Genomic DNA, 53,635 nt, shown 5'->3' on the forward strand with positions numbered 1-53,635 from the left:
CGGGGGCGGCGCGGGGGGGGGGGGGGGGGGGGGGGGGGGGGGGGGGGGGGGGGGGGGGGGGGGGGGCCCCCCCCCCCCCCCCCCCCGCCGCTCGGGCACCGCTCAGACGGGCTGGCCGAAGAGCTCCTGCAGCACGTCCTCCATCGTGACCATGCCGGCGAGCCTGCCGTCCGAGCCGAGCACCGCCGCCACGTGCGTCCGGCTGCCCCGCATGGCGGTCAGCACGTCGTCCAGCGGCGTGGTCTCCCGCACCTGCGCGATCTTGCGCATGTCCGGCACCCGGAACGGCAGATCGCGCGGCGCCCGGTCGAGGGCGTCCTTCACGTGCAGATAGCCGACGATGCGGCGGCCGTCGTCGACCACGGGGAAGCGGGAGAACCCGGACTCGGCCGAGAGCTGCTCCAGCTTTTCGGGGGTGACGCCCACGCGCGCGTAGACGACGTCCTCCAGCGGCAGCACCACGTCCCTGACCGGGCGACGGCCCAGTTCGAGCGCGTCGTGCAGCCGTTCCTGCGCACGGTTGTCGATCAGACCCGCGTCTCCGGAGTCCTTGACCATGCGGGCGAGGTCGTCGTCGGAGAAGCTCGCCGACACCTCGTCCTTGGCCTCGACGTGCAACAGCTTCAGCAGACCGTTGGCGAACGCGTTGATCGCGAAGATCACCGGGCGCAGCGCCCGCGCCAGCGCCACCAGCGGCGGCCCGAGGAGCAGCGCCGAGCGCACCGGCTCCGCGAGCGCGATGTTCTTCGGGATCATCTCGCCGAGCAGCATGTGCAGGTAGGTCGCCAGGGCCAGCGCGATCACGAACGAGATCGGGTGGACCAGGCCGTGCGGCACGCCCACCGCGTCGAACACCGGCTCGAGCAGATGCGCGATGGCCGGCTCCGCGACGATGCCGAGGACCAGGGTGCACAGGGTGATGCCGAGCTGCGCGGCGGCGAGCAGCGCCGACACGTGCTGCAGCCCCCACATCACGCTCTTGGCGCGCTTGTTCCCGTCCTCCGCGTGCGGCTCGATCTGGCTGCGGCGCACGGAGATGAGCGCGAACTCGGCGCCCACGAAGAAGGCGTTGACGACGAGCGTCGCCAGACCGATCAGCAGCTGGACGGCGGTCATCGGGCGTCCTCCTCGTGGTCGGCGCGGGCGTCGTGGTCGCTGTGGGTGTCGGGGTTTCCGGGGAGCGGCGGCGCGTGCAGCAGCACGCGGGCGGCGCGCCGCCCCGTGGCGTCGACGACGTCGAGCCGCCAGCCGCCCACCTCGACGCCGTCACCGACGGCGGGGATGCGGCCGAGCCGCGTGGCGACGAGGCCCGCGAGCGTCTCGTACGGCCCGTCGGGCACCCGCATGCCGACCCGCGCGAGCTGGTCGGTGCGGGCCGCGCCGTCGGCGGAGTACAGCGTCCTGCCGTCGTCGTCGGTGCCCGCGTGGGCGATGTCGGACGTCTCGTGCGGGTCGTGCTCGTCCCGCACCTCGCCGACGACCTCCTCGACGATGTCCTCCAGGGTGGCCACGCCGGCGGTGCCGCCGTACTCGTCGATGACCACGGCCATCGTGCGCTTGCCGGAGAGCCGGTCGAGGAGCCGGTCGACGGTGAGCGTCTCCGGTACGAGGAGGGGCTCCCGCAGCACTTCGGCGACCGGGACGCGCTGCCTGCGCTCGGCGGGTATGGCGAGCACGTCCTTGATGTGCGCGACGCCGACGACCGTGTCCAGGTTCCCGCGGTACACGGGGAAGCGGGAGAGGCCGGTGGCGCGCGTGGCGTTGGCGACGTCCTCGCAGGTGGCGTGCGTCTCGAGGGCCATGACCTGGACGCGGGGCGTCATCACGTTCTCCGCGGTGAGGTCGGCGAGGTTCAGCGTGCGCACGAACAGCTCGGCGGTGTCCGCCTCCAGGGCGCCCTCCCTGGCGGAGTGGCGTGCGAGCGCCACCAGCTCCTTGGGGCCGCGCGCGGTGGCGAGCTCCTCGGTGGGCTCCATGCCGAAGCGGCGTACGGAACGGTTCGCGGTGTTGTTGAGGTGCGCGATGAACGGCCGGAACGCGGCGCTGAACAGACGCTGGGGCGTCGCCACCCGCTTGGCGACCGCGAGCGGCGAGGAGATCGCCCAGTTCTTCGGGACCAGCTCGCCGACGACCATCAGGAAGACCGTCGAGAGGGCCGTTCCGATCACCAGGGCGATGGAGGAGGCCGCCGACCGGGGGACGCCGAGGTCGCGCAGCGGCCCCGAGATCAGCGCGGCGATGGACGGCTCGGAGAGCATGCCGACCACCAGGTTGGTGACGGTGATGCCGAGCTGGGCGCCCGAGAGCTGGAAGGTGAGGTTCTTGACGGCTTTGAGGGCGCCGGCGGCGCCCCGCTCGCCGCGCTCGACGGCCCGCTCGAGCTCGCTGCGCTCGACCGTCGTGAGGGAGAACTCCGCCGCGACGAAGACACCGCACGCCAGGCTGAGCAGCACCGCCACGAGGAGCAGGAGCACTTCGGTCATCGGGTCACCTCCGTCCCATGATCGGACAGGAGCGGGAGGAGTGCGCGATGTCGGGTACTAGGAGGCTCGCCCATGGGCGGACGCTCACACCTTTCAGTCGGATACGAGTGGTGCGTCCATGGTAAAGGGTCAGCAAAGCACTCGGATCTCTGTCGGGGTCGGCCGGGACTTCCCGGTTACCCGGCGGGGAGCGGTTTCACCCAGCGGCTCCACTGCGGCTCGGGAGCGTAGCCCGCGGCGCGCCAGGCGTGGTGGGCGAGCTCGTTGCGGTCCAGGACCATCGCGTCGCCGCGGCGCCCGCCGAGCCGTACGAACCGTTCCTCGGCGGCGGCCAGCAGCGCCGAGCCCACGCCGCGGCGGCGGTGCGCCGGGTGCACGGCGAGGCGGTACAGGTGGCAGCGCCAGCCGTCGAAGCCCGCGATGACCGTGCCCGCGAGCTCGTCCCCGCGCTCGGCGAGGATCAGCGCCTCGGGGTCCCGGGCGACGAGCCGCTCCACGCCGGAGCGGTCGTCGCTGATGCTCGTGCCCTCGGCGGCCGTCTTCCAGAAGGCGAGCACCGCGTCGAGGTCCTCGGGCGTCGCCGCCCGTACGCGAAGGTCGTTGTCCCGTACATGAAGGTCGTTCATGTACGGCATCCCACCACCGGCCGGTGCCCGGGCGCGCGGATATTTCAGGATGCGGACGCCGGGGGAGCGCCTCACTCGTGCGCGATGGCCGCCAGCACGTTCATGCGCGACGCGCGCAGCGCCGGCAGGAGCGCCGCCGCCAGCCCCACGACCACCGAGCCGATCACCACCGCCACGATCGTCGTCCAGGGGAACGCCAGCTCCTTCATCCCCTGCAACGCGAGAACCTGCTGCACGGCGACGCCCCACACCAGACCGAGCGCCAGCCCGAGCAGCGCCCCGAAGACCGCGATCACCACCGACTCCAGGCGGATCATGCGGCGCAGCTGCCGCCGCCCGAGGCCGATGGCGCGCAGCAGACCGATCTCCCTGGTGCGCTCCACGACCGACAGGGCGAGGGTGTTGACCACGCCGAGGATGGCGATGACGATGGCGAGCCCGAGGAGGGCGTAGACGAGGTAGAGCATCACGGCGATCTGCTGCCGGATCAGCTCCTTGTAGTCGGCCTGGTCGCGCACCTGCACCTGCGGATACGGGTCGAGGCTCTTCTCCAGGCGCTCGCGCAGGGTGTCCGCGTCCGTGCCCGACGCCGCGTTGACGAACAGCGCGGAGTCCTGGCCGTCCGGCACGTACTTCTCGACCGTGCCGAACCCGAGGAAGAGCCCGCCCTCGATGCCGAAGCCCTCGGCCGAGTCCTGGTCGGTGAGCGCGCCGACCGTCAGCTTCGTCTCGCGCCCGCCGGGGAACGTCGCGGGCAGCGCGTCCCCGAGCCGCACCTCGTGCTTCTTCGCGAAGTCCTTGTCCATCCCGATCCGGCCGGCCGCCAGCGCGTCCCGCGAACTGCCCTGCGCGTACGTGACCTTGGCGACCTCGTCGAGCTCCGGGCCGTAACCGGCGGCGGTCGACTCGACCTTCTTGCCGTCGGGCAGCCTCAGTTCGATGGGGGTGAAGCGCTGGCGTACGACGAGACCGGCGCCCTCGGTGTCCTCGACCTTCCCGGTGATCTCCGAAGAGAACGGCATGAAGTTGCTGTTCTGCACGACGAAGTCCGCGCCGAGCGTCTTGTCGATCTGCCGGTCGAACGACTTCGTCATCGAGGCGCTGGCCACCGAGAGGCCGCCGACCAGCGCGAGCCCCACCATCAGCGCGGCCGCCGTGGCGCCCGTGCGGCGCGGATTGCGCAGCGCGTTGCGCTGGCTCATCCGGCCGACCGAGCCATAGACCGCGGGGAACGCGCCGCCGAGGACGCGGATCACCGGCCGCACCAGGAGCGGCCCCGCGACGACCGTGGCGACCAGGGTCAGCACGATGCCGAGCCCGAGCAGCGACGCCGCGGACGACGTCTTCTCCGCCGTCGCGCAGCCCACCAGAGCGGCGGCACCGGCCGCCCCGACGACGGCTCCGACGACGGCCCGCATCTTCAACGGCCGCCCCACACCGGCGATCTCGGCGTCGGCGAGCGCCGCCATCGGCGACACCTGCGCGGCCCGCCGGGCCGGGAGGTACGCCGCGACGAAGGTGACGCCGACCCCGACGACGTACGAGACGACGGGGGTCGCCCACCCGAGGACCATCTCCGTGGACTTCAGATTCATCCCGAACAGGCCCATCAGCTCGATCAGGCCGAGGGCGAGACCTATGCCCGCGGCGAGCCCCAGCGTCGAGCCGACCAGGCCGAGCAGCAGCGCCTCGAAGAGGACGGAGCGGCGCACCTGCCTGCGGTCGGCGCCGAGCGCGCGCAGCAGGCCCAGTTCGCGGGTGCGCTGCGCGATGAGCATCGAGAAGGTGTTGACGATCAGGAAGATGCCCACGAGGACGGCGACCCCGGCGAAGCCGAGCATCACGTACTTGATGACGTCCAGGAAGCCGCCGAGCTCGGACGCCGCCGACTCCGCCTGCTCGTCGGCGGTCTCCAGGTCGTAACCGGGGCCCAGTTCGGCGGCGATGCGGCGCTTGAGCGTCGTGTCGCCGACGCTGTCCGCGGCCGTCACGGAGATGCTCGTCGCCGCGGCCTTCGAGCCGAGGAGCTCGCGCTGGGCGGTCGCCGTGTCGAGGAAGACGAGAGCGGCACCGGGGTTGGTGGTGGTGAACGTGGCGATGCCGACGATCTCGACCTTGAACGAGCCGGGCCGCGCGAGAACGGTGAGGGTGTCCCCGATCTCCACGTCCTTCTTGTCGGCCGTGTCCGCGTCGATCATCGCCTGGCCGCCGCCGCGCGGGGCATGGCCCGAGGTGAGCTCGACCGGGCTGCGGTCGGTGGGGTACCAGTTGGTGGCGATGGTGGGCGCGCCGGTCGTGGAGCCCACGGATTCGTTGTCGCGGTCGACGATGGTGATGTTCTCGACGGACACGTCGATGTGCGCGTCCTTGACACCGTCGACGCCGGCCACCCGCTCCCTGAGGTTCGCGGGCACCGTCGGCGTCTGCCCGGAGGGCACCGCCTCGTCGAGGTCCTCCTTCGGCGATACCGTCACATCGGCCGACGTGGAGGCGAACAGGCGGTCGAAGGTGCGGGTGACCGTGTCCGAGAAGATCAGGCTGCCCGCCACGAACGCGACGGAGAGGATGACGGCCAGCGCGGAGAGCGCGAGCCGCCCCTTGTGCGCCAGGAAGCTTCTGAGCGTCGCCTTCAGCACCGCGGCCCCCGGTTCAGCTCTGCTCGGACGGTTTGTCGATGGACACGGACGTGCCGGGCGGCGCCGCGTGCAGCGCGTCGAACCGTTTCATGCGTTCGAGGACCCCCTCCGCCGTCGGCCGCTCCATGTCGTCCACGATCCGCCCGTCGCCGAGGAAGATCACCAGGTCGGAGTGGGCGGCGGCACCGGGATCGTGCGTCACCATCACGACGGTCTGGCCGAGCTGGTCCACCGCCTCGCGCAGGAAGCCGAGGACTTCGAGCCCGGCCCGGGAGTCGAGGTTGCCCGTCGGCTCGTCGGCGAAGATCAGCTCGGGCTTGGCGGCGAGCGCCCGCGCGCACGCCACCCGCTGCTGCTGCCCGCCGGACAGCTGCGCCGGGCGGTGCTTGAGCCGGTCCCGCAGCCCCAGGGTGTCGATGACGTGCTCCAGCCAGTCGCGGTCGGGCCGCTGCCCGGCGATGTCCATCGGCAGCGTCATGTTCTCCAGGGCGTTGAGCGTGGGGATGAGGTTGAAGGACTGGAACATGAAGCCGATGCGGTCGCGCCGCAGCCGGGTCAGCTCCCGCTCCTTGAGGCCCGTGATCTCGGTGTCGCCGAGCCAGACCTGGCCCGCCGAGACGCTGTCGAGCCCGGCGAGGCAGTGCATCAGGGTGGACTTCCCCGAACCGGAGGGACCCATGACGGCCGTGAACCGCTCACGCGAGATGTCCACGTCGACCGAGTCGAGGGCGAGCACGGTCGTCTCTCCCGAGCCGTACGCCTTGGTGAGGCCGCGGGCGCGCGCGGCGATCCCGGTGGGCGCGGGGTGCCCCGCGGACGGTGTCGAAGCAGGTGCGGACAAGGCGGCCTCCCGGGTTGTGGCCGTTCCAACTCCCGTAACCCGGTTGAGAGTAGTGGGGCTGCCCAGGTGTCCGGTATCCCTCCGAGGTCGGGCCCGGGAACGTATGTAAGGGACAAGGTCCTGGCGGCCTTGTCGTGCTAGCACCTCGGCGCTAGCTTGACGGTATGGCGAAGACACAGCTGAACGTGCGGGTGGACGAGGACACCGCCCGGGCCGCGCGGGAGCGCGCCCTGGCCCGCGGCATGAGCGTCAACCGCTACATCGAAGAACTCGTCAAACAGGACGCCGGGGAAATCGGCCACACCTTCGTCGAGGCCGCCGCCGACTTCATGAAGCAGTACGAAACGGTGTTCGCCGAGGAGTTCGGCGCCGAGCGCGAGGGCAGCCGCCCCGTGCGTGAAGGTCGCTGCTGATCCGTTGGACCTCAGAATCGACCTTGCCTGGCTCCTGATGGTCGCCGAACACAAGACACCCGGAGACCCGCAGGTCACCGACTGGGGCGCGCTCGTCGCCGCCGTCAGCAGACACGAGGCGGAGATATTCGGTGTGCCCGTCTACGAGACCCCGCACGACCGCGCGGCGGCGCTCCTCCAAGTGCTGCTCCACATCCCCGCACTCGAACGCTCCAACGCCCTCTTCGCCTCCTCCGTCGCCTACGCCTACCTCGTCTCCAGCGGCCTCAAGGTCGTCACCTCCCCCGAGCAGGTGCGCGACCTCGCCCGCCTGGTGAAGGAGGACGGCGCGAGCGTGCACGCCATCGCGGACCAGCTGCGCCAGTGGAGCCTGTGATCGCCTGTGACTGCCTGTGATTCAGGGAGAGGTGGCGTCGTCGGGCCGGCGCGCCGTCCCCAGCACACAGAACGACGTCGGCAGCCGCGGACCCTTCGCCGGCACCAGGAGCCGCCGGTGCGCGCCGAGTTCGAACCCGGCGTCACGCACGGCGGCCAGCGGGTCCCGCGACACGTGACAGCCGCCGAACAGCGGCGGCCACACCGTCCGGTCCAACACGCGCTGGGCGGTCCCCATCAGCCTCCCCGGCGCCCGGCCGTGCTCGAAGAACCGCAGCTCACCGCCGGGCCGCAGCACCCGCCGCAGCTCGCCGAGCGCCCGCCGTACGTCCCGCACGCTGCACAGCACGAGCGAGACGACCGCCGCGTCGAACGCCTCACTCTTGACGGGCAGCGCCTCCGCGGCACCGGGCACGACATCCACCGGCACGTCCGCGCGCAGCGCCGCCGACACCGCGAGCCGCCGCAGCAGCCGCTCCGGTTCGATCGCCACGACCTCGGAGACCGCACCCGGGTAGTACGCGAAGTTGAGCCCGTTGCCCGCGCCGACCTCGATGACCCGCCCGGACAGACCGGCGAGCAGCTCCCGCCGGTGAGCCCCGACGGTGGGCTCGGCGGCCACGCTGCACCGAGCGTAGAAACGGGCGAAGACGGGATGGTGCACGGCGTCCCGGGACACGGACTTGGCTGATCGCGACGGCATGGGACCTCCTCGACGGAGCGAGCGGATACCGCCATGGTGCCCCGACGACGGGACACCCGACCCCAAGAGGACGGCGCGCCCCGCCACGACGTCACCCGGTACCCGACCCCGGCCCCTCCCGCTCCGCGAACACCGCTCCGTCCCACGTGCCGCCCAGTTGCGGGCCCAGCCACCCTCCGGCTTCCGCGCGGAAGGTGGTGGCGTGCGACGACCCGGCGCCCTCCGGGATCGCGCCGAGGAGCGGGGTGCCCGCGTCCTTCGGCAGGTCCGCGAGGTTGCAGCGGGACGCCAGGTCGGGGGCGGCCGGCCAGCTGCCGATCATGGGGCCCAGCTGGCGTACGCCGCGAGACCGGAGTGCCTCTGCCGTCAGGGCCGTCGAGTTGAGCGTGCCGAGCCCGGCCGGGACGACCATCAGGACCGGCGCGTCCAGGAGGCGGGCCGCGTCCGCGAGGGTGCCGCCGTCGTCGTCGAGGCGTACGAGGAGCCCGCCCGCCCCCTCGACGAGCACCAGGTCGTGCTCGGTCGCGAGCTTCGCCGCCGCGTCGGCCACGTCCTGCGGGTGCACCTGCGCGAGACCGGCCCGCCGGGCCGCGACGTCGGGCGCCAACGGCTCGGGGTAGCGGGCGAGTTCGAGTGCGGTGACGGCGTCCCCCGCGAGCCGCGCCACCTCGTGCGCGTCGCCGGGCCCGTCGGGCGCGACCCCGGTCTGTGCCGGTTTGAGCACGGCGACGCTGCGCCCGGCGGCCAGGGCGACCGCGGCCACCGCGGCGGTCGTCACCGTCTTGCCGATCTCCGTGCCCGTACCGGACACCACGAGCACCGTCATGTCAGCCCTCCTTCGCCGCCGCGCACACCGCGCGGGCGATCCGTGCCACGTCGTCGTCGCCCGTGATGAACGGCGGCATCGTGTAGATCAGGTCGCGGAACGGCCGCACCCACACCCCTTCGCGCACCGCCGCACGTGTCGCCGCGGCCATGTCCACCGGATGGTCCAGCTGTACGACGCCGATCGCCCCGAGGACGCGGACCTCCCGTACCGAGGGGAGGAGCGCCGCCTCCGCCAGGCCGTTCCGCAGCCCCGTCTCGATGCGTTTGACCTCGGTGTGCCAGTCCTGTCCGAGCAGCAGGTCGATCGAGGCACCGGCCACCGCGGCGGCCAGCGGATTGCCCATGAACGTCGGCCCGTGCGCCAGGACAGGCACCTCGCCCCGCGAGATCCCGTCGGCGACGCGCGGCGTGCAGAGTGTCGCCGCCATCGACAGATAGCCGCCGGTCAGGGCCTTGCCGACGCACATCACATCGGGGGAGACCCCCGCGTGGTGGGCCGCGAACAGCGCGCCCGTACGGCCGAAACCCGTCGCGATCTCGTCGAACACCAGGAGCACGTCGTGGGCGTCGCACGCCTCCCGGAGTGCGCGGAGGTAGCCGGGGGAGTGGAACCGCATCCCCCCGGCCCCCTGCACCACGGGCTCGACGATGACGGCGGCCAGTTCGTGGGCGTGCCGCCCGATCAGCTCGTGCAGGTGCTCGGCGTACGACTCCTCGTACGCGTCGAAGCCGGCCGGCGGCGCGTCGGCGAACACCTGCTCCGGCAGTACACCCTGCCACAGCTCGTGCATGCCGCCCTTGGGGTCGCACACGGCCATCGGCTGCCACGTGTCGCCGTGGTAGCCGCCGCGCCACGTCAGCATCCGCCGCTTCCCGGGCCGGCCGAGCGAGCGCCAGTACTGCAGGCACATCTTGACCGCGACCTCGACCGAGACCGAACCCGAGTCGGAGAGGAAGACGTGTTCCAGGCCGTCGGGCGTCATGTCGACGAGGCGCTTGGCGAGCGCGACGGCGGGCTCGTGCGTGAGCCCGCCGAACATCACGTGGCTCATGCGGTCCAGCTGTCCGCGCACCGCGTCGTTGAGGACGGGGTGGTTGTACCCGTGGATCGCCGACCACCAGGACGACATGCCGTCGATCAGCTCGGTGCCGCCGTCCGCGAGCCGCATCCGGACGCCGCTCGCCGACTCGACGACCAGGGGTTCCTGGCGGCCCGGCATCGGCCCGTAGGGGTGCCAGACGTGCTGCCGGTCGAGCGCGAGCAGGTCCGCGGTGGAGAGGTCAGGCATTGGGCGCCAGGTCCGTTCCCGCGCCCCGGCGGCGTACCGCCACCAGGTCCGTACGTGCTTCGTTCGCATCGGCCACGGGTTCCGCCGACGGCTCGGCCGCGGGCTCGGAGCCGCAGGGACCGCAGCTGCCCCCCTCGTGCGAGCCGCAGCCTGCGGCGGCGGCCGCGTCGACCCGGTGCCGCGGCAGCGTCACCTGATCCGTGCCCTCGACCTCGAAGCCGGCGTCCGCGATCATGTCCAGGTCGGCCTGGCCGGCCTGGCCCTCGCTGGTCAGGTAGTCGCCCAGGAAGATGGAGTTGGCGATGTTCAGGGCGAGCGGCTGCATGGAGCGCAGATGCACCTCCCGGCCGCCCGCGATGCGCACCTCGATGTCCGGGCAGACGAAGCGGACCATCGCGAGGATGCGCAGACAGCGCTGCGGCGTGAGGTTCCACTCCTTGGCCAGCGGCGTGCCCTCGAAGGGGATCAGGAAGTTCACCGGCACCGAGTCCGGGTCGAGCTCGCGCAGCGAGAAGACGACGTCGACCAGGTCCTCGTCCTTCTCGCCCATGCCCGCGATCAGCCCCGAGCAGGCGGAGAGGCCCGCCGCGTGCGCCTTCTGCACGGTGTCGACACGGTCGGCGTACGTGTGCGTCTTGGTGATGTCCGCGTACGTCGCCTCGGAGGTGTTGAGGTTGTGGTTGTACGCGTCCGCGCCCGCCCCCCGCAGCCGCTCCGCCTGACCTTCGGAGAGCAGGCCGAGGCAGGCGCACACCTCGACGCCCTCGTTCTGCTCCTTGACCGCCGCGATGGTCTGCGCGACCCGGTCGACGTCACGGTCCGTCGGGCCGCGGCCGCTGGCGACCAGACAGACCCGCTTGGCGCCGCCCGCGACCCCGGCCGCCGCGGCCTGCGAGGCCTCGTCCGGCTTCAGCCAGGTGTACTTCAGGATCTCGGCCTTGGAGCCGAGGCGCTGCGAACAGTACGAGCAGTCCTCGGGGCACAAGCCCGACTTGAGGTTGACCAGATAGTTGAGTTTCACCCGTCGCCCGAACCACTGCCGCCGCACCTTCCCGGCGGCGGCCACTACGTCCAGGAGTTCGTCGTCGGAGGTGGCCAGGACGGCCAGCGCCTCTTCGCGGGTCGGCAGCTCGCGCCGAAGCCCCTTGTCCACCAGCGTGTTCAGCAGGTCCATGGCGCTGATCCTTACGCACCGCAGCCTGCCGGGCCAAGGAGAGTTCGCACAACAGAAACGGTTTGAGGTGTGGGTATTGCCACACCCTGGCCAGGTGGCACGGCGACTAAGGTCTGTGCAATGTCTACAAACAGGCACCCCGTGACGGGCGCGTTCGGCTGGCTCGACGAGCAGGCGCGGCTGCGCGCGGACGCCGGACTCGTCCGCACCCTGCGCCCGCGCCCCGCCGACGCGGGCGGCCTCCTGGATCTGGCGGGAAACGACTACCTGGGCCTGACCCGGCACCCGGAGGTGACCGAGGGCGCGGCCGCCGCGGCCCGGCGCTGGGGCGGCGGCGCGACCGGGTCCCGGCTCGTCACCGGCTCCACGGAACTGCACGCGGAGCTCGAGCGTGAGCTCGCGGATTTCTGCGGCTTCGAGGCGGCCCTCGTCTTCTCCTCCGGCTACGCGGCGAACCTCGCCGCCGTCACCGCGCTCGCCCCGCACGGTTCGCTGATCGTCTCCGACGCGGGCAACCACGCGTCCCTGATCGACGGGTGCCGGCTCGCGCGCGGGACGACGCAGGTGGTGCCGCACGCCGACCCGGAAGCGGTACGCAAGGTGCTTGACGCCCACGAAGGCCCTGCCGTCATGGTCTCCGACTCGGTGTTCTCGGTCGACGGCGACATGGCACCGCTCACCGAACTGGCCGCCGCCTGCCGGGAGTTCGGCGCCGGACTGATCGTCGACGACGCCCATGGACTCGGTGTGCTCGGCGACGGCGGCCGGGGCGCCCCGTACGCGGCGGGGCTCGCGGGCACGGCCGACACCGTGGTCACCCTGACCCTCTCGAAGTCCCTCGGCAGCCAGGGCGGCGCCGTACTGGGCCCGGCCGAGGTCATCGAGCACCTGGTGAACGCGGCCCGCACCTTCATCTTCGACACCGGCCTCGCGCCCGCCGCGGCAGGCGCCGCACTCGCGGCCCTGCGCCTGCTGCGCCGCGAGCCGGGCCGGGCCGCACGGGCCCGCGAGGTCGCGACCGAGCTGCACCGCCGTCTCACGGCCGAGGGGCTTTCGGCGGTACGGCCCGACGCCGCCGTCGTCTCCGTACGCGCACCGTCACCGGAACAGGCCGTGCAGTGGGCCGCCGACTGCCGGGCGGAGGGTCTCGCCGTGGGCTGCTTCCGGCCGCCGTCGGTGCCCGACGGCATCTCACGGCTGCGGCTGACCGCCCGCGCCGATCTCACCGACGCGCAGATCGCCGGTGCGGTACGGGTGATCAGCCGCAACGCACCCCGGTGAAGCGTGCCGGACCCGCGACGGGCCGGGACTGCCTACCGGAGGCAGTTGACGAACGACTCCCAGGGGCCGGGGGAGAAGAGCAGGGCGGGCCCTGCGGTGTTCTTGGAATCACGCACGGCGCGCAGGCCGGCCGACGGACCCGAGTCGAGTGTGGCTGTCTCGACACAGTTGTTCATTCCGTTGCTGTAGCTGCTGCGCTGCCACCGCGCACCTTGAATTCTCGTGCTGGAAGGTACGTACCGAGGCATTGCGGTCATTGTGCCTCCTTACGCGCCGTCGCATAGCCCGGCGATGAAATCCGTTGAGTCCTCGGGTGAGAGCGCTTGTACCTGAAGGGAGTTGAAGGCCTCCGTGTACGCCTGGAGGTCTTCTTTCCGTTCGAGGTAGAGGCTACTCGTCAAATGGTCGAGAACAACCACATCCAGATCAGCAATGTCCGGAAATGAAAAAATAACGAAAGGACCGATCAGACCCACATGCTCGCCCGCGGTGAACGGCAACACCTGCAGTCGGACGTGAGGCATGTGGGACACCTCCCTTAACCGCACCAACTGCCCCGCGAACACCCGCGGACCGCCCACCGGGCGCCGCAGCACCGCCTCGTCCATCACCACGCTCAGCCGCAACGGCGGATCCGCGCGCAACACGTCCTGCCGGGCGAGCCGGACCTCCACCAGCGCGTCGACCTGATCCTCCGGCAGCCCGCCGAGCGCGGCCCGGGTCACCGCCCGCGCGTACTCGGAGGTCTGCAACAGGCCGGGAACCACCGTGGTCTCCAGGGTGCGCACCCAGCTCGCCTGCGACTCCAGGCTGATGAAATCGCGGTAGGTGGCGGGCAGCAGATCGCGATAGGCCTTCCACCAGTGATGACGCCCCGCGCCCGGATCGTCGGACCCGGCGAACGCGATGAGCAGCTCGCTGCGCTGCGGATCCTTGACCTGATACGCCTCCATCAGCAGCCGCACGTCGGCGGCCTTCACACCGCTGCGGCCCGTCTCGATCCGGCTCACCTTGGACTGGTGCCAGCCGACCTTGGCCGCCGCCTCGCTGCTCGTGAGTCCCGCGTGAGCGCGCAGGGCGCGCAGGGCGGCGCCGAGCTGACGACGGCGCACCGCGGGGCCGTACTGCATGCCCGTCTCCTTCCGGACGGAGCCGTCGGATCTCCCGGCGGCAGGGCGGGGCAGTAGGCGAGATTAGAGGAAGTACCGCTCTCCCGCCCAAATACGGTCTGCCGTAGCAGAGTTCACCGCTTCGAGCGACAGATATATGCACATCTCGGTGGATCGCCACCCGTGACCGGCCAAGGAGTGGCAGGCTGGCGCGAAGCACCAGTCCGGGACTGTCCTCGAGTCATCCGCCGCGAGTCGGAGACCGGTCCCGGCGGGAAAGGGACATGTCGCCATGGCAGACCACCAGGAAGCCTCCGTCACCCTGCCGAGCGATCCTGTCTCGGTCCCCGCCGCCCGGAAATACGTATCGCGTGTGCTCACGGAATGGGGCCTGCCCGGTGACGCGGAGGTGGCCGACACGATCAGGCTCATTGTCTCCGAACTCGCCACCAACGCCGTACAGCACACTCTGGGCCAGTCGCCCACCTTCACCGTGGATCTCGAACTCGACCGTGACGAGCAGCTGCGCATCGGTGTCACCGACAGCCACCCGCGCTACCCCAAGCGGCTCCCCGCCGCCGTCCAGCAGGACAACGGCCGCGGCATGGTCATCATCCGCTGGCTGGCGGCCGAGTGCGGAGGCAGGCTCTCGGTCAGCCCCACCGACGAGGGCGGCAAGACCGTGTGGATCGCGCTGCCCTGGCAGGTCCCCGTCCAACGCGGCCCCCGTGAAGCCGCCGACTGACGGGCTGGGCCGCGCCCCGCTACGGGCGGTTCCAGCGGCACGGGGCGCGTCACCGGCACCGCTCCCGGCGCAGCGGCCGTGGCGCTCCTCCTCGCACCCCCGCAGGGCCGATGTGCGCCTCCTCCTGGGGCGCCGCCTCGACGCGCGCCACAGGACGCCGTACGAGCCGCGGCAGGACGCCCCACAGCCCGACACACACCAGCAGCGTCCCCACGGCCGCGCAGACCCCTTCGGTCCGCCCCGCCGTCACGTCGACGACCAGCAGCACGGAACCGGTGAGCGTCATCACCAGCACGCCCAGGCCGAGCGCGGCGAGCCGGGACGAGACCCGCACGATGAGCGGTTTGGCCCGCTGCTGGAACAGCGAGCGGTGCAGCGCCGCCGGAGCGGTGAACAGCGCCGCGGCGAGCACCGCGAGCAGCAGCGTCGTGACGTAGGTGCCGCGCTGCACGGCGTCGAGCGAGGGGAACCGCGGGCTGAAGGCGAGGGTGAGCAGGAAGGCGAAGAGGATCTGCACGCCGGTCTGCGTCACCCTCAGTTCCTGGAGCAGCTCCGCGAAGTTCCGGTCCGCGCGCTCCAGCGGCGCCTCCTTGCGGGCGGTGCAGGAAAAGTCGTCGGACATCCCGCACGGGTATCCCCGCCGGCGCGCTCCAAGCACCGGCACCTGACGGTGCGAGGCGCGCGCCGGCGGACCACCGCTCGGTCAGCGCACCCTGCCGTACCAGACGCTGTTGGACCAGATCTTCTCCAGGCGCACCACGGTCCCCCTCTTGGGGGCGTGCCAGATGCGGTTGTTACCCGCGTAGATCCCGACGTGGTAGACGTTCCGACCGGAGTGGAAGAACACCAGATCGCCGCGGGTCCGCTGGGACCTGGAGATGTGCTTGGTCTTGTTGTACTGCGCGGCGGCCGTGCGAGGCAGCTTCTTGCCCGTCTTCTTGAACGAGTAGAGCGTCAGCCCCGAGCAGTCGAACCGGTTGGGTCCCGCTGCCCCGTAGCCGTACGGGGAGCCCTTCTTGGACGCCGCGATCTTGAGCGCCTTCGTCCCGTGGGTCGCTGCCTCGGCCTCCGACGTGAGCCCGGGGGCCACGACGGTGCCGCCTACGACGGCGAGCGTGAGGACCGATGCGGCACCGGTCCTGCTCAGCAGCGACGGAACATGATTCAGCGCGGTCATGCGCAACCCTTCGTCAGCCGCCTGTGAAGGATGACCTGTCGGGTTCGGGCAGGCGAAGATGCCCGGCCGCGTCATGCTCTGCGGCTTAACCCCAAGGGCGTCGTCCCGACTTCTCGGACGGGCCCGTCGTACCTGGGTCCTCCACTCCTGCCGTTGCACCGATGTCGACCGGTCATCCGGGTGGCGGCAGGACTCGGCGTCCGCCCGGACCGCCCCGCCGCTGTGGCGGGGGCTTGTCGTCGGAAGGGATCTTGACCCGAAAAGGGCCCGAAAACCGAGCCGAAACGGTGTTTTGTGAGGCTACTCACGACTGACCTGTTCAGGTGGACACTGCCGAATTCGACCTGCGGCCGCACTCTCTGACGACCGCTCGACCAGCAGCGGAATACATAATTCCGCCCCTGCTGTACTCACTCGTCGCAACTTCGGACCGTGCGGATAACGACGTGCGCGTACGCCGTCCGGGGTAGCCCGACTGGTCCGTTTCGAAATGGACCCAGACGTTCCGGCGCCGGGAGCGAGGCGGCCGACGGGGTCTCAGCAGCCCTGCGCGGGTGGCACGGTGAGCCGCCGGGCCCGCCGCTCGCCGTCGAGAACGCGCAACGCCCGGGCCAGCGTGGGTGCGTGCACCTCACTCTCGCCCCGTTGGTGCATGAGGGCGAGCGCGTCCCGCAGGGCGGTCGCCCGGCCGACCAGCGCCTGGGCGGCGCGCAGTCCGCCGTAGGTGTGCTCGGCGCGGGCGGGGTTGATGCGGCCGAGCAGGTCGACGACTTCGAGATAGCGGTCGATCAACTCCGCCTCGGCGTGCGTCAGGGCGGGCAGAGGCGGCAGTTCGGGCGGCGGCATCGGTGCGTCACCTCGGATCGCGGGCGGCGAGCGAGCTCTTGCGGCTCGGGACGATCCGGTCCACGAACCCGTACTCCAGGGCGGCCCGGGCGTCGAAGATCTTGTCCCGCTCGATGTCCGCGCCGACCCGCTCCGGACTCTGTCCCGTGTGCCGCACGAGCATCTCCTCCAACAGCCGCCGTGTGCTCAGGAGTTCAGCGGCCTGGATCGCCAGATCCGTGGCCTGGCCCCGGACCGGTTCGGGGAGGGCGGGCTGGTGGATCAGGACGCGCGCGCCGGGCAGCGCGAACCGCTTGCCCGGCGTGCCGGCGGCGAGCAGGACGGCGGCTTCCGACGCGGCCTGGCCCAGGCAGATCGTCTCCACGTCGCAGCTGACGAACCGCATGGTGTCGTAGATGGCGGCCATCGCGCTGAACGAGCCGCCGGGGGAGTTGATGTACAGCGAGATGTCGCGGTCCGGTGCCTGGTACTCCAGATGCATGAACTGCGCCATCACGTCGTTCGCCGAGGTGGCGTCGACGGGCGTACCGAGGAAGACGATCCGCTCTTCGAGGAGCTTCGAGTAGGGATCCATGGTCCGCGTCCCCGAACTGGTGCGTTCGGTGAACTCGGGCAGGACGTGGCGGGCGGACGGGCGATTCATGGCACGCCTCTCTCTTCCGGGTGCGGAGCGGTCCGGTCTCTGTAAAAAATGTACAGGACGTACGCTCCGTGGGTCCGCGACTCGGAAAGAGCGGCGTCTAAGCTGGACGCATGGCCTACGAGATTCCGGTGACGCAAGCCCGCGCAGAGCTCGCCGAGCTGATCAACCGCGTCGTCTACGGCGGCGAGCGCGTCGTCGTCACCCGGCACGGCAAGCCGCTCGTGGCGCTCGTCTCCGCCGCCGACCTGGAACGCCTCGAAAGCCTGGCGGACGCCTCCGAGGAGCGGACGGTCAGCACCGTCACCTCGATCGGCGCCACGCCGCCGTCCCCGTCGGAGCGGCAGCGGTTCGGCATCGCGGCCGAACACCGCGGCCCGAACGCCACGTAACCGAGCGGGCTCAGCCCGCCGACGCCGCCGGCTGCCGCACCGGGGTGGCCGCCGGGGCAGGCCGGCGCCGCTCCCGGAGCGCGCCGAGCAGCACCGCCGCGAGACCGAACGCGGCCCACGCGCTCAGCGTCAGGGCGGGTCCCGATGCCTGGGCGCCGTCGAAGAAGGACACCGAGCGCAGCAAGGAACCCTCGGCCCCGGGCGGCAGCAACTGCCCGATGAGGCCGACCGGTTCGGGCAGCAGCTGCGGAGCCGAGGTCACGCCGGAGAAGGGGTTGCCGAGCAGCACCATCAGGAGGGCGCCGGCCCCGATGCCCGCGAAGCCGAGCAGCGCCGCGAGCCCGGCGACGGTGGCGCTCACCGCGAGCGTGGCCAGGCCCAACACCCCGGCCTCCGCCCACCAGTTGCCGGTGAGCACGCCGAGCCAGCTGTGTGCGAGCGCGGCCGCGACGGCGCCGACGAGCGCGGCGGTGACGAGCAGCGCGGCGACCGCGCGCCCGCCGCTCAGCCCGAGGACTGTGACGAGCGCGCCGGCCGCGACCCCCGCGATGACCAGCGGCAGCACGCTGGATCCGAGGGCCGAGCCCCGCGGGTCGGCCGCGGGTGCGGGCACCACGTCCACCGTCGGCACGGCGGCGGAGTCCGGGGCCTGCTCCTTCACGGCCTGCTGCAGCAGTTGTGCGACGACCGGGCTCGCGGCCGTCGCGGTGAGCAGCTTCGGCCCGCCGGGCGTGGCGACGATCGCGCCGTATACGGTCCGGTCCTCGATGGCGGCTCTGGCGGCGGCTTCGTCGGCGTACCGGTGGATCTCGAACGCGCCCTCGCGCCACTCGAGTTGACGTGTGACGGGCTCCGCGGCCGCGGCCGGACCGGCGACGCCGAGCGGCAGGTCACGGGGTGCGGTGCGGGCGGCGGGCCAGGCGAAGGCCCAGAGCGCCAGGGCGGTTATGGCGCAGGCCAGCGCGGCCACCGCCGCTGTACGGGGGCGGCGACGCGACGCGCGCGGCGCGCCGGTGGAGGGCGTGGACATGGCTTCCGGTCCTTCCCGAAGCAGAGAGACCGCCCGAAGCGGAGAGGGCGATTCACGGAGAGGGCGATTCAAAGAGAATGATCGTTCGTTTTATTGCGCACGCCCAATGTCGGGCCGCGCGGCGCCCTTGTCAAGAATGAACGTTCGTTTTAGGTTCGTCGCATGGCTCGCGTATCCCAGGAACACCTCGACGCCCGCCGTCGGCAGATCCTCGACGGCGCCGCGCTCTGCTTCGCGCGGGGCGGCTTTCACGCCACGTCGATGCAGGACGTGCTGAAGGAGGTGGGCCTGTCGGCGGGTGCGGTCTACCGCTACTTCCGGGGCAAGGACGAACTGATCGCCGCGATCGTCGGCGAGGTGCTGACCGACATCAGTGAGGTCTTCGAGGCGGCCGCCCGGCAGACCCCGCCGCCGCGGCCCGACGTCCTGGTGGCCCGGGCGCTCGCGGAGGTGCTGGACCTGAAGCCGGGGACGGGGGGCGGTTCGCACTCGGCCCGGCTGATGATGCAGGTGTGGACGGAGACTCTCCGCAACGACGAGCTGTCGGCCATCCTGGCGGACGTCTATGTGCAGGTGCGCGCCGTCTGGGTGGTGATCGTCGAGGGCTACCAGAAGGCGGGCCTGATGCGGGCCGACATCCCCGCCGACCACGTGGCCAGGACGATGATCGCCGCCGTGCAGGGATTCGTCGCGCAGTGCGTCCTGTTCGACGAGGTCCCCGTCGAGGCGCTGCAGGACGGGCTGCGGGCCCTGATGAGTATGGCGGAGCCCAGCTGACGGTCATGGGCCGGTCAACGTCTGGTTAACCTCGTTGAAACTCCCTCCAACTACCCTCCCGTGCCACGCCACCAGCGGATTTTCTAACCGGGGCGCGCAAGATCGCGCGCTTTCGCTGTGTGTTACATCTATATCCGTCGCGGTGGCCGCGGCAGCCGGACCCCGCACGGTTCGGAGCGAGGACTGTGAGGTGGGACGCGTGCAACTGACCCCGCACGAGCAGGAGAGACTGCTCATTCATGTGGCCGCGGATGTGGCCGAGAAGCGAAGGGCACGGGGACTGCTGCTCAACCACCCCGAGGCGATCGCCCTCATCACCTCCCACATCCTCGAGGGCGCCCGCGACGGCCGTACCGTCGCCGAACTCATGTCGTCGGGGCGGAAGGTCCTCACCCGGGACGACGTGATGGACGGCATCCCGGAAATGATCCACGACGTCCAGGTCGAGGCCACCTTCCCGGACGGCACGAAGCTCGTCACCGTCCACGAGCCGATCGTCTGACGGGAGTCCGCGTCTCATGCATGCCGCACCGCACGGCACCGCGCACGGCCTGGTCCCCGGAGAGATCCTCTTCGCGGACGAGCCCGTCGCCTTCAACGAGAACCGCGAGGTCACCCGCCTCACCGTCCTCAACGCCGCCGACCGCCCCGTCCAGGTCGGCTCCCACTACCACTTCGCCGAGGCCAACCCGGGTCTGGACTTCGACCGCGGCGCCGCGCACGGAAAGCGGCTCAACATCGCCGCGGGAACCGCCGTGCGCTTCGAGCCCGGAATCCCCGTCGACGTCGAACTCGTCCCGCTGGCCGGCAAGCGCGTGGTGCCCGGCCTGCGCGGCGAGACCGGAGGTGCCCTCGATGCCTGAGCTGTCCCGTGCCGCGTACGCGGACCTCTTCGGCCCCACGACCGGCGACCGCATCCGGCTCGCCGACACCGACCTGCTCATCGAGATCGAGGAGGACCGCTCGGGCGGCCCCGGACGCTCCGGCGACGAGTCGGTGTTCGGCGGCGGCAAGGTCATCCGCGAGTCGATGGGCCAGTCCCGCACCACCCGAGCCGAAGGCGCCCCCGACACAGTCATCACGGGTGCGGTCATCATCGACCACTGGGGCATCGTCAAGGCCGACATAGGCATCCGCGACGGCCGCGTCACCGGCATCGGCAAGTCCGGCAACCCGGACACGATGGACGGCGTCCACCCCGACCTCGTCATCGGCCCCGAGACCGAGGTCATCGCCGGCAACGGCAAGATCCTCACCGCGGGCGGCATCGACACCCACATCCACTTCATCTCGCCGACCATCGTCGACGAGGCGCTCGCCTCCGGCGTCACCACGCTCTTCGGCGGCGGCACCGGACCCGCCGAGGGCAGCAAGGCGACCACCATCACGCCCGGTGCCTGGCACCTGTCCCGGATGTTCGCGGCCATGGAGTCCAGCCCCGTCAACATCGGCTTCCTCGGCAAGGGCAACACCGTCAACGCCGAGTCCATGCACGCCCAGCTCCGCGCCGGCGCCGTCAGCTTCAAGATCCACGAGGACTGGGGCGCCACACCCGCCGCCATCGACGCCTGCCTGAACGTGTGCGAGGAGACCGGCGCCCAACTCGCCGTCCACACCGACACGCTGAACGAGGCGGGCTTCATCGACGCCACCTTCGACGCCGTCGCGGGCCGCACCCTGCACGCCTTCCACGTCGAGGGCGCGGGCGGCGGCCACGCCCCCGACATGATCACGGCGGTCTCGCTGCCCAACATGCTGCCGAGCTCGACCAACCCGACCCGGCCGCACACCGTCAACACCGTCGAGGAACACCTCGACATGCTGATGGTCTGCCACCACCTCAACCCGGCCGTCCCTGAGGACCTCGCCTTCGCCGAGTCCCGCATCAGGCCCACCACGATCGGCGCGGAGGACATCCTCCACGACCTCGGCGCCATCTCGATCATGTCCTCGGACTCCCAGGCCATGGGGCGCGTCGGCGAGGTCATCATGCGCACCTGGCAGACCGCGCACGTCATGAAGCGGCGCCGCGGCTTCCTGCCGGGGGACACCCGCGCCGACAACCACCGCGCGCGTCGCTATGTCGCCAAGTACACGATCAACGCGGCCGTCGCCCAGGGCATCGACCACGAGCTCGGCTCGGTCGAGCCCGGCAAACTCGCCGACCTGGTGCTGTGGGAACCGGCGTTCTTCGGCGTCAAGCCGCAGCTCGTCCTCAAGGGCGGACAGATCGCGTACGCGCAGATGGGCGACGCCAACGCCTCCATCCCCACCCCGCAGCCGGTTCTGCCCCGCCGCATGTACGGGGCGCACGGCAGGGCCCCGGCGCTCAACTCGGTCAACTTCGTGACCCAGTCGGCGCTGGACGACGGCCTTCCGGAGCGCCTCGGCCTGGACAAGCCGTTCGCCGCGATCCGCTCCACGCGCGGCCGCAGCAAGGCCGACATGCGCGAGAACGACGCGCTGCCCCGGGTGGAGGTCGCCGCCGACAGCTTCGCCGTCACCATCGACGGCGAACTCGTCGAACCGTCACCCGCCGCCGAACTCCCGCTCGCACAGCGGTACTTCCTCTTCTGACGGCCCGACGACACCAGGCGACCCCACCCATGTCCAGAGCAGCACTTCTCGTCCTGGCCGACGGCCGCTTCCCCGCCGGCGGACACGCCCACTCCGGCGGCGCCGAGGCGGCCGTCAAGGCGGGCCGCATCACCGGCGCCGCGAGCCTGGAGGCCTTCTGCCGGGGACGGCTGCACACCTCCGGGCTCGTGTCGGCCGCGCTGGCGGCGGCCGCCGCCCTCGGCGTCGACCCCGGCGCCCTGGACGCGGCCGTGGATGCCCGCACGCCGTCACCCGCCCTGCGCACCGCGGCCCGGCGCCTCGGCCGACAGATGATGCGGGCCGCCCGTGCCACCTGGCCGCACCCCGAACTCGACGCGCTCGCCCGGCAGTTCCCCAAGGGAGCCCACCAGCCCGTCGTCCTCGGACTCGCCGCCCGCGCCGCCGGACTCGGCCCCGAAGACGCGGCCTACTGCTCGGCGTACGAAGGGATCAGCGGCCCGGCGACCGCCACCGTGCGGCTGCTCAGCCTCGACCCCTTCGACGCCACGGCGGTCCTGGCCCGGCTCGCGCCCGACGTCGACCAGGTGGCACTCCAGGCCGCCGACGCGGCGAGACGCGCGGTCGACGAGGGCGTCGACGCGCTGCCCGCGGCCTCCGCGCCGCTCCTGGAGATCGGCGCGGAGGCACACGCGGCCTGGCCGGTACGCCTCTTCGCGTCGTAGCACCCTCCCACTCACTGCCCCTGCCCGCCCCCGGCGGCCCACCCCCCCCGACCCATGGAGCTGTCATGCTGCACCTCGACCACTCCCACGACGGCCCCTCCGCCGTCTCCGCCGACGCCCACCGCCCCGACGGGCGCCGCCGCGCGCTGCGCATCGGGCTCGGCGGCCCGGTCGGCTCCGGGAAGACCGCGACCGTCGCCGCGCTCTGCAGCGAACTGCGCGACGAGCTCTCCCTCGCCGTCGTCACCAACGACATCTACACCCGCGAGGACGCCGAGTTCCTGCTCCGCGAGGCCGTCCTGCCGCCCGAGCGCATCACCGCCGTGGAGACCGGCGCCTGCCCGCACACCGCGATCCGTGACGACATCTCGGCCAACCTGGAGGCCGTCGAGGACCTGGAGGACGAGGTCGGCCCGCTCGACCTGATCCTCGTCGAGTCCGGCGGCGACAACCTCACGGCCACCTTCTCCAAGGGGCTCGTCGACGCGCAGATCTTCGTCATCGACGTCGCGGGCGGCGACGACATCCCGCGCAAGGGCGGCCCCGGCGTCACCACGGCCGACCTGCTCGTCGTCAACAAGACCGACCTCGCCCCGCACGTCGGCTCCGACCTCGCCCGGATGGCCGCCGACGCGAAGGCGCAGCGCGCCGAACTCCCCGTCGTCTTCCAGTCGTTGAGGTCGGGGGAGGGCGTCGGGCCGGTCGCCGCATGGGTGCGCGAGCAGTACGCGACGTGGACCGCGTCGGCGTGACGGTGTACCTGGCCCCTCGGGGCGTCACGGAAACGAGCCGGCCGCGGTCGGCTGCGACCGGCGTCGAGGCGGGCGGCGCGGGAATCCGCGCTACCGCCCGCGTCGAGGCGCGTGCCGACGGCCGCGGCGGCACGTCACTCCCCGTCCTCGACGGCGAGGGGCCGCTCGCACTGCGCCGCACCCGCTCCACCGGCCACGCGGCGCGCGTCACGCTCGTCGGCGCGATGAGCGGCCCCTTGGGCGGCGACCACCTCACCGTCGAGGCCACCGCCCACCAGGGATCGGCCCTGCACATCGCCTCGGCGGCGGCCACTCTCGCGCTGCCGGGCCAGACCCGGGCGTCGGCCCGCTACGACGTGCGCCTCACCGTCGCCGACGGCGCCGAACTGCACTGGCTGCCCGAGCAGTTGATCTCCGTGCGCGACAGTGACCTGCGCGTCACCACGCGCGCCGAACTGGCCGCCGACGCCCGGCTGGTGCTGCGCGAGGAGCAGGTCCTCGGCCGCACGGGCGAAGCCCCCGGCCGCCTCACGAGCCGCCTCACCGTGCGCCGTGCCGGCCGGCTTTTGCTGGACCAGGAACTGTCCTGCGGCCCCGGAGCCCCCGGCGGCTGGGACGGCCCAGCGGTCCTGTCCGGCCACCGGGCGACAGGCCAACTCGTCCTCGTACGCCCGGAGTTCACCCACACCAAGCCACCGGCCACCCTCTTGGGGGAGTGGTCCGCACTCACCCCGCTCGCGGGCCCCGGCATCCTGGTCACCACGGTCGCCCCGAACGCCCTCCTGGTGCGCCGGGAACTGGACGAGGCGCTGCGCCGCCTGAACTGAACCGCTCGCCCGGCCGGGCCCCGGCAGCAGAAAACGCGGTGGTGAGGAGGGCTGAACCCGTCCTCACCACCGCGTTGTCCGCGGGTGCCGAGCGCCTGCGTCAGCGACGGTTGCCGGGCTCGTGGCCGATGCCCTCGTGGCCGTAGCCCGCGGCCTCGGACCAGACGATGCCGAGCGGGCCGCCGACGCTGTCGTACTTGGCGGCGAACCCCTTGTGGTTGTAGCCCACCTCGTGGTGCGGGGCGTAGCGGTGGTGGTCGTCGTCGGCGGCGGCCGCGCCTGCCCCGACGGCCAGGGCGGACACGGTGAGAGCGGCGGCGAGGATGGTCGAGCGAACGCGCATGAGTATATTCCTCCTGGAATATGCAGGTACTGTCGCTATGTCACCTGCCGCGGCGGCGGGGCCGGGTAACGGACAGCGCCCGCTCTCCACCCGAACGGGCCTCCGAGGTGCTACCGCACGGCCCACTTGATGGGCTCCTTGTAGTACCCCTGCGAGTACGTGACCGCCTTCAGCGTGGCGTCGGCAGGAATGAGGTACGGCTCGCACACGGTGCGCGTCTCGCCCTTCTTCCAGATGTCGTCGCCGCCGAGGCTCTTCGTGCCGTCGTTGCCGACGCAGTCGGAGGGACGGCTGGAGAGGTCGCCGATGAGGATGAACTTCGTCGCGGGCCGGCCCGCGGAGGTCTCGCCGCTCACGTCGCTCATCACCATCGGCTGCTTGACCGCGGAACCGCCGACGTGCTCGGCCTTCACGTAGATCCAGGCGACCTTCAGGTCCTTGTACTTCTTCTCGTCCTTCAGCTCGTCGAGGTCCGCCGGCTTGCCGAGGGTGACCTTCGTCGGCGTGAGCGAGAACTTGCCGGTCTTCTTGTACTTGGTTATCTCCTGCACCGGCCCGGCCTGCCCCAGCTTGAGGTCCTTCGGCGCCTCGCTCGCCCCCGACGACCCGCCGGACCCACCGGACCTGCCCTTCTTGCCGGACCCACCGCCGCACGCGGCAAGGGATACGGCGGTGAGGGCGGCAAGGGCCGCGAGGCCCATGCGGCGCCGGTACGGAGTGGTGCGCTGAGTGCTCATGTGTTTCCTGATCCTGTGTTCATGACATGTGACAGGAACGGAAGCGTACTGGTGCCCCAGGAGCCTCTCCGCTGCCGGGCCCGGCCGGGCGGGTGGGTCAGCGCAGGCCGGCGAAGAGGTCGTTCTCGGGTACGGCCGCGCCGGTGGTGTCCTTGACGCGGACGAAGGTCTCCATGCCCATCAACTCGCCGAACCTCTCCTTGCCCATCTTGAGGAAGAAGATGTTCTCGCCCTGACTGGCATGCGCGGCCAGTGAGTCGAACTTCTGGTCGCTGAACGCGGTGGTGTCCACCCACGTGGTGATCTCGTCGTCGGGAAGACCGATCTCCGCAAGTGCGGCGGCCTCGGCGGGATCCGGCTCCGGCATGTCCTCGTGGAACTCACGCATGATCTCGCCGAACCGCTGCATTCCGGAGCGGGGCATCGTCGTCCAGTACACCTTCGGCGTCAGCGAGGTCATCTCCAGCGCCGCCATCGTGATGCGGTGGGCCTGGATGTGGTCGGGGTGGCCGTAGAAGCCGTTCTCGTCGTAGGTGACGACGACATCGGGCCGGTAGTGACGCATGAGTTCGGCGAGTCGGGCGGCGCCTTCCTCCACGGGGGTCCGCCAGAAGGACCCGGGGGCGTCGTTGCTCGGCCAGCCCATCATTCCGGAGTCGGCGTAGTCCAGCATCTCCAGATCGCTGATCTTCAGGACGTCGCAGCTCGCCTTGAGTTCGTGACGGCGCATCAGGGCGACGGCCGCCGGATCGTGCCCGGGATCGCCCGGCTTCACACCCCCCGGTCCGTCGCCGCAACCGCCGTCGGTACAGGTCACCAGAACCGTGCGCATGCCCTCCGCCGCGTACCGCGCGAGGACTCCTCCGGTTCCGGTGGCCTCGTCGTCGGGGTGGGCGTGTACTGCCATGAGCGTCAAAGGCCGGTCAGTCATGAATCAGTCCTCCTGTAAGAAGCGCGTCTCGTCCGATCGCGCGGTGGGCACATCGCCGTGCGGCACGGGCCCCTGGCGGTGCAACAGCGCCGACCGGGCAGGCTGTTCCCGGCACGGCCGCCCCGCCCGGCGTCCGGCAGACCGTACGCCCGCGACCGGGCCGCCCAACTCCCGTCTGCGAGACTGCCAATGTGAGCGCAAGCGGGAGCACGGCGGCCGGAAAAGTCCTCGAGGTCCTCTCGGCCTTCGATCGCGAGCATCCGTCGCAGACCCTGTCGGAGATCGCTCAGCGCACGGGGCTGGCCCTGAGCACCACGCACCGGGTGGTCGCGGAGCTGGCACGGTGGGGAGCGCTGGAGCGCGCGGAGGACGGGGCGTGGCATGTCGGGCTGCGGCTCTGGGAGATCGCCTCGGGGTGTCCCCGTACGCAGATCCTGCGGGACGTGGCCCTGCCGTTCATGCAGGACCTCTACGAGGCGACCCACGAGAACATCCAGCTCGCGGTGCGCGAGGGCACCGAGCTGGTGTTCGTCGAGCGGATCGCCGGGCACCGGTCGGTGGAGCTGCTGACGATGGTCGGGTCCCGGTTCCCCGTCGGCTCCACCGGGATGGGGCGCGTGCTGTTGGCGCACGCGCCGCGGGCCATCCAGGAGGAGGTCCTCGACTCGCCGCTGAAGGCGTGGACCCCGCACACGGTCACGGACCCGAAGGCGCTGCGCGGGCAGTTGGACCGTATCCGCCGCGAACAGGTCTTCGTGAGCGACCGGCAGCTGTCGGAGACCACGGCCGCGGTGACCGCGCCCGTGCGGATAGGGCGGACCGGTCCTGTCAGCGCCGCTCTGGGCATCGTCATCGCGGCGCGCGGCGCGAGCCGTGCGCAGGGGCTGCGTGAACCGCTCCTGAGGGCCGCGCGGGGAATCTCCGACGAGCTCGGCCGGCGTACGCGCACGACGGCCTGACGATCGAGGCGGCTTCCGCCTGACGGAAACGCCGGCGACCGGCCGCCGTCCCGACTGCCAACGTTCGGGGTGTTCCCCTCACTCGCAGCCGTTCAGGAGATGCCATGGCCGACGCCGCCGTCGACACTGTTGCCTCGGTTCCCGTCGCCGTCATCGGTGCCGGCCCAGCCGGCCTGATGCTGGCCCACCTGCTCGGGCGCGCGGGCGTCGAGACGGTCGTCGTCGACACGCGCACCCGGCACGAGATCGAGACGACCCAGCGGGCCGGAATCCTGGAGGCCGACGCGGCGCGGGACCTGGTCGAGACCGGCGTCTCCGACCGGGTCCTGCGCGAGGGCCACGAACACGAGGGCGTCGAGCTCCGCTTCGGTGGCCGGCCGCACCGCATCGACTTCAAGGAGCTGGTGGGCGCGTCGGTGTGGCTCTATCCGCAGACCGACGTGTTCATCGACCTGGCCGACGCACGGGACCGCGACGGCGGCACGGTGCGTTTCGGCGTCAAGGACACCGAGGTCCTCGACGTCACGACGGCCGCTCCCCGGGTCCGCTACACCGCGCCCGACGGATCGCGGCACGAGATCCGGGCGCGGTACGTGGTCGGCGCGGACGGCTCGCGCGGCATGTGCCGCGATCTGGTGCCCGATGACCGGCGGTCGCGCTACGGCAAGGACTACCCCTTCGCGTGGTTCGGCATCCTGGCCGAGGCCCCGATGAGCGCGCCCGAGCTGGTCTACGCCCACTCCGAGGACGGCTTCGCGCTGATCAGCCGGCGCACCGACACCGTGCAGCGGATGTACTTCCAGTGCGACCCCGAGGAGTCCGTCGACGCCTGGCCGGACGACCGCATCTGGGAGACGCTCCAGAGCCGGGTGGCCGGCCAGGACGGTTTCCGGCTCGCGGAGGGGCCGGTCCTGGAGAAGACGGTGCTGCGGTTCCGCTCGTTCGTGCAGGAGCCGATGCACTGGGGCTCCCTGACCCTGGCGGGCGACGCCGCGCACACGGTGCCGCCGACCGGCGCCCGCGGCCTCAACCTCGCGCTGCACGACGTGAAGGTGCTCGCCGAGGTCCTGCTGCGGGCGCTCGGCACCGCGGGCGCGGCCGCGCTGGACGACTACCAGCCTCGCGCCCTGCAACGGGTGTGGCGGGCGCAGAACTTCTCGTACTGGATGACCCAGCTGCTGCACACCCCTCCCGGCGGCACGCCCTTCGACCTGCGGCGCCGGCTCGGAGAGCTCGACAACGTGGTGGGCACGCGCGCCGGACGCACCTATCTCGCCGAGCAGTACACCGGCTGGCCCGCGAACTCTCAGGCGTAGTGCCGGTAGACGGCCTGGGCGACGCAGGCGGGCTTGTCGTCGCCGTCGACCTCGACGGTGAACGTCACCGGCATCTGCACCCCGTCGCCCTTGACCTCCTCGACCGTACCCACGACACCGTGGAGGCGGATCTTCGCGCCGACCGGGACGGGGCTGGGGAAACGGACCTTGTCCAGGCCGTAGTTGACGCTCATCTTGGTGCCGGTGATGGCGAGCAGCTCTCCGAAGAGCGGGATGATGAGGGAGAGGGTGAGATAGCCGTGGGCGATGGGCCGGCCGAAGGGGCCGTCCTTGGCCCTCTCCGGGTCGGTGTGGATCCACTGGTGGTCGTCGGTGGCGTCGGCGAACGTGTTCACCCGGTCCTGGGTGATCTCGCGCCATGCGGTGCGGCCGAGGTCGGCGCCGCTGAGCGCCTTGAGTCCGTCGAGGCCGTTGGCGGTCATGGGCATGGTGAATCCCTTCGATGGCACTGGAACTGGCATTGCTTACGAGGAGGGGCGCTGATCGGTTCCGTACGTGTCGCGCACGACAGGCTTGATGATCTTCCCGGAGGCCGTACGGGGCAGCGCTTCCGTCACGACGAGGGACTTGGGGATCTTGTACTTGGCGAGCCGGCCGTGCAGATGGCCGAGGATGTCGTCCTCGCCGGGGCGGGCGTCGGGGCGGGTGTCGGCCCGGAGGACGACGACGGCCCTGCCGACCTCGCCCCAGACCGGGTCGGGCACGCCGATGACCGCGCATTCGGCGACGGCGGGGTGGGTGAGGAGGGCGTCCTCGACCTCGGCCGGGTAGACGTTCTCGCCACCCGAGACGAACATGTCCTTGACCCGGTCGACGATGTAGGCGTACCCGTCGGCGTCGGTACGGGCGACGTCGCCGGTGCGCAGCCAGTCGCCGTCGGCGAAGGCGGCCTCGGTGTCCGCGGGCCTGCCCCAGTAGCCGGCCATGACGTTGGGGCCGTGGACGAGGATCTCGCCGGGCTCCCCGGGGCCCGCATCGCTGCCGTCGGGCAGGACGACCCGTGTGTCGGTGAAGAAGTGCGGCACGCCCGCCGAGCCGGCTCTGGCCGAGGTCTGCTCCCTGTCCAGGTAGAGCACCCCGGGGGAGGCCTCGGTCATGCCGTAGCCCTGGCTGAAGGCCAGGCCGCGGGCGAGGTAGGCGGCGATGGTACGGGCGGGCACGGGCGCGCCGCCGCAGGTGAGGGTGCGCAGGCTGGACAGGTCGGCGGTCTCCCAGCGGGGCCGGGCGGCGATGGCGTCGTACATCGTGGGGACGCCGAACATGTACGTCACCCGCCGGCTCTCGATGGCCTCCAGGACGCGCTCCGCGTCGAAGGCGCCGTGGAGGATCACCCGGCCGCCCTTGAGGAGGGTGGGCAGGCAGGTCATGTTGAGCCCGGCGGTGTGGAACAGCGGCGCCACGACGAGGGTGACCTCGTCGCCGGCGAGGTCGGTGTCGACAAGGACGTTGACGCTGTTCCAGGTGATGTTGCCGTGGGTGAGGACAGCGCCCTTCGGGCGGCCCGTGGTCCCCGAGGTGTACATGATCATGCATGGGTCCGCCGGCTCCACGGCCTCGTCCAGCGGCCCGGCCCCCGCCCCGGTGTCGGCGAGGAACTCCTCGTAGCCAAGGGCCCCGTCGGCGTCAGGTCCGGTGAGCGCGATCCGCTGCCGTACTCCGGCCTCATCGGCCGCGGTACGGGCCGCCTCGGCCTGCTCGGGCGCGTGGACGAGGACGGTGCTGCCGGAGTCGGCCAGGTTGTACGCCAACTCGCCGGCGGTGAGCCGGGTGTTGAGCGGCACGAAGACGGCGCCCAGTGCTCCGGCGGCGAACAGCGTCTCCAGGAAGGCGGGGTGGTTGGGGCCGAGGTACGCCACACGGTCACCGCGTGCCGTGCCCGTGGCGCGCAGGGCGTGAGCGAGGCGCAGGACGCGCTGGTGCAGTTCGCCGTAGGTCCAGGCGCGTTCCTCGTGGACGACGGCGATCCGGCCGGGCGTCTTGCGGGCCCGGCGCGCCGGCCAGGAGCCGATTCCTTGGTTCAGCACGAACGGCTCCTTCAGTCCGTGAGAAGCCCCAGCAGGCGGGCGGCGTTCTCCTTGAGGATCTTCGGCCGGACCTCGGGCTTGATGTCGAGCTTCTCGAAGTCCGCCAGCCACCGGTCGGGTGTGATGACGGGGTAGTCGGAGCCGAAGAGCACCTTGTCCTTGAGCAGGGTGTTGGCGTAGCGCACGAGCTGCGGCGGAAAGTACTTCGGCGACCAGCCGGACAGGTCGATGTACACGTGCGGCTTGTGGGTGGCCACCGCCAGGGCCTCGTCCTGCCAGGGGAAGGACGGGTGGGCCAGGATGATCCGCAGCTGCGGGAAGTCCACGGCGACATCGTCGACCAGCATGGGATCGGAGTACTTCAGGCGGATGCCGCCGCCTCCGGGGACGCCGGCGCCGATCCCGGTCTGGCCGGTGTGGAACAGGGCGGGCACGCCGAGTTCCTCGATGGCCTCGTACAGCGGGTAGGCGAGCGGGTCGTTCGGGGAGAACGCCTGGATGCTCGGGTGGAACTTGAACCCGCGCACACCGTGTTCCGCCACCAGCCGCCGCGCCTCGCGCACGCCCGCGCGGCCCTTGTGGGGGTCGATGCTGGCGAAGGGGATGAGGACGTCGGGGTGGGCGGCGCAGCTCTCGGCGATCTCCTCGTTGGAGATCCGTGGGTGACCGGTGGCGTGTTCGGCGTCGACGGTGAACACCACGGCGGCCATCCGGCGTTCGCGGTAGTGGTCGGCCATCTCGTCGATGGTCGGCTGCCGGTGCCCGTGGGCTTTGAAGTACGCCTCGGAGGCGCCGAACAGCTCCGGGCTCAGGGCCCCGTGGCCGTCCTTGGAGATCTCGGCGTGCGTGTGTACGTCGATGGCGGTGAGCCGGTCGAGGTCGAGCGCGAGGTCTCCCATGTCAGGCCCCCGGAGCCGGAGCCGCTACCGGGGCTGAGGGGGCGGGGATGCCGTAGGTCTCGGGCTCGGCGCCGACGCCGCCCGGCCACTCGGCGGCTATCGCCTCGGCGCTCCAGCCGCCGTCGGCGAAGGCGACCGCTTTCTCCGTGGGGTGTGCCCACAGGGCCAGCCGGTCGCCGCCGATGCCGATGGCCTGTCCGGTCACCTCGGCGGACGCGTCCGAGGCCAGGAAGGTGATCAGGCCGGTGACGTCCTCGACGGTGCCGAGGCCCTCGTCCTTGCGCAGCCAGTCCGGCAGCGGCTTGCCGGTGCGCTCGGACTCCTCGATGACCGGGCCGAACGCCGGGATGGTCTTGGTCATCTCGGTGGCGGCGACGGGGACGACGGCGTTGACGGTGATGCCGGCGCGGCCCAGTTCCATGGCCCAGGTGCGGGCCATGGCGACGATTCCGGCCTTGGCGGCGGCGTAGTTGGTCTGGCCGAAGTTGCCGCGCTGGCCGGCCGGGGAGGAGATCAGGACGAGCCGGCCGCCGGTGCCCTGTTCGCGCATGCGGACGGCGGCGGCGCGGGCGCAGGTGAAGGTGCCGCGGAGGTGGACGTGGACGACGGCGTCGAAGTCGTCGTCGGTCATCTTCCACAGCACGCGGTCGCGGAGGATGCCGGCGTTGGTGACGAGCACGTCCAGCCGCCCGAACTCCTCGACCGCCGCGTCCACCAGCCGCTGGGCGGACGCGCCGTCCCCCACCGCCGCCACGACGCCGGCCGCCCTGCCTCCCTCGGACCGGATGGCGGTGACGGCGGCGTCGACCACGTCCTGGTCGACGTCGTTGACGACGACGGCCGCTCCGGCCGCGGCCAGGGCCCGGGCGTATCCCAGGCCGAGGCCACGGCCGCTGCCGGTGACGACGGCGACTTTCCCGTGCAGGTCCATGAAGGTGCCTCTCGTGAGCAGTGAGCGGAATGTGAGTGAGTGGAATGCCGACGCACCAGGGATCGACAGGAATCCTGATGAACGCCTGGGCGTCAGTCTGGGGATCAACAGGATTCCTGTCAATGCCCTAGGGTGAGGATGTGCCGCCGCACCCGCGCGGACCACCACCATGGGAGGACGAACGTGAGCACCTCGCTGCTCTACCTGGTCAAACGGACGGAGCTCGCGGTGCGCGCCCGCCTGGAGGAACTGCTCAAACCCGCCGGGATCACAGCGCTGCAGTACACCGCTCTCACGGTCCTGGAGCAGCACGACGGCATTTCCGCCGCGCAGCTCGCCCGGGACTCGTTCGTCACCGCCCAGACCATGGCCGACATGGTCCGCGCGCTGGAGAGCCGCGGCCTGATCCACCGTGAACCCAACCCGGCCAATCGCCGCGAGCGCCTGATCCTGCTCGCCGACGCGGGGCGCCGGCTGCTTGCGGAGTACGCCGGACCGGCCCGCGGCCTGGAGGAGCGCATGGTCGAAGACCTGAGCGCCGAAGAGGTCACCCAGTTCCGGGAGGCCTTGAGCCGCACCTGGCGGTCACTCACCTGAGGTCGTGATCGAGGCCGATGTGGCCGGCGTCCCGGTATGCCCTGCGGCCCGGGACGCCGGCCGCGTCATCCCTACCTGAGCGCGTACATGCGTATGGCCACGACGTCCTCACCTTCGGGACGGGCGAGGCCGACGAAGACCGTCTCCGCGAGCCAGCGGTGCGCGGGCGCGTCCGTCCGGAACACCGGCGATGTCCGGTAGTAGTGCCCGGCCTCCGTGACCTGCAGCTCCCCGTCGAACTGGTCCGGGCTGTCGGCCTTGGGGCGGTAGAAGCCGCGGTTGACGATGTCGATCACGGCGCCGTCGTCCGCGCGGAGCAGGTAGCGGGCCTCCAGCTCGCACACCTCTCCGCGCGTGCTGCTCCAGTCGCCTCCGCCGGGCAGGACCTCGCCGCGCAGACGGGGGCCGTCCACGCTGCCTCCGACGATGGGGGTGAACTCGGCGACCTCTCCGTCGCCGTGGCCGATGTGCAGCGTTTCGGACACCTGGGCTCGGATCTCGAAGACGAAGTCGAGAGCGGGAATGAAGGACATTCTGCGGTTCTCCGGTTCTCTGGGGATCGTCACGCCTTGCTCTTGACTGGTCAGCTCACCAGATGCGAGCGTGACATGCAACAGTGTTATATGACGTTCATTTACAACGGCTCGTCGGCATTGCCGCTGCACGACTCACCGGCATGGCCGCCCCCCATCGCGAGCGTCCCCCGCCCTCCCCCCCACTCCTCTCGGCAAGGAGCATCAGCCATGGCTGCGAAGAAATCGGTTCTGACGGTGCTCACGGGCGTGGGTCTGCTCGCCGTCACGGCCTGCACCAGCACGTCCGGCACAGGCGGCGACCGGCCCCGTCCGACGAGTCTGACCACCACCACACCCCCCGGCGCGGCCGAAGTGGACCGCGTGACCTGGGCACTTCCGTACGGAGAGCCGACGACGCTGGACCCGGCGAAGATCGGCGACTACTCGCCCCAGACGGTCGAGGCGAACCTCTGCGACACGCTGACCCGCATGAACGCGGACTTCTCCACCAGCCCCGGACTCGCCCGGAAGGTCGCCTGGGCCGACGAACGCACCCTGGTGCTCGATCTGCGCTCCGACGTCACGTTCTGGGACGGTTCCCCGATGACACCGGCCGACGTCATTTACAGCCTCGAACGGCAGAGGAACCCCAAGACGCAGGCGCTGTACGGGAATTACCTCGCCGCAGTGACCTCCATCAAGGCCACGGGTCCCCACCAGGTGACGCTGAAGACGAAGACGTACGACCAGACGCTCCCCAAGGCGCTCTCCACCTCGTTCGGCGCGGTCAGCCGGCAGTCGTACGCGGAGAAGGCGGGCCCCGCCTACGGCACCGCCAAGGGCGGCCTGATGTGTACGGGCCCGTTCAAGCTGGGCTCCTGGAAGTCCGGCAACAGCATCACCTTGGAGCGCAACACCCGTTACTGGGACGCCGAGTTGCGGCCGAAGGTGAAGGAGCTCGTCTTCCGTTTCATCACCAACAGCAACACGCTGACCAGCGCGCTCCTCTCCGGTGAGGTGGACGGTACCTACGAGCTGCCGCCCAGCAGCGCCACCGCGCTCGCCAAGGCGGACAGCGGCGCGATCCACCTCGGGCCCTCCACGCAGAACGTGATGCTGATCCCCGCGAACGGCGACTCTCCCGCCGCCGACCGCCGGCTTCTGGACGCCCTGTCGCACGTCGTCGACCGCGACGCGCTGATCAAGAACGTCTTCGGGGGCGACGCCACGACCCTGAAGTCATTGGTCCCTCCGCTGACTTGGCGCGGGGACAAAGCCGCCGCCCGGTTCGACGCCGCCTACGCGAAGCTGCCCGCCGTCGCGAAGCCGGACGTGGAGAAGGCGAAGAAGCTGGCCGCGCAGGCCGGACCGGTCACCCGCCCGCTGGTGGCCGCCATCCCCGCGGGCGACCAGCGCGGACTGCAGGCACTGACGTTCATCCAGGCCGCGGCCAAGAAGATCGACGTCGACATCAAGATCAAGCAGCTCCAGCCCACCGAGATGTCCTCCCTCTTCTACGACGCCTCCGTCCGCAAGGGCCTCGACCTGGTCCTCACGTTCGGCTACCTCACCATGCCCGACCCCGCGTCCTACGTCGCGGAGAGCGTCACCCCCCGCGGCCTCTTCAACTGGACCGAATACAACAACCCCGACGTGACCCGCCTGCTCGACAAGGCGCGCACGTCGTCCGACCCGGCGGCCTCGGCCAAGGCGTACACCGAGGCGCAGGCCCTCTTCACCCCCACCACCCCGGCCGTCTTCCTGGCCACCACGCACGAGCGGATGTTCATGAACGAGCGCGTCAGCGGCGCACCGACGTCGTTCGCCTATATGGGCATGCCGTGGGCCGCCCACCTCGGCGGCACGGACAAGTGACACCTCCGCCCTCACCACTGGAGACGACGATGACCGACACCACGGGCGACAAGCCGCTGTGGGACCACTCGGCCGCCGAACTGGCCGCCGGAATCCGCGACAAGTCCTTCTCGGCGACCGAGGTGGCCGAGGCGTTCCTCGCACGCGTCGAGGAGACCAACCCGGCGCTCAACGCACTGGTGGACATCCGGCCCGACGACGCGCTGGCCCAGGCCGCCGGCGCCGACGCCGCGGTCGCGGCCGGTGAGGACCTGCCCCCGCTGCACGGCGTGCCGGTCGCCACGAAGATCAACACCTCGCAGCGCGGATACGCCAGCTCGCACGGCGTCCCGGCCTGGGCGGGCGCCGTCGCCGAGGAGGACGCCGTCTGCGTCGCCGCGCTGCGCCGGGCCGGCGCGACCCTGATGGGGCGCAGCAACAGCCCGGCCTTCGCCGTCCGCTGGTTCACCGGGAACGACCTGCACGGCCGGACACTCAACCCCTGGCACCCGGACCACACGCCCGGCGGTTCCTCCGGGGGCGCGGCCGCCGCGGTCGCCGCCGGCATGGTCCCTGTCGCGCAGGGCAACGACATCGGCGGGTCCGTCCGCTTTCCCGCCTACTGCTGCGGCGCCGTCGGTCTGCGCCCCACCATGGGCCTGGTCTCCGGTGTGGAACCGCGCGGCACGGTGGAGTTCGACAGTCCGCTGTCGTTCCAGACGATGGCGGTCCACGGGCCGCTCGGCTGGACCGTGGACGACGTCCGGCTCGGTCTGCACGCCATGGTCACCCCTGACCTCACCGACCCCGTCGGGCTTCCGGTGCGCCCGCCCCTGGGCGAGCCCGGCCGGGTCAAGGTCGCGATCGTGCGGGACGCCGGAGTCACCAAGCCCCACCCCGCCGTGAACGCCGCCGTCGACGACGCGGCCCGCTGGCTCGGCGAGGCCGGCCACGACGTCGAGGAGGTCGAGCTGCCCCTCCTCGGCGAGGCTGCCCGGCTGTGGTCGCTCCTGCTCTACCAGGAGCTGAAGACGATGATGTCCGAGATCGAGCAGTTCGGTGACGACGCCGTCCGCGTCTCGCTCGCGTCGTCCTTCGCCGCCGCCGCGGAGACCTGGGGCGAACACCCCACCCTGACCGACTACATCCGGGGCTACGCCCGGCGCGGCACCCTCATCAGCCGCCTCCAGCAGTACCTGGGCCGGGACCGGCTCCTCCTGACCCCGGTCGCTGCCGAGCCGCCGTTCGAGCAGGACGCCGACCTCGCCGGCGACGCCAGGGTCAGCGAGCTGCTGGCAGCCCAGTGGCCGATGCAGGCGGTCCCGGTGCTCGGCTTCCCCGCCATCTCCGTCCCGACCGGGATCCGCGACGGACTGCCCTCCGGCGTCCAGTTGATCGGCGGGCGCTTCCAGGAGGACCTGCTGCTCCACGTCGCCACGGCGATCGAGGACCGCGCGCCACGCACCCGGCCGTCCCTGCCACGGGCGCAGACCGGCTGACGCCTGCGGTCACGTACGAGGCTCAAGCGCGGATGAGGGCGTCCACGACGGCCCTGGCGACGCGGCTCGCCCGCTCCGGTGTCCAGTAGGCCGGCTCTTCCATGGTGGAGACGTAGTAGCCGCGGGTCAGCAGGGAGAGGACGTCGGCCGCGAGGTCGGAGTCGGGCACTCCCGCGGCGGCGGACGCGTCGAGGAATTCCTGGCGCGATTCGCGCGGCTCGTCGCGGTCGACGCCGTTGGGGTCGGTGTGTGCCGACGAGAGCATCTCGACCCAGAGCGTGCGGAGCAGCAGGTCCTCGGGTTCCGTGCTGAGGTGCCACTCCACCGTGGCACGCAGCCGGTCGGTGCCGGTCAGGTCGCCCAGGTGGTCCTCCAGGTCGGTCCTCCACCGGGATTCCGCCGCGCGGACGGCGTTGGTGATCAGCGCCGTCCGCGTGGGCACGTAGTTGGTGACCATCGCCGTGGATCCGCCGAGTTCCTTCGCCACGGCGCGGATGGTGATGGCGCGCGCCCCGTCCCGGGCGGCGACCGCGAGGGTGGCCTCGGCGATTGCCTTGCGGCGCTGGACTTCATCGACGTCGATCGGCATGGCAGCAACCTAGCTCAGAGGGGGGTTGACGTTGAACACGCTTAAATGCAACGCTGTTATATCACGTTGTTTTCTGAAAATTAGCCTCCGTGGAGGGCCTCATGCGCCTTGCCGTCCAGCGCCTCCGCCCGGAACCCGTCCCCCCGCATGCGCGGCAGCACATGGTGCGCATGCGCGACGGAGTCCTGCTGGCCACCGATGTCTACGGCACGGACGTCGCACCGGCACCGGCACCGACCGTCCTGGCCCGCGTGCCCTACGACAAGAACAGCCGGTACGTCTTCTTCGACAAGATCGCGGAAAGGTTCACGGCACACGGCTACGTCGTGGTGGTCCAGGACGTCCGCGGCAAGTTCCGCTCGCAGGGCCGGACACTGGGCTGGACCGGCGAGGTGGACGACGGGTACGACACCATCGAATGGATCACCCACCAGCCGTGGTCCAACGGCATCGTGGGCATGTTCGGCGACTCGTACTACGGCTTCACCCAGTGGTCCGCGGTCTCCAGCCAGCACCCGGCCCTGCGCGCCATCGTCCCCCGGGTGACCTGCACCAACAACGGCCCGGGCATCGCCAGTTACGACGCCGGATCGGGCCCGCAGCCCCTGTGGCTGGAGGGGGCCACCTACCAGGCGCAGGTCTGGACGGACAACGACAGCTACGAGTACGACGTCGATCTCACCAGGCGGCCGCTCGTCGCGGCGTACGAGGAGGCGTTCACCGCGATCGGGAAGCGCTCGCCCGGCTTCGACCTCATCGTCGGCGGCATCCCCCTCGCCCCCTACAACGGCCCGCACCCCTACGACGCACGCCCCGTACCCGTCCTGCACTGCGTGGGCTGGTTCGACAACCTCGGCATCGCCCACATGCGCGACTACACCGAACTGGCCCGGCGCCCCGGATGGGCGGCCGTGCAGTACCTGATCGCCGACACGACGGACCACGAGAACTACTTCCTGGAGAGCGCCCCGGTCCCGCCGGACGACGACCACCTGGTCGACGACGCCGCCCTGGAACGCATGCTGGACACCTACACCGGTCCCGCCGTCGAATTCTTCGACGTCTTCCTCAAGGGCGTCGCCCGGCCCGAGTCGCTTCCGCGGGTGCGCTGGAAGCTCGGCCACGCCGGCTGGCGCACCGCCTCCATGTGGCCCCTGCCGGAGGCCACGACGGTCGAGCTGTACTTGGCGGAGCCCGACGCGGCGACCGGCACGGTCCCCGGCGGAACGCTCGCCCGGCACCCGGCCGCCGCGTCGGAATCGACGGTGTGGCGCTACGACCCCGACGATCTCGTGCCGTCCGTCGCGGCCGACACCTTCCTGCAACTGCGCGAGCACGCCGACGAGCGCCGCACCCTCGACCGTGACGACGTCCTCGTGTTCACCGGCCCCGCCTCCGACCGGCCGCTGGACCTCGCGGGACCCGTCCACGCGGTACTGCACGTGGAGAGCACGGCACCCACGTACGACATATTCGTCCGCCTCCTCGACCTCGCCCCGGACGGCACGGCGCGCCTCGTCGTGCGCGGCTGCGCCCAGGCCGACAGGCCCGGGGAGGTGGAGATCGCGCTGGGCCACACCGGCTACCGGGTGCGGCCCGGCCACTGCCTCGCGTTGATGATCGCCGGCAGCGACTTCCCGAACCACCTGCCCAACTCCGGTACCACAGAGAGCCCGTGGCTGACGACGTCTCCCAAGGCGAGCCTGCAAACGCTCCGGACCGGCTCCGCCCACCCCTCCCGCCTGTGCCTGACCGTCCTGCCCGAAAGCGGCGAATAGCCCCTGTGCCCTGGAGGGCCCATGCCCCCTCTGCGACATCTCCTCAGCGCCCGGCCGCCGATCGGCACGGCCGTGCGCTCCCCGGGCCAGGCCCGGTGCCGTGACGAAGGCGGTCCGAGATGAGCCTCCGGTTCGTCGCCACACGACTGAGCATGCTCGTCGTGACGGTGCTCGTCTCCAGCCTCGCCATCTACGGCGCCATGTTCCTCACGCCCGGGGACCCCGCCACGCTGCTCGTCGGCGGCAGCCGGAATCCCGACCCCGCCGCGCTCGCACAGATCCACCGCGAGTACCACCTGGACGACCCCTTCATCCAGGGCTACTGGCACTGGCTGAGCAACTTCCTCCAGGGCGACTTCGGCAAGTCACTCGTCTACCGCGACTCCGTCGCCGACCTCATCGGCGCCCGCGCCGGTGACACCCTTGCCCTCGTCGCCTACGCCGCCGTCCTCGTCCTCGCCGTCGGCACCGCCATCGGCACCCTCGCCGCTCTGCGCGGCGGCCGGACGGAGGCGCTCGTCACGGCCCTGACGGCGGGTGCGATGGCGGTGCCGACCTTCATCATGGCGGTTCTGCTCATCTGGCTCTTCGCCGTCCAGCTTCCCTGGTTCCCCGTGTACGGCTCCGGTGAGGGCTTCACCGGCACCCTGACGCATCTGACGCTGCCGGCCGTCGCGCTGGCGATGACGTGGATCGGGTACGTCGCACAGGTGACCAGGACCGCCGTGCGGGCGGAGGCGCGCTCGGAGCACGTGCAGACCGCCCGCAGCCGGGGCGTGCCCGAGTGGACGGTGATCAGGCGGCACGTGCTGCACAACGCCTCGGGCCCGGTCTTCGCGGTCTGCGGTGTCGGCATCGCGGGCCTCATCGCCACCGCGGCCGTCGCCGAGCAGGCATTCGGCACCGGAGGGCTCGGCGCCCTCATGATCGAGGCCGCGTCCAAGCAGGACATGGCCGTGGTCCAGGCCGTGTCGCTGATCTTCGTCGTCGTGTTCGTCGTCATCAACACCACCGTCGACCTGATCAGCGTCGCCCTCGACCCCCGGGCCACGCAGAAGGGGGCACGATGACCACCGCCCTGTTCGCCCGTACCGCGACCGAGCGGCGGGCCGGACGGCCACGCGACCACCTGACGCTCGGCGCGGGGTGCGTCGTCGCCCTCTTCGTCCTGCTGGCCGTACTCGGGCCGCTCCTCGCCCCCCACGACCCGAACGCCGTCGACCCCCTGAACGTCAACGCCGGGCCGTCCGCCACCCACCTCCTGGGCACCGACGACACCGGCCGCGACCTGCTCTCCCGGCTGATCGCCGGAGCGCGCGCCAGCCTCGCCGCCCCCGCCGTGATCATCGCCGTCTCCACCACGCTCGGCACTCTCCTCGCGCTGGCCGCGGCCTGGTTCGGAGGCCGGCTCGACCGGTTGGTGTCGAGCGTCCTCGACATCGTCTTCGGCTTTCCGGGGCTCATCATGGCCGTCCTCGTCGCCGCGGTCTTCGGCGCCGGCCTCACCGCGCCGATCGTCGCCCTCTCGATCGCCTACCTTCCCCTGCTCACCCGCGTCGTACGGTCCGCCGCGATCAAGGAACGCAACCTGCCGTACGTCTCGGCACTCCTGCTCCTCGGCGCCCCCACCGCCCGCATCTGGCTGCGCCACCTGCTGCCGAACCTGCTGCCGCTCGTCCTGGTCCAGGCCACCATCGGATTCGGCTACGCCCTCCTCGACGTGGCCGCGATCTCCTTCCTCGGACTGGGCAGCCAGCCCCCGGACCCCGAGTGGGGACTGATGGTGTCCAACGGCGCCCCCTCGATCCTCGCCGGGCAACCGCAACAAGCCCTGTACGCGGGCATCGCCATCCTGATCGTCGTCGTCGCGTGCAACCTGCTGGGGACGGGGCTGTCCCGACGCCTGCTCGGAGAAGACGCATGAGCTCATCACCCCTGCTCCAGATCGACGCGCTCACCATCGACCTGCCCCTCGACGGAGCACTGCGGACCGTCGTCCACCGCGCCGACGTGAGCATCCCCGAGGGAACGGCCGTCGCCCTGGTGGGGGAGTCCGGCTCCGGCAAGTCCCTGACCGCCCGCTCCGTCATCGGCCTGCTGCCCAAGGCCGCCCGGATCCACGGAGACGTGCTGTTCGCGGGGGAGTCCGTCCCGGCGATGAGCCCCGAACGCCTGCGCGCTTTCCGGGCGGCCGAGGTCGCCATGGTGTTCCAGGACCCCCGCGCCCACATCAACCCGGCCCGCAGCATCGGCGACTTCCTGATCGAAGGACTGACCACCGCACGGGGCGTCCCGGCCGCCGAGGCGACCGCGAAGGTGACGTCGATCCTGCGGGAGGTCGGCATCGCGGATGCCGACCGGCGCCTGCGCCAACGGCCCCACGAACTGTCGGGCGGTCTGCTGCAACGCGTCATGATCGCCGCCGCGCTGGCCGCCGAACCACGCCTGCTGCTCGCCGACGAGCCGACCACCGCGCTCGACGTCACCACGCAGGAAGAGGTGATGGCCATCATCGGCGAGGCCCGCGAAGCACGCGGCCTCGCCATGCTGTTCATCACCCACGACCTGGAACTCGCGGCAGCCGTGTCCGACCGGGTCGTGGTCATGTACGCGGGCACGACCGTGGAAGAGCTCGCCGCCGACCGGCTGTGGACGAGCGCCGCCCACCCGTACACGCGCGCGCTGCTCTCCTCCCGCCCCTCGCTCGACGACGCCGACGCGGAGCTGCGTGCCATCGCGGGCAGGCCCCTGTCCGGTTTCGAGGCGCCCGAAGGATGTGCCTTCAGCGACCGATGTCCGAACGTACGGGACCTGTGCCGCAGCGACCGGCCCCGGCCGGTGTCGGCCGGCGGCTCCACGGCGGCCTGCCACTTCCCGCACACGCACTCGCCCGAGGAGGCCGACAGTCATGCGTGAAGCACACGTACTTCAAGTACACGACCTTCGCAAGGAGTTCGGTGACTTCGTCGCCGTGGACGACGTGACCTTCTCGCTCGCGGAAGGCGGGTCCCTGGCGGTCGTGGGCGAGTCGGGGTCCGGCAAGACGACCACCGCCCGCATGATCGCCGGACTGGAGACGCCGAGCGGCGGACACATCGTCGTCGCAGGCGACGAACGACGGCCCGGCCGACTGCGGTCCCGGGAGCGCCGAGCCCGCGGCCGGCAGGTCCAGATGGTCTTTCAGGACCCCTACTCGTCGCTCGACCGCCGCCAGCGCGTGCGCGACGCCGTGGCCGAGGCGGTCGCGCTGCACCAGCACCTGCCCGCGGACCGGCTCCGCGCCCGCGTGGCGGAACTGTTCGACATGGTGGGCCTGGACGACCGGCAGGCAGGTTCGCTGCCCAGGGCGCTGTCGGGCGGACAGCGCCAGCGCGTCGCCATCGCCCGCGCCCTGGCGGCGGAACCACGGGTACTCATCCTGGACGAGGCGATCTCGGCCCTGGACGTGTCCATCCAGGCGCAGATCCTGGGCCTCCTCGCCCGTATCCGCGCGGACACCGGAACCGCCCTGCTGTTCATCACTCACGACCTCGGAGCGATACGGCACGTCAGCGACGACGTCCTGGTGATGCAAGGAGGGAAAGTCGTCGAACACGGCTCGGTGGCAACAGTCCTCTCCGACCCGCAGCACCCTTATACGCGGCGCCTCATCGCCTCCCTCCCGAAGCCGGGCTGGACGCCGCGGAGAAGGGCGCGCGAAGCCGCGGCCTGATGCCGCCGCCATCGACAACCACACCCAACGCCGGTCAGCGCAGGGTGCGTACGAAGACATCTCCGATCAGGTTGGTGTCGTCGGGGACCAGACCGGGGTGGTAGGAGTCGAAGACGGCCGTCGACCCGTCCGTGCTCAGTGCCGCCCGCCCCACGGTGACGGGCTTGCCGTCCTGTCCCGGTGAGAGCAACTCCTCCTGGCCCGTGGGCAGATCGCGCAGAATCAGGCCCAGGGTCCTGCGGTCCGCGTCGGCCGTGTTGAGGAGCAGCTTCGAGCCGTCCGCCGACAGGTCCGAGACCAGCGTGACATCGGTGGGGGAGTGGCCGTCGTACCGCTGGAGCGTGCCGGTGCGCAGGTCGCGGACGAAGGCGTTCCAGGACGTACTGGTGTCGCCGTTGGGGTCGGTGCCGGGAACGAGGTTGGTGGCCACCGAGTTGAAGCCGACCTTGGAGCCGTCGGCACTCAGCACGGGAGCGAGCGCCGACCGGTCGGCCGGCGCCCCGTTGTGGGTGACATCGGCCTGCACGGTCTTCCCGGTCACGCGGTCGTACACCAGGATGTCCGCCTGGTCGTCGTCGGACGGCCCCGAGTAACCGACCCGATAGGCCACCTTGCGGCCGTCGGCGCTCATGGAGACGTCCTGGCACTCGCGGTCCGTGGCCGGTCCGGCCCGCCACAGCTGCTGGGTCCGGCGGTCCATGAGCATGACCCGGCAGCGGGACACTCCGTTGTCGTCGGCGGCGGTCTCGGCCACGAAGGCGATGTACCGTCCGTCCGCGCTGAGCGGGGCGGCGCCGTAGTACGCGCGGAAACCGCCCCCCAGCGCGGGCGCCACGGGTTGGCTGCGCCCGGTGCGCAGGTCCATCACGTGGACGGAGTACTTCTGGGTCGTGGCCGAGTACGAGGTGAACGTCATGTGGCCCCCGGAGTCGGACACCCGGGGCACCATCGTCGACTCACCGGGCAGCACCACGCGCTTGAGGGGCGCACCGGGAGCGGTCCGGTAGAAGACGTTGTTGGGCACGTCGGTCCCGGGCATCAGGTTGGTCGCCGACGACATGAAGGCGACGACGCGTCCGTCCGCGCTGACGGTCGGATCCACGGAGTGGTGGTTGCCGCCGGTGCCGTCGGGCGCCACGCTGATCCGCTCGGTGCGCGGGGCGAGGCCGTCGCCTGCCGTTCCTGCCGCCCCCGCGGGCGAAGCGAGACAGGTGAGGGCGGCCGCCAGGGCGGCGGCGGTCATGGAGATGCGTAAGTGAGGTCTCATCAGGTGGTCCTCCTTCGGCCAAGGGGGGAGGCACCAGGGCCGTGGTCACGGCCACGCCTCGCGCCCTCACGGCGGCAATGCCCCAGCACCGTCTGTGCGGAGGACTCACGCGATGAAAGCGCGGAGTGCGTTGTGGGTCAATGCGCTCGGTGGCTGCCCGCGCCGCCCACAGCTTCCTCCGCTCCGGGACGACCGGCCCGCGCTGCTGAGTTCACGATTCCCTGAATCCAGGATTCTGTGTACTGTCGTGGAATGCTGACTGTTGCCTCCGACATCGAGGTGCTGGCCCGCTTCGGCCGCGCGCTCGCCGACCCGATCCGCTGCCGCATCCTGCTCGCCCTGCGCGAGGCGCCGGCCTACCCGGCCGACCTCGCCGACACGCTCGGCGTCTCCCGGACCCGGCTGTCCAACCACCTGGCCTGCCTGCGCGACTGCGGCCTCGTGGTCACCGTCCCCGACGGGCGCCGCACCCGCTACGAGCTCGCCGACGAACGCCTCGGCCAAGCCCTGGACCACCTGCTCGCCGCCGTCGTCGCCGTCGAGTCCGACCGGGTCTGCCCGGACGCGGCCACCAAGGACTGCTGCTGATGACCGCGATATCCCTCGGGCTCTCCCCGGTCCGCCGCGACATGCTCGCCAGGCGCATCCGGCTGCTGGTCGCCGCGACCATCACCTACAACGTCATCGAGGCCGTCGTCGCCATCACCGCGGGCACGATGGCCTCGTCCACGGCGCTGATCGGCTTCGGCCTGGACTCCGTGATCGAGGTGTCCTCCGCCGCGGCCGTCGCCTGGCAGTTCTCCGCCCGCGACCACGCCGTACGCGACGCCCGGGAGAGGGCGACCCTGCGGATCATCGCCGTCTCCTTCTTCGTCCTCGCCGCCTACGTCACCTTCGACGCCGTCCGGGCCCTGGCCGGCACCGGAGAGGCCGACCGCTCGGTTCCCGGCATCGTCATCGCCGCCCTGTCCTTGGCGATCATGCCGTTCCTGTCCGCCGCCCAGCGCCGTGCGGGCTGCGAACTCGGCTCCGCCTCCGCGGTCGCCGACTCCAAGCAGACCCTGCTGTGTACCTATCTCTCCGCCCTCCTCCTGCTCGGCCTCGTGCTCAACGCCGCCCTCGGCTGGTCCTGGGCCGACCCCGTCGCCGCCCTCGTCATCGCCGCCGTCGCGGTCAAGGAAGGCCGCGACGCCTGGCAGGGCAAAGGCTGCTGCGCACCCACCGCCCACACCCGGGTTCCCCTCGGCCCGGATGCGGCCGAGGCGGACGCGTGCGGCTGCGAGCCGGACTGCACCTGCTGTTGACCGCCGACGTGCGCCAACCGCTCACCGGGTCGTACCAATCCGTTTATCGGATTGGTAAAGAACCCCCGTCGCGCCTGTCCCCGACGCCCCTCAGCCGCAAAGATCCCCGTACTGATCGAATCGGATCGAACCGATGTGCGGGAGGCTCCACTTGAGAAGGACTCCAGGGACCAGGCGGCGGACGGCGGTGCTCGGGTCCGCGGGGGCCGTCGTCGCGGCGACGCTGATAGCGGGTGCTGTCACCGCTCCGACGGCCAACGCCGGTGTGCGGGGGGACGCGGACGCCTCCGGCGAGTCCGCCGCCTCCGCCGCCCCGGGCAAGAGCAAGGGCAAGGACCGCGAAGCCCGCGGCGCCGCCATCGCCGCGCAGCGTGCCGCGAAGGCCGGGGTGGACTGGCGGGACTGTCCCGCCGACTGGGGTCTGGAGAAGCCCATCCAGTGCGGCTGGGTCACCGTCCCGCTCGACTACGCCAAGCCGAACGGCAAGAAGATCAAGCTCGCCGTCGACCGCATCGGCAGCACCGGTACCAAGGAAGAGCGCCAGGGCGCCCTCGTCTACAACCCGGGCGGCCCCGGCGCCTCCGGCCTGCGCTTCCCGCGGCGCGTCGTCACCAAGAGCAAGCTCTGGGAGAAGACGGCGAAGGCGTACGACTTCGTGGGGTTCGAGCCGCGCGGGGTGGGCCACTCGGCGCCCGTCTCCTGCGTGGACCCGCAGGAGTTCGTCAAGGCGCCCAAGCTGGACCCGATCCCCGACAGCGAGGCCGACAAGCGCGCCCAGCGCAAGCTCGCCGCCGAGTACGCGGACGGCTGCCAGGAGCGCAGCGGCGAGCTCCTGCCGCACATGACGACGCCCAACACGGCCCGCGACCTCGACGTCATCCGCGCCGCGCTCGGCGAGAAGAAGCTGAACTTCCTCGGCGTCTCCTACGGCACCTACCTGGGCGCGGTCTACAGCACCCTCTACCCGACGCACGTGCGCCGGATGGTCTTCGACTCCGTGGTCAACCCGCGTACGGACAAGATCTGGTACGAGGTCAACCTCGACCAGGACGTCGCGTTCGAGAAGCGCCTCATCGACTGGATGACGTGGGTCGCGAAGAACGACGCCGCCTTCCACCTCGGCGACACCTACGACAAGGTCCGCGCCCAGTGGGACAAGCTGCGCGCCACCGCGAAGAAGCAGCCCCTGGACGGCGTCGTCGGCCCGGCCGAGCTGCACTCCTACTTCCAGAACGCGCCGTACTACGACTCGTACTGGGTCGAGATCGCCACCAACTGGAGCAAGTACGTCGCCGGCGACCCGAAGCCCCTCGTCGAGGCGGCCGCCCCCGACATGGCCGACACCGCGGGCAACATCGCCCAGGAGAACGGCAACGCGGTCTACACGGCCGTCGAGTGCGCCGACGCCAAGTGGCCCCGCAGCTGGAAGAAGTGGGACCGCGACAACACCCGCATCCACCGCACCAGCCCCTTCTTCACCTGGGGCAACGCCTGGATGAACCTTCCGTGCGCGACCTGGTCGAGCAAGCAGCAGCGCCCGCTGGAGATCCGGACCCACAAGGGCCTGCCGCAGACGCTGATCGTCCAGGCCACCCGTGACGCCGCCACGCCCTACCCCGGCGCCGTCGAACTGCACAAGCGCCTGAAGGGCTCGCGTCTGATCACGGAGAAGGACGCCGGTTCGCACGGCATCACCAACATCGCCAACCCGTGCCTCAACGACCGTGTCGACAACTACCTGTTGACCGGCAAGCTCGACGCCTCCGACGTGACCTGCGACCCGCACGCCGTACCGAAGCCGTAAGGCGTACGACGCGGGGATGTGCGGGCGGGCCGCCGCCGGATCGACTTCCGGTGGCGGCCCGCCCCTTGGGCGGCCTCAGGAGCTCTGCCGCTCCAGCCACTTGTCCTCCGCCGCGTAGTCGAAGAGGTCGACCGCCGGATCGTAGTTCTGCGCCATCTTCGGGAACGCCTCCCGCCAGTCGCGGTCGCCCAGCCGCTCGGCGAGCCAGGCCACCGTCTCCGCCAGCGAGTCGGTGTACGTCGTCACGGCGCGGTAGCCCAGTTCACGCTCCGCCGCGGACATGTCGTAGACCACAGGGTGCGGCGCGGTCCAGGGCGTGACGCCGACGTTCGCGGCCGGCGCCTCACCGGGCACCGTTACTGTCACCGTCTCGCCCGCCACCTCCATCACGGCGTCGATCGCCTCGCCCATCTCCGCGACCGTGGGCGCCTCCGGGTCGCCCGCGTTGAGCACCCGGGAACCGGGCCGCGTGGCCGCGAGCCGTACCAGCTCGGCGATGTTGTGGACGCTCACCGGATGGAAGCGGCTGAGGCCACCGTGCGCCAGTACGCGCGTACGCCGCCCGTCCAGGTTCCGCTTCACGAAGTACAGCTCGCGCGGCGTACGGCAGTGCGGGCCGTGGATCGCCCCGGCCCGCAGCAGCGTCACGGGCAGCTTCTCGCCGAGCGCCAGGAGTTCCCGCTCAATCTTGATCTTGCGGGTGCCGTACGTCGCGTCGCCGGGCTCGACCGTCGGCTGGCCCTCCGGGATCGGCACCGGGTACTCGGGGAAGCCGTCCGGCTCGTCCTGGGTGTCGAAGCTGCGGCCCCGCCCGTCCGCGTAGACCGCCCCGCTGGAGAGGACCACCGCGGATCCGATGCGGTCGGCGAGGCCGGCGTACTGCCGGGCGTGCGCCGCGGTGAACGCGACCATGTCGACCACCAGGTCCACACCGTCCCCCAGCGCCTCGGCGAGCGCCGCGTCGTCCTCCCGGTCGAGCCGCACCGACCGTACGTCCTCGGGCCACCGCTCGTCGCGGCCCGCGCCCCGGGACGCCGCGAGCACCGCCCAGCCGTCCTCCGCGAGGGCGCGCACCGCCACCCGCCCTATCTGTCCCGTCGCGCCGATCACCAATGCTTTCTTCATGATCGGACCGTACGTTCCGGCGTACGCACGGCGAAGAGGGATCTGCTCAGAGCAGAGGCGGCGAAGGGCGGGGGAGCGGCGCTCAGCTCAGGGGCAGCTTCGGGAACCTGCGCGGCTCCTTGCCCGCAGCGGCCCGCTCGCGCTCGGCTTCCGCCGCCTCCTCCGCCTTCACGACGGCCGCGTACTTGTCGACGTACTCCTGCCCGGAGAGCCCGAGGATCGCGTACATGATCTCGTCGGTGACGGCCCGGAGGACGGCCTTCTCGCCGTCCATCCCCACATACCGGGAGAAGTCGAGGGGCTCGCCGAAGCGGATCGTCACCCGCTTGAGGTTCGGGACCTTCTGACCGGGCGGCTGCGCCTCGAACGTGCCGATCATGGCGCACGGCACGACCGGCACCTGAGCCTTGAGCGCCATCGCCGCGACGCCGACCTTGCCCTTGTACAGCCGGCCGTCGTGCGAGCGGGTGCCCTCCGGATAGATGCCGAGCAGCTCGCCCTTGCGCAGTACGCCGAGGCCCTCACGGATCGCCGCCTGCCCCGCCTCCTTGCCGGACCGGTCCACCGGGATCTGCCCGGCACTGCGGAAGAACGCGGCCGTCAGCCGTCCCTTGAGGCCCGGCCCGGTGAAGTACTCGGCCTTCGCGAGGAAGGTGATGCGGCGCTTGATGATCGCCGGCATCAGGAAGTGGTCGGAGAACGACAGATGATTGCCCGCGACGATCGCCGCGCCGGAGTCAGGCACATGCTCCAGGCCCTCGATTCTGGGCCGGAACATCAGCCGGAGCAGCGGGCCGAGGATCACGTGCTTGAGCAGTAGGTAGAACATGGCGGCAGCCTTCCCCCTGGTCCCGGTGCCGACGCACAGTAGCCAATCGGTGGCGCGGAGGCGAGAGCCCGTTCGGGCCCTTACGCGCGGCCGAGCGGGCGAACGAACGGCGCGGCGGCCCGCCGGACGGCGCGCACGAAGGGTGCCCTGGCCTCTCCCCGACGTCCTCGACGCCACGGAACGTCACCGCCACCGTCACATCCGACGTGCACCCCGGAGGTCCCCCATGCACCCCATGCGCCCGTTCACCCTCGCCGCCGCCGCTCTTCTCTCCCTCGGCGCGATCGCGCCCGCCCAGGCGGCGGACACGGCCCCCGCCCCGAAGCGCGGCCTCTTCCTCTCCGTCTCGGGAGCCGAGAACGCCTGGATCCGCGGTGTGCTGCTGCACTGCGAGCCCGGACCGCGCGGAGCCCATCCGCAGGCGGACAGGGCCTGCGCGGCGATCGCCCGGGCGCGGGGTGACTTCGACGCGCTGCCCGACGACCCGCACGCGTGCACGAAGGAGTACGAGCCGGTCCTGGTGAACGTGACCGGGTCGTACAAGGGCCGGAAGGTCGCCTGGCGCAAGACGTACCCGAACGCCTGCGCGCTGGACGCGGACACCGGGTACGTCTTCCGCTTCTGACGCTCCTGAGGCCTCCGCAGCGCCTTTGCGACGGCTGTCGCGCGGCACCGCGCTCACGCGGCGCGCGACAGCACCATCGCCAGCGTGATCAGACCGAGCACCACCCAGCCGAACCACAACCAGCCGTTGCTTCCGAGCGCCGCCGTGTAGGCCGTCACCATGACCAGGCCTCCGATGGTGAACCCACCCATGGTCTTCGTGGAACCGGGCATAGCTCAGCCTCCTCCCGGCAGTCCGCGGCGCCGTTGCGCCCGGACCGCGGTCCGAAGACCATCGTGACCCGGGAATACCCTCTGGCGCTAGCGTCCGCGAGCGGCCAGTGAGGCCAGATAGGCGTTGTAGGCCTCCAGCTCCTTGTCGCCGTCGCGGTCCGCGGCCCGGTCCTTGCGCCGCGCCTCACGGTCCTCGGAGCGCCGCCACTGGAAGAGCAGGGCGACCAGGACCACCACGGACGGGATCTCGCTGAAGGCCCAGGCGATGCCGCCCGCCGCCTCCTGGTCCTCGAGCGCGTCGATGCCGAGCGAGGCGGGCGGATGCATGTACGTGCCGATCATCGGCTGCGTCGCCATCATCAGGGCGATGCCGAAGAACGCGTGGAACGGCATGCCCGCGAACAGCTCCAGCATCCGCATGATGTAGCCGGGCCGGTGCGGGCCCGGGTCGACGCCCATGATCGGCCAGAAGAAGACCAGGCCGACGGCGAGGAAGTGGACCATCATCCCGATGTGGCCCGGCTTGGAGCCCATCAGCGTGTCGAAGAGCGGCGTGAAGTAGAGCGCGTACAGGCTCGCGATGAACAGCGGGATCGTGAACGCGGGATGCGTGATGATCTTGATGTACCGGCTGTGCAGCAGCCAGAGCAGCCACTCGCGCGGGCCCTTGCTGCCGCGCCGCGCCACCGGCAGCGCGCGCAGCGCCAGCGTGATCGGCGCGCCGAGCAGCAGCAGGATCGGCGACAGCATGCTGATCACCATGTGCTGCACCATGTGCACGCTGAACATGACCATGCCGTAGTCGTTGAGCTTGGTGCACATCACGAGCAGTACGGTCAGGATGCCGATGACGAACGAGATCGTGCGGCCCACCGGCCACTTGTCGCCGCGCCGCACGAGCCGCGCCACGCCCCACCCGTACAGGGCGAGCGCCACCAGGCAGCCGATGAGGAAGAAGGGGTCGGCCGACAGCTCGAGGCCTCGCCCCAGCGTGAACGGCGGCAGATCCATGTTCATGCCGTGCCCGCTGTGATCCATCCAGTGGCTCCTGATTCGTGCGGATTGTGCGACGTGTGTCGGCACCAGAGTAGAACTGCCCCCGGCCGCTGACACGACCGGGGGCAAGTAGTGCAAGGGGCGACCGTGCTAGAGCACGCACTCCGCTTCGGCGTACCGCTCCTCGGGCACCGTCTTCAGCGTCTCGACGGCCTCCGCGAGCGGCACCATCGTGATGTCCGTGCCGCGCAGCGCGGTCATCCTGCCGAACTCGCCCCGGTGCACGGCCTCCACCGCGTGCCAGCCGAAGCGGGTCGCGAGGACGCGGTCGTACGCGGTCGGGGTGCCGCCGCGCTGGACGTGGCCGAGGATGACCGGGCGGGCCTCCTTGCCGAGGCGCTGCTCCAGTTCGAGGGAGAGCTGCCGGGCGATGCCGGCGAACCGCTCGTGGCCGTAGACGTCCTTGCCGCCCTCGTCGAACTCCATGGAGCCCGCACGGGGCTTGGCGCCCTCGGCGGCCACGACGATCGCGAACTTCTTGCCCGCGGAGAAGCGCTCCCCGACCTTCCGGGCCAGCTCCTCGATGTCGAAGGGGCGCTCGGGGACGACGATGGCGTGCGCGCCCGCCGCCATCCCGGAGTGCAGGGCGATCCAGCCCGTGTGCCGGCCCATGACCTCGACGATGAGCACCCGCTGGTGCGACTCCGCGGTCGTCTTCAGGCGGTCGAGGGCCTCGGTCGCGACACCGACGGCCGTGTCGAAGCCGAAGGTCACGTCCGTGACCGCGATGTCGTTGTCGATGGTCTTGGGGACGCCGACGATGGGAAGGCCCGCGTCGGAGAGGAGCCGGGCCGCCTTGAGCGTGCCCTCGCCGCCGATCGGGATGATCGCGTCGAGGCCGAGCTCGGCGACGTGCCCCCTGGCGCGCTCCACGCCGTCCCGCAGGTGCGCGGGCTGGACGCGTGAGGAGCCGAGGATCGTTCCGCCGCGGGCGAGGATGCCGCCCACCGCGTCGAGGTCCAGCTTGCGGTAGTCGCATTCCAAGAGGCCTTTCCAGCCGTCGTGGAAGCCGATGACCTCGTCGCCGTGGTCCACCACCGCGCGGTGCACGACGGAGCGGATGACGGCGTTCAGACCGGGGCAGTCGCCGCCGGAGGTCAGCACACCAATGCGCATGGCCCGGAATACCTTTGCAACGTGGGTCGGTGACCGGACCACGTCGTCCGGCTGGATCCCCGCCACCCTATAGGCGCCGGGGGGCCGGGCCGCACCTCGCGTCCGAAGGCTGGACGGCCCCGCTCACATGTGCGGGCGGGGCGTCAAGCGGGCTGTGCTGCCGGGGTGTCAGGCGGGCTGCTGGGCGGCGTTGATGCGCTCGTTGCGCAGCGCCTCGTACCACCGGTCGTCCGTCGGCGGCAGCGCGTTCACATCGAGGGCCAGCTTCAGCAGCAGGTCCGCGATGAGCGGGTTGCGGGCGAGGACCGGGCCGTGCATGTACGTCCCGAAGACCGTGCCGTTGTACGCGCCCTCGGTGCCGTCGCCCGTGCCGTTGCCCCGGCCGAGCGTCACGCGGGCGAACGGCCGCGCGGCCGGGCCGACGTGCGTGATGCCCTGGTGGTTCTCGAAGCCGGTCAGCGGGGGCAGGCCCAGCTGCGGGTCGATGTCGGCGAGCACGTCACCGACGCACCGGTCGCCCTCGCCGCGGGTGGAGACCACGTCGAGGAGGCCGAGGCCCGGCTCGCGCTGGCCGAGGTCGTTGATGAACTCGTTGCCCAGGATCTGGTAGCCGGCGCAGACCGAGAAGACGATCGCGCCGTTGCCCACCGCCCGCTGCAGGCCGCCGTCACGGCGCAGCCGCTCGGCCGCGAGGCGCTGCGGGCGGTCCTCGCCGCCACCGATCAGGTAGATGTCGCCGGAGGTGGGCACCGGCTGGTCGCTGCGCACGTCGTAGCGCTCGACCTGGAGGCCGCGCTGGTGGGCGCGGCGCTCCACGACCAGGGCGTTGCCCTGGTCTCCGTACGTGCTCAGCAGGTCGGGGTAGACCCACACCAGCCGCAGGCTGTTGTCGCTCATGCTCATGTCCTTATCCGGGCGGGTCAGTTGCCGACGCGGCGGCGAAGGTCCTGGAACGCGGTGTAGTTCGCGATCGTCTCGATGCGTCCCGGCGGGGCGAACTGCACCGCCTCGTCGACGCTGTCGCAGACGCGGAAGTCCAGATTCGCGACCTCCAGGCGAACGGCCAGGTCCAGCTTGCGGTCGCCGAGCACGAAGATCGGGTGACCGGCGAGGCGGGTGTAGTCGACGTCCCAGAGCCAGGAGGTGTCCGTGCCGTCCGCCCCCCGGGCGTTCACGGAGAGGATCACCGGGGTCGGCGGCGGGTCGATCAGCGAAAACGTTTCGAGCCAGCCCGCCGGGTTCTTCGCGAGGAGCAGCCGCAGGTCGCGGCCCTGGAACTGCACGACGTCGTAACGTCCGGCAACGGCCTGCACCTGGTACATGCGCTCCAGGGCGACCTGGGGCGGCACTCCGAAGACGGCGGCGAC

The 53,635-nt window shown here is 71.3% G+C and carries 59 protein-coding genes, 1 pseudogene and 1 riboswitch (1 of these 61 cut by a window edge); of the genes and pseudogenes, 27 read left to right on the forward strand and 33 right to left on the reverse strand.

Annotated features, from left to right (window positions below):
- Positions 1-102: 102 nt before the first annotated feature.
- From ACI2L3_RS28020 to ACI2L3_RS28040, 5 genes are all read right to left on the reverse strand, one after another.
- On the reverse strand, positions 103-1,116 hold the full coding sequence (locus tag ACI2L3_RS28020) for a hemolysin family protein (protein WP_404755158.1): 1,014 nt from the start codon (positions 1,114-1,116) through the stop codon (positions 103-105).
- Complete coding sequence (locus ACI2L3_RS28025; RefSeq protein WP_404755159.1) at positions 1,113-2,483, reverse strand: hemolysin family protein; 1,371 nt, start codon at positions 2,481-2,483, stop codon at positions 1,113-1,115. The genes ACI2L3_RS28020 and ACI2L3_RS28025 overlap by 4 nt, the downstream gene beginning before the upstream one ends.
- A gap of 176 nt (positions 2,484-2,659) precedes the next feature.
- A complete protein-coding gene (locus ACI2L3_RS28030) occupies positions 2,660-3,109 on the reverse strand; it encodes a GNAT family N-acetyltransferase (protein ID WP_404755160.1) in 450 nt (149 codons plus the stop codon).
- Between the two features lie 71 nt (positions 3,110-3,180).
- Positions 3,181-5,745 (reverse strand): ABC transporter permease, encoded by a 2,565-nt coding sequence (locus ACI2L3_RS28035; protein WP_404755161.1) that lies wholly within the window; start codon positions 5,743-5,745, stop codon positions 3,181-3,183.
- A gap of 13 nt (positions 5,746-5,758) precedes the next feature.
- Entirely contained in the window at positions 5,759-6,586 is an 828-nt protein-coding gene (locus ACI2L3_RS28040; protein ID WP_404755162.1) for an ABC transporter ATP-binding protein, read from the reverse strand.
- A gap of 164 nt (positions 6,587-6,750) precedes the next feature.
- Here ACI2L3_RS28040 and ACI2L3_RS28045 point away from each other — a divergent pair, with 164 nt between their 5' ends.
- Positions 6,751-6,999: an antitoxin gene (locus ACI2L3_RS28045; RefSeq protein WP_404755163.1), complete on the forward strand. Its 249-nt coding sequence runs from the start codon at positions 6,751-6,753 to the stop codon at positions 6,997-6,999.
- Between the two features lie 4 nt (positions 7,000-7,003).
- Positions 7,004-7,375 (forward strand): fic family toxin-antitoxin system, toxin component, encoded by a 372-nt coding sequence (locus ACI2L3_RS28050; protein WP_404755164.1) that lies wholly within the window; start codon positions 7,004-7,006, stop codon positions 7,373-7,375.
- Between the two features lie 21 nt (positions 7,376-7,396).
- Here ACI2L3_RS28050 and ACI2L3_RS28055 read toward each other — a convergent pair whose 3' ends face one another.
- From ACI2L3_RS28055 to bioB, 4 genes are all read right to left on the reverse strand, one after another.
- A complete protein-coding gene (locus ACI2L3_RS28055; RefSeq protein ID WP_404755165.1) occupies positions 7,397-8,077 on the reverse strand; it encodes a class I SAM-dependent methyltransferase in 681 nt (226 codons plus the stop codon).
- 91 nt (positions 8,078-8,168) lie between these two features.
- Entirely contained in the window at positions 8,169-8,903 is a 735-nt protein-coding gene (gene bioD / locus ACI2L3_RS28060) for a dethiobiotin synthase (RefSeq protein ID WP_404755166.1), read from the reverse strand.
- Between the two features lies 1 nt (position 8,904).
- On the reverse strand, positions 8,905-10,194 hold the full coding sequence (locus tag ACI2L3_RS28065; RefSeq protein ID WP_404755167.1) for an adenosylmethionine--8-amino-7-oxononanoate transaminase: 1,290 nt from the start codon (positions 10,192-10,194) through the stop codon (positions 8,905-8,907).
- Positions 10,187-11,368: a biotin synthase BioB gene (gene bioB, locus ACI2L3_RS28070; protein WP_404755168.1), complete on the reverse strand. Its 1,182-nt coding sequence runs from the start codon at positions 11,366-11,368 to the stop codon at positions 10,187-10,189. Before bioB ends, ACI2L3_RS28065 begins: the two co-directional genes overlap by 8 nt.
- Positions 11,369-11,488: 120 nt before the next feature.
- Here bioB and ACI2L3_RS28075 point away from each other — a divergent pair, with 120 nt between their 5' ends.
- A complete protein-coding gene (locus ACI2L3_RS28075; RefSeq protein ID WP_404755169.1) occupies positions 11,489-12,649 on the forward strand; it encodes an 8-amino-7-oxononanoate synthase in 1,161 nt (386 codons plus the stop codon).
- Positions 12,650-12,681: 32 nt separating this feature from the next.
- Here the strand turns inward: ACI2L3_RS28075 and ACI2L3_RS28080 are convergent, their stop codons facing one another.
- Both ACI2L3_RS28080 and ACI2L3_RS28085 read right to left on the reverse strand, forming a co-directional pair.
- Positions 12,682-12,906, reverse strand: a complete 225-nt coding sequence (locus ACI2L3_RS28080) for a DUF397 domain-containing protein (RefSeq protein WP_404755170.1) — start codon at positions 12,904-12,906, stop codon at positions 12,682-12,684.
- Positions 12,907-12,915: 9 nt separating this feature from the next.
- A complete protein-coding gene (locus ACI2L3_RS28085; protein ID WP_404755171.1) occupies positions 12,916-13,779 on the reverse strand; it encodes a helix-turn-helix domain-containing protein in 864 nt (287 codons plus the stop codon).
- 271 nt (positions 13,780-14,050) lie between these two features.
- On the opposite strand from ACI2L3_RS28085, the gene ACI2L3_RS28090 reads away from it, so the two are divergent.
- On the forward strand, positions 14,051-14,503 hold the full coding sequence (locus ACI2L3_RS28090) for an ATP-binding protein (protein WP_404755172.1): 453 nt from the start codon (positions 14,051-14,053) through the stop codon (positions 14,501-14,503).
- Between the two features lie 49 nt (positions 14,504-14,552).
- On the opposite strand, the gene ACI2L3_RS28095 is transcribed toward ACI2L3_RS28090, so the two are convergent.
- From ACI2L3_RS28095 to ACI2L3_RS28110, 4 genes are all read right to left on the reverse strand, one after another.
- Entirely contained in the window at positions 14,553-15,125 is a 573-nt protein-coding gene (locus tag ACI2L3_RS28095; protein WP_404755173.1) for a DUF6328 family protein, read from the reverse strand.
- Positions 15,126-15,206: 81 nt separating this feature from the next.
- Complete coding sequence (locus tag ACI2L3_RS28100; RefSeq protein ID WP_404755174.1) at positions 15,207-15,680, reverse strand: C40 family peptidase; 474 nt, start codon at positions 15,678-15,680, stop codon at positions 15,207-15,209.
- A gap of 3 nt (positions 15,681-15,683) precedes the next feature.
- Positions 15,684-15,860, reverse strand: a riboswitch (cyclic di-AMP (ydaO/yuaA leader).
- A gap of 357 nt (positions 15,861-16,217) precedes the next feature.
- Positions 16,218-16,526 (reverse strand): hypothetical protein, encoded by a 309-nt coding sequence (locus ACI2L3_RS28105; protein WP_404755175.1) that lies wholly within the window; start codon positions 16,524-16,526, stop codon positions 16,218-16,220.
- 7 nt (positions 16,527-16,533) lie between these two features.
- Positions 16,534-17,169 (reverse strand): ATP-dependent Clp protease proteolytic subunit, encoded by a 636-nt coding sequence (locus tag ACI2L3_RS28110; protein WP_404755176.1) that lies wholly within the window; start codon positions 17,167-17,169, stop codon positions 16,534-16,536.
- 110 nt (positions 17,170-17,279) lie between these two features.
- Here ACI2L3_RS28110 and ACI2L3_RS28115 point away from each other — a divergent pair, with 110 nt between their 5' ends.
- Positions 17,280-17,558: a type II toxin-antitoxin system Phd/YefM family antitoxin gene (locus tag ACI2L3_RS28115; RefSeq protein ID WP_404755177.1), complete on the forward strand. Its 279-nt coding sequence runs from the start codon at positions 17,280-17,282 to the stop codon at positions 17,556-17,558.
- Positions 17,559-17,568: 10 nt separating this feature from the next.
- On the opposite strand, the gene ACI2L3_RS28120 is transcribed toward ACI2L3_RS28115, so the two are convergent.
- Positions 17,569-18,588 carry an ABC transporter permease gene (locus tag ACI2L3_RS28120; RefSeq protein WP_404755178.1) on the reverse strand — a complete coding sequence of 340 codons (1,020 nt, stop codon included), beginning with the start codon at positions 18,586-18,588 and terminating at the stop codon, positions 17,569-17,571.
- A gap of 162 nt (positions 18,589-18,750) precedes the next feature.
- On the opposite strand from ACI2L3_RS28120, the gene ACI2L3_RS28125 reads away from it, so the two are divergent.
- From ACI2L3_RS28125 to ACI2L3_RS28155, 7 genes are all read left to right on the forward strand, one after another.
- Complete coding sequence (locus ACI2L3_RS28125; RefSeq protein ID WP_404755179.1) at positions 18,751-19,365, forward strand: TetR/AcrR family transcriptional regulator; 615 nt, start codon at positions 18,751-18,753, stop codon at positions 19,363-19,365.
- 199 nt (positions 19,366-19,564) lie between these two features.
- Positions 19,565-19,867, forward strand: a complete 303-nt coding sequence (locus tag ACI2L3_RS28130; RefSeq protein ID WP_404755180.1) for an urease subunit gamma — start codon at positions 19,565-19,567, stop codon at positions 19,865-19,867.
- A 49-nt stretch (positions 19,868-19,916) separates the two neighbouring features.
- The gene (locus ACI2L3_RS28135; RefSeq protein WP_404755394.1) at positions 19,917-20,228 is read left to right on the forward strand and encodes an urease subunit beta; all 312 of its coding nucleotides are present in this window, start codon (positions 19,917-19,919) and stop codon (positions 20,226-20,228) included.
- Positions 20,221-21,942 carry an urease subunit alpha gene (locus tag ACI2L3_RS28140; protein ID WP_404755181.1) on the forward strand — a complete coding sequence of 574 codons (1,722 nt, stop codon included), beginning with the start codon at positions 20,221-20,223 and terminating at the stop codon, positions 21,940-21,942. Before ACI2L3_RS28135 ends, ACI2L3_RS28140 begins: the two co-directional genes overlap by 8 nt.
- 29 nt (positions 21,943-21,971) lie before the next feature.
- Positions 21,972-22,646 carry an urease accessory protein UreF gene (locus ACI2L3_RS28145; RefSeq protein WP_404755182.1) on the forward strand — a complete coding sequence of 225 codons (675 nt, stop codon included), beginning with the start codon at positions 21,972-21,974 and terminating at the stop codon, positions 22,644-22,646.
- Between the two features lie 68 nt (positions 22,647-22,714).
- Positions 22,715-23,398: an urease accessory protein UreG gene (gene ureG / locus ACI2L3_RS28150; protein ID WP_404755395.1), complete on the forward strand. Its 684-nt coding sequence runs from the start codon at positions 22,715-22,717 to the stop codon at positions 23,396-23,398.
- Positions 23,356-24,225 (forward strand): urease accessory protein UreD, encoded by an 870-nt coding sequence (locus ACI2L3_RS28155; RefSeq protein WP_404755183.1) that lies wholly within the window; start codon positions 23,356-23,358, stop codon positions 24,223-24,225. Before ureG ends, ACI2L3_RS28155 begins: the two co-directional genes overlap by 43 nt.
- A 100-nt stretch (positions 24,226-24,325) precedes the next feature.
- Here ACI2L3_RS28155 and ACI2L3_RS28160 read toward each other — a convergent pair whose 3' ends face one another.
- The 3 genes from ACI2L3_RS28160 to ACI2L3_RS28170 form a co-directional block, all read right to left on the reverse strand.
- On the reverse strand, positions 24,326-24,568 hold the full coding sequence (locus ACI2L3_RS28160; protein ID WP_404755184.1) for a hypothetical protein: 243 nt from the start codon (positions 24,566-24,568) through the stop codon (positions 24,326-24,328).
- A gap of 110 nt (positions 24,569-24,678) precedes the next feature.
- Entirely contained in the window at positions 24,679-25,305 is a 627-nt protein-coding gene (locus tag ACI2L3_RS28165; RefSeq protein WP_404755185.1) for a hypothetical protein, read from the reverse strand.
- A 97-nt stretch (positions 25,306-25,402) separates the two neighbouring features.
- A complete protein-coding gene (locus ACI2L3_RS28170) occupies positions 25,403-26,236 on the reverse strand; it encodes a PIG-L family deacetylase (RefSeq protein ID WP_404755186.1) in 834 nt (277 codons plus the stop codon).
- 191 nt (positions 26,237-26,427) lie between these two features.
- On the opposite strand from ACI2L3_RS28170, the gene ACI2L3_RS28175 reads away from it, so the two are divergent.
- Both ACI2L3_RS28175 and ACI2L3_RS28180 read left to right on the forward strand, forming a co-directional pair.
- A complete protein-coding gene (locus ACI2L3_RS28175; RefSeq protein WP_404755187.1) occupies positions 26,428-27,195 on the forward strand; it encodes an IclR family transcriptional regulator in 768 nt (255 codons plus the stop codon).
- A 104-nt stretch (positions 27,196-27,299) separates the two neighbouring features.
- A complete protein-coding gene (locus tag ACI2L3_RS28180; RefSeq protein ID WP_404755188.1) occupies positions 27,300-28,511 on the forward strand; it encodes a 4-hydroxybenzoate 3-monooxygenase in 1,212 nt (403 codons plus the stop codon).
- On the opposite strand, the gene ACI2L3_RS28185 is transcribed toward ACI2L3_RS28180, so the two are convergent.
- From ACI2L3_RS28185 to ACI2L3_RS28200, 4 genes are read right to left on the reverse strand one after another with little or no spacing between them, the layout of a single operon-like run.
- Positions 28,502-28,960 (reverse strand): MaoC family dehydratase, encoded by a 459-nt coding sequence (locus ACI2L3_RS28185; RefSeq protein WP_404755189.1) that lies wholly within the window; start codon positions 28,958-28,960, stop codon positions 28,502-28,504. The two genes, ACI2L3_RS28180 and ACI2L3_RS28185, sit on opposite strands and share 10 nt — an antisense overlap.
- Positions 28,961-28,996: 36 nt before the next feature.
- Entirely contained in the window at positions 28,997-30,556 is a 1,560-nt protein-coding gene (locus ACI2L3_RS28190; RefSeq protein ID WP_404755190.1) for a long-chain fatty acid--CoA ligase, read from the reverse strand.
- Positions 30,557-30,567: 11 nt separating this feature from the next.
- A complete protein-coding gene (locus tag ACI2L3_RS28195) occupies positions 30,568-31,455 on the reverse strand; it encodes an amidohydrolase family protein (protein WP_404755191.1) in 888 nt (295 codons plus the stop codon).
- Position 31,456: 1 nt separating this feature from the next.
- Positions 31,457-32,386 (reverse strand): SDR family oxidoreductase, encoded by a 930-nt coding sequence (locus ACI2L3_RS28200; protein WP_404755192.1) that lies wholly within the window; start codon positions 32,384-32,386, stop codon positions 31,457-31,459.
- 138 nt (positions 32,387-32,524) lie between these two features.
- Here ACI2L3_RS28200 and ACI2L3_RS28205 point away from each other — a divergent pair, with 138 nt between their 5' ends.
- A complete protein-coding gene (locus ACI2L3_RS28205) occupies positions 32,525-32,983 on the forward strand; it encodes a MarR family winged helix-turn-helix transcriptional regulator (RefSeq protein ID WP_404755193.1) in 459 nt (152 codons plus the stop codon).
- A gap of 71 nt (positions 32,984-33,054) precedes the next feature.
- On the opposite strand, the gene ACI2L3_RS28210 is transcribed toward ACI2L3_RS28205, so the two are convergent.
- Positions 33,055-33,549, reverse strand: a complete 495-nt coding sequence (locus ACI2L3_RS28210) for a DUF3237 domain-containing protein (RefSeq protein WP_404755194.1) — start codon at positions 33,547-33,549, stop codon at positions 33,055-33,057.
- A gap of 177 nt (positions 33,550-33,726) precedes the next feature.
- On the opposite strand from ACI2L3_RS28210, the gene ACI2L3_RS28215 reads away from it, so the two are divergent.
- The gene (locus ACI2L3_RS28215) at positions 33,727-35,373 is read left to right on the forward strand and encodes an ABC transporter substrate-binding protein (RefSeq protein WP_404755195.1); all 1,647 of its coding nucleotides are present in this window, start codon (positions 33,727-33,729) and stop codon (positions 35,371-35,373) included.
- A 29-nt stretch (positions 35,374-35,402) separates the two neighbouring features.
- Positions 35,403-36,851, forward strand: a complete 1,449-nt coding sequence (locus ACI2L3_RS28220; RefSeq protein WP_404755196.1) for an amidase — start codon at positions 35,403-35,405, stop codon at positions 36,849-36,851.
- Between the two features lie 22 nt (positions 36,852-36,873).
- Here the strand turns inward: ACI2L3_RS28220 and ACI2L3_RS28225 are convergent, their stop codons facing one another.
- Entirely contained in the window at positions 36,874-37,440 is a 567-nt protein-coding gene (locus ACI2L3_RS28225; RefSeq protein ID WP_404755197.1) for a TetR/AcrR family transcriptional regulator, read from the reverse strand.
- 101 nt (positions 37,441-37,541) lie between these two features.
- Here ACI2L3_RS28225 and ACI2L3_RS28230 point away from each other — a divergent pair, with 101 nt between their 5' ends.
- From ACI2L3_RS28230 to ACI2L3_RS28255, 6 genes and pseudogenes are all read left to right on the forward strand, one after another.
- A complete protein-coding gene (locus tag ACI2L3_RS28230; RefSeq protein ID WP_404755198.1) occupies positions 37,542-39,218 on the forward strand; it encodes a CocE/NonD family hydrolase in 1,677 nt (558 codons plus the stop codon).
- A 119-nt stretch (positions 39,219-39,337) separates the two neighbouring features.
- The gene (locus tag ACI2L3_RS28235) at positions 39,338-40,288 is read left to right on the forward strand and encodes an ABC transporter permease (protein WP_404755199.1); all 951 of its coding nucleotides are present in this window, start codon (positions 39,338-39,340) and stop codon (positions 40,286-40,288) included.
- Positions 40,285-41,142: an ABC transporter permease gene (locus tag ACI2L3_RS28240; RefSeq protein WP_404755200.1), complete on the forward strand. Its 858-nt coding sequence runs from the start codon at positions 40,285-40,287 to the stop codon at positions 41,140-41,142. Before ACI2L3_RS28235 ends, ACI2L3_RS28240 begins: the two co-directional genes overlap by 4 nt.
- Positions 41,139-41,699, forward strand: a pseudogene (locus ACI2L3_RS28245) (ATP-binding cassette domain-containing protein); the annotation flags it as partial. The gene ACI2L3_RS28240 and the pseudogene ACI2L3_RS28245, both read left to right, overlap by 4 nt.
- 123 nt (positions 41,700-41,822) lie before the next feature.
- Complete coding sequence (locus ACI2L3_RS28250) at positions 41,823-42,134, forward strand: oligopeptide/dipeptide ABC transporter ATP-binding protein (RefSeq protein WP_404755396.1); 312 nt, start codon at positions 41,823-41,825, stop codon at positions 42,132-42,134.
- The gene (locus ACI2L3_RS28255) at positions 42,127-42,930 is read left to right on the forward strand and encodes an ABC transporter ATP-binding protein (protein WP_404755201.1); all 804 of its coding nucleotides are present in this window, start codon (positions 42,127-42,129) and stop codon (positions 42,928-42,930) included. Before ACI2L3_RS28250 ends, ACI2L3_RS28255 begins: the two co-directional genes overlap by 8 nt.
- A gap of 34 nt (positions 42,931-42,964) precedes the next feature.
- On the opposite strand, the gene ACI2L3_RS28260 is transcribed toward ACI2L3_RS28255, so the two are convergent.
- Positions 42,965-44,197, reverse strand: coding sequence for a TolB family protein (locus tag ACI2L3_RS28260; RefSeq protein ID WP_404755202.1), 1,233 nt, complete (start codon positions 44,195-44,197; stop codon positions 42,965-42,967).
- 252 nt (positions 44,198-44,449) lie between these two features.
- On the opposite strand from ACI2L3_RS28260, the gene ACI2L3_RS28265 reads away from it, so the two are divergent.
- The 3 genes from ACI2L3_RS28265 to ACI2L3_RS28275 all read left to right on the forward strand — a co-directional run bounded on the left by ACI2L3_RS28265 (position 44,450) and on the right by ACI2L3_RS28275 (position 47,305).
- Entirely contained in the window at positions 44,450-44,785 is a 336-nt protein-coding gene (locus ACI2L3_RS28265) for an ArsR/SmtB family transcription factor (RefSeq protein WP_404755203.1), read from the forward strand.
- A complete protein-coding gene (locus ACI2L3_RS28270; protein ID WP_404755204.1) occupies positions 44,785-45,501 on the forward strand; it encodes a cation transporter in 717 nt (238 codons plus the stop codon). The genes ACI2L3_RS28265 and ACI2L3_RS28270 overlap by 1 nt, the downstream gene beginning before the upstream one ends.
- Before the next feature lie 151 nt (positions 45,502-45,652).
- Positions 45,653-47,305 carry an alpha/beta hydrolase gene (locus ACI2L3_RS28275; protein WP_404755205.1) on the forward strand — a complete coding sequence of 551 codons (1,653 nt, stop codon included), beginning with the start codon at positions 45,653-45,655 and terminating at the stop codon, positions 47,303-47,305.
- 75 nt (positions 47,306-47,380) lie between these two features.
- On the opposite strand, the gene ACI2L3_RS28280 is transcribed toward ACI2L3_RS28275, so the two are convergent.
- Both ACI2L3_RS28280 and ACI2L3_RS28285 read right to left on the reverse strand, forming a co-directional pair.
- Positions 47,381-48,430, reverse strand: a complete 1,050-nt coding sequence (locus tag ACI2L3_RS28280) for an NAD-dependent epimerase/dehydratase family protein (RefSeq protein WP_404755206.1) — start codon at positions 48,428-48,430, stop codon at positions 47,381-47,383.
- A gap of 82 nt (positions 48,431-48,512) precedes the next feature.
- The gene (locus tag ACI2L3_RS28285) at positions 48,513-49,259 is read right to left on the reverse strand and encodes a lysophospholipid acyltransferase family protein (protein WP_404755207.1); all 747 of its coding nucleotides are present in this window, start codon (positions 49,257-49,259) and stop codon (positions 48,513-48,515) included.
- Between the two features lie 226 nt (positions 49,260-49,485).
- Here ACI2L3_RS28285 and ACI2L3_RS28290 point away from each other — a divergent pair, with 226 nt between their 5' ends.
- Positions 49,486-49,884 (forward strand): SSI family serine proteinase inhibitor, encoded by a 399-nt coding sequence (locus ACI2L3_RS28290; RefSeq protein ID WP_404755208.1) that lies wholly within the window; start codon positions 49,486-49,488, stop codon positions 49,882-49,884.
- A 53-nt stretch (positions 49,885-49,937) separates the two neighbouring features.
- Here the strand turns inward: ACI2L3_RS28290 and ACI2L3_RS28295 are convergent, their stop codons facing one another.
- The 5 genes from ACI2L3_RS28295 to ACI2L3_RS28315 form a co-directional block, all read right to left on the reverse strand.
- On the reverse strand, positions 49,938-50,096 hold the full coding sequence (locus tag ACI2L3_RS28295) for a hypothetical protein (protein ID WP_398306668.1): 159 nt from the start codon (positions 50,094-50,096) through the stop codon (positions 49,938-49,940).
- Positions 50,097-50,183: 87 nt separating this feature from the next.
- The gene (locus ACI2L3_RS28300; RefSeq protein WP_404755209.1) at positions 50,184-51,134 is read right to left on the reverse strand and encodes a cytochrome c oxidase assembly protein; all 951 of its coding nucleotides are present in this window, start codon (positions 51,132-51,134) and stop codon (positions 50,184-50,186) included.
- A gap of 108 nt (positions 51,135-51,242) precedes the next feature.
- Positions 51,243-52,268 carry a 6-phosphofructokinase gene (locus ACI2L3_RS28305; protein ID WP_404755210.1) on the reverse strand — a complete coding sequence of 342 codons (1,026 nt, stop codon included), beginning with the start codon at positions 52,266-52,268 and terminating at the stop codon, positions 51,243-51,245.
- A gap of 168 nt (positions 52,269-52,436) precedes the next feature.
- Positions 52,437-53,165 carry a type 1 glutamine amidotransferase gene (locus tag ACI2L3_RS28310; RefSeq protein WP_404755211.1) on the reverse strand — a complete coding sequence of 243 codons (729 nt, stop codon included), beginning with the start codon at positions 53,163-53,165 and terminating at the stop codon, positions 52,437-52,439.
- Positions 53,166-53,188: 23 nt separating this feature from the next.
- On the reverse strand, positions 53,189-53,635 hold the 3' end of the coding sequence (locus ACI2L3_RS28315) for a MurT ligase domain-containing protein (protein WP_362990478.1). Its footprint extends 792 nt past the window's final position; 447 of the gene's 1,239 nt are visible here — the last part of the coding sequence; its start codon lies beyond the right edge, outside the window; the stop codon is at positions 53,189-53,191.

The organism is Streptomyces sp. NPDC029674 (assembly GCF_044903205.1).
Taxonomy (GTDB): domain Bacteria; phylum Actinomycetota; class Actinomycetes; order Streptomycetales; family Streptomycetaceae; genus Streptomyces.

Bases quoted from the DNA above. Each gene is read 5' to 3' on its own strand.
- ACI2L3_RS28025 (WP_404755159.1), bottom strand. From the start codon at position 2,483: ATGACCGAAGTGCTCCTGCTCCTCGTGGCGGTGCTGCTCAGCCTGGCG.
- ACI2L3_RS28115 (WP_404755177.1), top strand. From the start codon at position 17,280: ATGGCCTACGAGATTCCGGTGACGCAAGCCCGCGCAGAGCTCGCCGAG.
- ACI2L3_RS28265 (WP_404755203.1), top strand. From the start codon at position 44,450: ATGCTGACTGTTGCCTCCGACATCGAGGTGCTGGCCCGCTTCGGCCGC.
- ACI2L3_RS28185 (WP_404755189.1), bottom strand. From the start codon at position 28,960: ATGCCCATGACCGCCAACGGCCTCGACGGACTCAAGGCGCTCAGCGGC.
- ACI2L3_RS28020 (WP_404755158.1), bottom strand. From the start codon at position 1,116: ATGACCGCCGTCCAGCTGCTGATCGGTCTGGCGACGCTCGTCGTCAAC.
- ACI2L3_RS28225 (WP_404755197.1), bottom strand. From the start codon at position 37,440: ATGCCGATCGACGTCGATGAAGTCCAGCGCCGCAAGGCAATCGCCGAG.
- ACI2L3_RS28090 (WP_404755172.1), top strand. From the start codon at position 14,051: ATGGCAGACCACCAGGAAGCCTCCGTCACCCTGCCGAGCGATCCTGTC.
- ACI2L3_RS28085 (WP_404755171.1), bottom strand. From the start codon at position 13,779: ATGCAGTACGGCCCCGCGGTGCGCCGTCGTCAGCTCGGCGCCGCCCTG.
- ACI2L3_RS28170 (WP_404755186.1), bottom strand. From the start codon at position 26,236: ATGACTGACCGGCCTTTGACGCTCATGGCAGTACACGCCCACCCCGAC.
- ACI2L3_RS28300 (WP_404755209.1), bottom strand. From the start codon at position 51,134: ATGGATCACAGCGGGCACGGCATGAACATGGATCTGCCGCCGTTCACG.
- ACI2L3_RS28280 (WP_404755206.1), bottom strand. From the start codon at position 48,430: ATGAAGAAAGCATTGGTGATCGGCGCGACGGGACAGATAGGGCGGGTG.
- ACI2L3_RS28205 (WP_404755193.1), top strand. From the start codon at position 32,525: ATGTGCCGCCGCACCCGCGCGGACCACCACCATGGGAGGACGAACGTG.
- ACI2L3_RS28140 (WP_404755181.1), top strand. From the start codon at position 20,221: ATGCCTGAGCTGTCCCGTGCCGCGTACGCGGACCTCTTCGGCCCCACG.
- ACI2L3_RS28285 (WP_404755207.1), bottom strand. From the start codon at position 49,259: ATGTTCTACCTACTGCTCAAGCACGTGATCCTCGGCCCGCTGCTCCGG.
- ACI2L3_RS28065 (WP_404755167.1), bottom strand. From the start codon at position 10,194: ATGCCTGACCTCTCCACCGCGGACCTGCTCGCGCTCGACCGGCAGCAC.
- ACI2L3_RS28155 (WP_404755183.1), top strand. From the start codon at position 23,356: ATGGGTGCGCGAGCAGTACGCGACGTGGACCGCGTCGGCGTGACGGTG.
- ACI2L3_RS28120 (WP_404755178.1), bottom strand. From the start codon at position 18,588: ATGTCCACGCCCTCCACCGGCGCGCCGCGCGCGTCGCGTCGCCGCCCC.
- ACI2L3_RS28095 (WP_404755173.1), bottom strand. From the start codon at position 15,125: ATGTCCGACGACTTTTCCTGCACCGCCCGCAAGGAGGCGCCGCTGGAG.
- ACI2L3_RS28235 (WP_404755199.1), top strand. From the start codon at position 39,338: ATGAGCCTCCGGTTCGTCGCCACACGACTGAGCATGCTCGTCGTGACG.
- ACI2L3_RS28165 (WP_404755185.1), bottom strand. From the start codon at position 25,305: ATGAGCACTCAGCGCACCACTCCGTACCGGCGCCGCATGGGCCTCGCG.
- ACI2L3_RS28030 (WP_404755160.1), bottom strand. From the start codon at position 3,109: ATGAACGACCTTCATGTACGGGACAACGACCTTCGCGTACGGGCGGCG.
- ACI2L3_RS28290 (WP_404755208.1), top strand. From the start codon at position 49,486: ATGCACCCCATGCGCCCGTTCACCCTCGCCGCCGCCGCTCTTCTCTCC.
- bioB (WP_404755168.1), bottom strand. From the start codon at position 11,368: ATGGACCTGCTGAACACGCTGGTGGACAAGGGGCTTCGGCGCGAGCTG.
- ACI2L3_RS28125 (WP_404755179.1), top strand. From the start codon at position 18,751: ATGGCTCGCGTATCCCAGGAACACCTCGACGCCCGCCGTCGGCAGATC.
- ACI2L3_RS28310 (WP_404755211.1), bottom strand. From the start codon at position 53,165: ATGAGCGACAACAGCCTGCGGCTGGTGTGGGTCTACCCCGACCTGCTG.
- ACI2L3_RS28260 (WP_404755202.1), bottom strand. From the start codon at position 44,197: ATGAGACCTCACTTACGCATCTCCATGACCGCCGCCGCCCTGGCGGCC.
- ACI2L3_RS28055 (WP_404755165.1), bottom strand. From the start codon at position 8,077: ATGCCGTCGCGATCAGCCAAGTCCGTGTCCCGGGACGCCGTGCACCAT.
- ACI2L3_RS28080 (WP_404755170.1), bottom strand. From the start codon at position 12,906: ATGACCGCAATGCCTCGGTACGTACCTTCCAGCACGAGAATTCAAGGT.
- ACI2L3_RS28305 (WP_404755210.1), bottom strand. From the start codon at position 52,268: ATGCGCATTGGTGTGCTGACCTCCGGCGGCGACTGCCCCGGTCTGAAC.
- ACI2L3_RS28145 (WP_404755182.1), top strand. From the start codon at position 21,972: ATGTCCAGAGCAGCACTTCTCGTCCTGGCCGACGGCCGCTTCCCCGCC.
- bioD (WP_404755166.1), bottom strand. From the start codon at position 8,903: ATGACGGTGCTCGTGGTGTCCGGTACGGGCACGGAGATCGGCAAGACG.
- ACI2L3_RS28220 (WP_404755196.1), top strand. From the start codon at position 35,403: ATGACCGACACCACGGGCGACAAGCCGCTGTGGGACCACTCGGCCGCC.
- ACI2L3_RS28180 (WP_404755188.1), top strand. From the start codon at position 27,300: ATGGCCGACGCCGCCGTCGACACTGTTGCCTCGGTTCCCGTCGCCGTC.
- ACI2L3_RS28075 (WP_404755169.1), top strand. From the start codon at position 11,489: ATGTCTACAAACAGGCACCCCGTGACGGGCGCGTTCGGCTGGCTCGAC.
- ACI2L3_RS28110 (WP_404755176.1), bottom strand. From the start codon at position 17,169: ATGAATCGCCCGTCCGCCCGCCACGTCCTGCCCGAGTTCACCGAACGC.
- ACI2L3_RS28045 (WP_404755163.1), top strand. From the start codon at position 6,751: ATGGCGAAGACACAGCTGAACGTGCGGGTGGACGAGGACACCGCCCGG.
- ACI2L3_RS28200 (WP_404755192.1), bottom strand. From the start codon at position 32,386: ATGGACCTGCACGGGAAAGTCGCCGTCGTCACCGGCAGCGGCCGTGGC.
- ACI2L3_RS28160 (WP_404755184.1), bottom strand. From the start codon at position 24,568: ATGCGCGTTCGCTCGACCATCCTCGCCGCCGCTCTCACCGTGTCCGCC.
- ACI2L3_RS28250 (WP_404755396.1), top strand. From the start codon at position 41,823: ATGTACGCGGGCACGACCGTGGAAGAGCTCGCCGCCGACCGGCTGTGG.
- ACI2L3_RS28255 (WP_404755201.1), top strand. From the start codon at position 42,127: ATGCGTGAAGCACACGTACTTCAAGTACACGACCTTCGCAAGGAGTTC.
- ACI2L3_RS28100 (WP_404755174.1), bottom strand. From the start codon at position 15,680: ATGACCGCGCTGAATCATGTTCCGTCGCTGCTGAGCAGGACCGGTGCC.
- ACI2L3_RS28195 (WP_404755191.1), bottom strand. From the start codon at position 31,455: ATGGGAGACCTCGCGCTCGACCTCGACCGGCTCACCGCCATCGACGTA.
- ACI2L3_RS28230 (WP_404755198.1), top strand. From the start codon at position 37,542: ATGCGCCTTGCCGTCCAGCGCCTCCGCCCGGAACCCGTCCCCCCGCAT.
- ACI2L3_RS28295 (WP_398306668.1), bottom strand. From the start codon at position 50,096: ATGCCCGGTTCCACGAAGACCATGGGTGGGTTCACCATCGGAGGCCTG.
- ACI2L3_RS28215 (WP_404755195.1), top strand. From the start codon at position 33,727: ATGGCTGCGAAGAAATCGGTTCTGACGGTGCTCACGGGCGTGGGTCTG.
- ACI2L3_RS28105 (WP_404755175.1), bottom strand. From the start codon at position 16,526: ATGCCGCCGCCCGAACTGCCGCCTCTGCCCGCCCTGACGCACGCCGAG.
- ACI2L3_RS28240 (WP_404755200.1), top strand. From the start codon at position 40,285: ATGACCACCGCCCTGTTCGCCCGTACCGCGACCGAGCGGCGGGCCGGA.
- ACI2L3_RS28270 (WP_404755204.1), top strand. From the start codon at position 44,785: ATGACCGCGATATCCCTCGGGCTCTCCCCGGTCCGCCGCGACATGCTC.